Source organism: Mycobacterium ostraviense (assembly GCF_002705925.1).
Lineage (GTDB): Bacteria > Actinomycetota > Actinomycetes > Mycobacteriales > Mycobacteriaceae > Mycobacterium > Mycobacterium ostraviense.
On the sequence record NZ_NKRE01000001.1, the window covers coordinates 3,132,344 to 3,190,014 of the forward strand.

Here is a 57,671-nt window from a genome sequence, read left to right on the forward strand (position 1 = left end):
CCGGGGGTGTAGCCGTGCAGCACGCTGTGCCCGGCGATCTTGCCGGCGGCGGTCACCACCACCAGCGGATGTCCGTCGTCCGGCTCGGGCAGCAGATACCACGCCGAGGCGAGTTTGCTCTGCTGCTGCGGCCCGGTGGTGTAGGTGCCCGCCAGCGGAACCCGCGCGGGGTCGAGTTGGTAGGGCAGCGGCACCGTGGAGCCGTTGATGCCCGCCGTCTTGAGTTTGGTCGGCGCGTCCCAGTCGTAGTCGGTGCCCGGCTGGTTGGGTTTCATCACGATCGCCTCGGCGACGGTATGTTCCGGCACGCCGTTGGGGGTGAAGCCGGTTGGGTTGATGCCGCCCAGCGGCCCCAGCGGGCCGTAATCGCCGGGCAGCGCAGTCATGAAGCCCTCGTTGGGATCCGGCTCGACGAGCACGTCGTCGGCCAGCCCGCAGCCGCCAACGAACGCCCGCAGGTTGGACCAGCCGTTGGAGTAGGTGGGGTATTGGCGCACGATCCCGGCCACCATCGACGCGACGAATACCAGCGCCATGAGGCCGGCCGCCAGCGGGACCGGCGCGGTGGTCAGTGCGCGCGGCACGCGGCCCTCACCGCTGCCCCGGGGTGCGAAATGCAACCAGGCCGCATACAGCGCGGCGATCGCGAACAGCGCGAAAAAGATTGTGCTGACCGTGATTCCGGCGATCTTCGGCATCGCGCTGTTGAACGGCACGCCGTAGCTGGACACGTACCACCAGCCGTTGGTGGTGGCCCAGCACAACGCCAGCATGAACAACACCGCCGCCAGGAACGCCATCCGGTTGCGCGACCAGCGCAGCACCGCTGGCGACACCAATACCGTCGTCAGCGCCGCCATCGCCGCCCCCACCGCGGCGAACAGCCCGAAGTGGTGCACCCACTTGGTCGGGGTGAACATCAAGAAGAACATGGTGGCGAAGATGACGCCCATCAACCGCCACGCCGGCCCCCGCGCCACACCGGGAATTCGCTTGCGCCGCAGCATGATAAACACCGCGGTGAACAGGCACAGCGCGGTGATCAGGAAGCCGAACCGGCGCGACAGCGAACCGTCGACGGTGGGCAGGATGAGATAGTAGTAACGCAGGTTCTCGGTGTACCAGGCCTGACTGGGACCGATCTTTCCGCGAACCCTGGTGGCTTCCAACACCGTTGACAGCGTCTGGTCGGCGAAGACGACGGTCAGGATGATGGTGCCGGCGGCCAGCATCGGCGACAGCAACGGCAACGTGCCCACCAGGCGGTGGCGTTTCACGAAGATCCGCAGGATCGGGCGGCCGCCGGCCACCAGCGCGGCCACCGCGATCAAGCCGGTGGGCTGCACACCGAGCGTGAACGCGGCGGCGATGATCGCCAGCGCCGCCGGGGTGAGCCGGCTGTACCGCATCGACCGCTCGATCAGCACATAGGTGACCAGCGAGCCCAGCGCGATAATGCCTTCGGGCCGCAGGCCGTTGTTGAACGGCATCCACGCGGTCAGCAGGACCATCGCCGCGGCCCAGTTGGCGGCTTTGCTGGCCGCCACCGCCGGCCCCAGCCGTGGCAGCACCTCACGCGAGAGCAGCAGCCAGCACACCAGCCCGGCGAACAGGTCCGGCAACCGCATCCAAATGCTGGCGTCGCTGACGTGGGTCATCAGCGCCAGCAGGTTGTAGTACCAGCCGAACGGGTCTTCCGGGCTGCCGAACCAGCGGAAGTAGTTGGACATGTAGCCGGCGCGATCAGCGACCCGGGCCATGCCCAGGATGTAGCCGTCATCGGAGGAGTTGGCGCCGATGACGTGCCAGAGCAGGAACGCGAAGATCACCACGGCGTCGAGCAGGGTGAAGGTGCGCCAGTTCGCCGGGATCCACCGACGCATCCCGCCCGGCGACGATGCAGGCCGATGCGGCCTGAGGAGAAGCCGGGCAATTGAGCCCCGCCCGTCCAGCTGATCGAGCCGCCACAGCGCGATCAACGCCACGACGGTGGCCGCGATCGCGCCGATGATCGCCAGCAGTTTCAGCGTGGTGGGGGTGGTGGAGAACCGGGTGTCGATGGTCGCCGACAGCTTCAGCCCGGGCGGCGCGGGACCGGTGAGGTCGGTGAACACCCCGACAATCTGAGGCCGCAGGTTGGGGTCGGGGAAGCCGCCGCGCAATGGTTGCCCGCCGGGATCCTTGAGGCCCACGAAGGTGGCGAAGGTTCCGGCGTGCGTCGAGGTGACCTCGATCTGCTGGCATTGCGGGGAAGCCACCTGGTCGCGTGGCACCGACAGGATCACCACGTTGCGGTCGGTGACGTCGACCCGCTGGCTGCTGACGACGACGAACATCGCCTGCAGGTTGGCGTCCTTGCCCTGCTTGGGCGCGGTGCCCAGCACCACACCGCCCTGCGGCGGCATGGCGCGCACCACCTCGCACGGCACGGTGGCGGTCAGGTCGACCGGCGTCAGCGAAATCAACGGCGCGGTCACGCTATTAAGCCGCCCTTGCTGCGGCCAGTTGAGCATCGCGGTGGTCTGCACGACGGGCAACAGCGGCGTGGCGACAGATAACACGAAGCCGACCAAGCCAGCGACGATGGCGACCCAGCGCGTCACCCGCACATCGCGGGTCTCGGTCACCCTCATGGGAGAGCCCTGATCGGTCCTTGCCGGCTCCAGCCGGGCACGGTCACCACGCCTTGTTGGACGACGGCATCCGGCGCCTGATCGGCCGGCACCAGCCGGTAGTACTGCTCCACCGTTCCCCAGTCGCGATACCAGTCGCCGCGTAGGTAGGTGGAGATCGTCGAGGTCCGCAGCAGCGCCTGGGTGAACAGGAACGGGCCGCCGGTGGAGCTGGACTGCCACAGGTTCGACGACACCGCGGTCTGCTTGTGGTCGGGCATGATCCGGTATTGCGGAAGTTCGGCCACGCCAAGGTGTTCGGAGAACGGCCGCTGGCAGGGGAAGTTGGCGGCGGTCGCGATGTCCATCAACACCGGTGTCTGGGAGCCGATCAGCTGCTGCAGCGTTTCCAGCACCGGCACCCGCGGCGGGGTGAACGCGAACCATTGCTCGGGGCTCAGGTTGGGGTCGTAGGCGACGATGCGCGCCACGTCGGCCTCCGGCGGGGCCCAGGTCAGCGGGAACCGCAGGTTGCGCCACGCCGGTTGCGGCCCGAGGTCGATCGGGAACACCTGCCCGAGCGCCTGGATGCTGCCGTCGGGGCGGGTGAGGCCCCACTGCAGCTTCAGTGACTGGCCGTAGACGAAGTCGCCGTCCTCTTTGTAAGACCAGATGGCCCCGGCGGCCGAGATCACGACCAGCGGCCGGTCCGCGCTGCGGGCGGGCAGTTGATACCAGGCCGAGGTGGCCGTTGCGGCCAGGGTGTTTTCGCCGTAGCTGCCCATCACTGCGGTGCGAGCCGGGTCCAGCCCGAACGGCAGCGCCGCGTGCGACCCGTTGACCCCGACCGGGCCCTTGCCGCCGGCGGTGCCTGCGGAGTCGGTGATGGCGGCGTTGGGTTTGTTGGGCGATGCGTCGGAGTTGACCACTCCGGGTTTGCTGACCACCGGGTCGGACTTCAGGTCCTCACCCACGCCCTCGGGCTTGAAGCCGACCGGGTTGACGCCGCCGAGCGGTCCGTCGGGTCCGAAGGTCTGACCCGGAACCGGTTGCAGCATGCCGGCATTGGGGTCGGGCTCGGCCAGCACGTCGTCGGCCATAGCGCAACTGTTGGGCGACAGCCCGGATTCCAGCGCGGCCAGGTTGGCCTTGGCGGTGGTGTACAGCGGGTAGCGGGCGGCCGCGCCCTTGGCCAGCGAGCCGACTTCGCCCAGCACCATGATCACCGCGACCACCAGCAACGGGGTGGAGGCCAGGACCCGGTTGCGCCGGTTGTCCTTGACCTCGGTGTGCCCGGCGTAGTCCATCCGGAAGTGGTACCAGGCGGCCAGCAGGCCGGTCAGCACCGACAGCGCCAGGAACATCGACGTCACCGGGTGGCTGGCGATGACCGGCTGGATGTCGTACCACGGCACCCCGTAGTTGCCGACGTAGAACCAGCCGTTGATGCCCGAGGTGGCCCACGCCAGCACGAACAGCAACGCGGTGATGTAGAGCGTGAGGTTTCGCCGGCTGTGCAGCCCGATCCGCGCCACGGTGAACGCGGTGACCGCCCCCAAGGCGCCCGCCAGGCTGGCGAACGCGCCGAACTGGATGGCCCATTTGGTCGGGGTGAATGTCAACAGCAGCAGGCCGACAGCCGTCGTGCCGATCAGCCGCCAGGCCGGACCGCTGGCCAGCCCCGGCACCCGGCCGCGCCGCAGCAGCACGAACAGCATTCCGAACAGGCACAGCAACATCACCAGCACGGCGAATCGCCGCGACATCGACCCGTCCGCATTGGACTCGACTGTGAGGAAGTAGTAGCGCAGGAAGTCTTGGTACCACGCGATCGTGGGCCCGACCTTGTACTTGATCCGCGCCGACTCGGCGACCGTCGCCAACGTCTGGCTGCGGAACACCACCACGGTGATCAGCGACAGTGACGCCGCCAGCACTGCCAGCGGCGCCAGTAGGCCGTCGGTGGCCTGGCGCCGCCGGATGATTTGGGCGATGGCACGGGCGCCGGCGAGCAATGGGGCCAGCGCTATCAGGCCCTGCGGCGCCAGCGTAGCGGTCAGCATTGCGACGATGATGGCGAACGCGCCCGGCGCCAGGTGGCGTTGCGCGATCGAGCGTTCCACCAGCACCCAGGTGACCAGCACACCCAGCGCGATCAGCGGCTCGGGCCGCAGGCCGTTGTTGAATGGCAGCCACGCGGCCAGGAACACCGCGCCCGCGGTCAGCACCGCCGCCCGGTTGGATGCCAGGCCGCCCTTGCCCGGTCCCAGCCGCCGCAGCGCGAAGTGATTGATGAGCAGCCAGCAGCCGATCCCGGCCAGCGTGGCCGGCAGCCGCATCCACACGCCGGCGGTGCTCACCGAGGCCAGCCGGGCCAGCGCCCCGAGATACCAGTCGAACGGCGCCTCCGTGGTGCCGAAGTAACGGTAGTAGTTGGCGACATAGCCGGCCTTGGGCGCGATGCGGGCGACGGTCAGGTTGTAGCCGTCGTCGGAGGAGGTGGCGCCGATGATGTGCCAGAGCAGCAGTGTGGCGATCACCCCGGCGTCGGCAAGCCAGGTCGCGAAGCCCGCTCGGGGGCGGCGTCGAGAGAGCCGTACGCCGCCCCGGCTCTGGCGATCCAGGACCGCCAACGCGACGATGGCGGCCGCGACCGCCAGCGCGCCCAGGGTCATCGCTATCGTTTTGACGGCGGCGGGGTTGGTGATGAATCGGGTGTCGACGTCCACGCGGGCCGACAGGCCGGGCTGGGCGGGCACCTTCAGGTCGGTAAAGATCCCGCCGACCTGCGGCTTCTTTTCGGCGGGCAGAGTTCCCGCGGCACCGGCAATGCCGACGAAGTCGGCGTGCGCACCGCCGGCGTCGGCCCACAGGTGCAGCACGCTGCAGCGTCCCTCGGCGATTGCCGAGCGCGACGCCACCGCGGCCACCGTGTCGCGGAAGGCGACGACGACGGTGTCCTTGTCGGCCCGGACGAACAGGCCATGTTTACCGGTGTCCACGCCGCCGGTTGGCAGGGTCGACAGCACCAGGCCGCCGCCGGCGGGCAGGGTGGCGATCGCCGGGCACGGGACCGAGATGTCGAGCGCCCGCGGCGCCCCCGACACCAGCGGTGCGGTGATCTGGGTGACGCCGCCGTCGGCCGTACTGCCCTGGGGCCACAGGATCGTCGCCGTCGTTTGCTTCACCGGAAGCAGCGGAACCAGGGCGCACAACAGCAGTCCGGCGATTCCCGAGACGACGGCTACTAGGCGGGCGATCCGGTGAGATCGCTCATTACCGTCGAGGGGCACGAGGGTCGATCGTAGGCGACGAGCCTGAGTGGCTTTCGGACGCGGGGCCGGACAGGGAGGGCGGTTATTTCGATCGAGTCCGCGTCAGGTGCGTGAAGCCGCCGCTAAGCGGCGATGTGGGCGCAGTCAGCGCGGGCTCGATCGCTGGGGTGGGGTGGGCCCGACTCCGGCTACATCGTCAGGAACGGGGGCTGGTGGCATCGACCTGCGAAAACTCCTGCAAGGTCAAGAGGAGCCGCCTGAAATGCGCAGTTACCCGGAGCGCTCCTGAAAGCAGCCTGCTCCCGCATAGCTTTGTTAGGCCGAAGCCGAGTTCGGTGTCCTGGTGCGGCGCCGGAGCGCGATGGGGGCGCCGCGGCATATCTCGGAACGAAGCGGCCGGGCCCCAACACTCAAGAGGTCAACCCCTACCCCTCGCGCATTGGCGCGGGATTCCACAGGCCGCTACGGGTCACCGTGCCCAGCTGCAAGCGCGCCGGCTCGGCGTCGGGGTAGTAGGGGGTTAGCCGCTGCAGCGAGCCCCAGTCCCGGAACCAGTCGTCCTTGAGATAGCTGGCCACCGTCGTAGCGCGCAGCAGCAACTCGGTGATGCCCAGCGGGCCGCCGCCGTTCTTGTCCATGACGGGAGAGTTGGCCTCGGCGCCGAACCGGTCCGGCAGGATCCGCCATTTCGGTGTCTCGATGACACCGTTTTGATGGCCGAACGGTCGCTGGCATGGGAATGCCAGCCCGACCAGCCAGTCCAGGAACACCGGATCCTTGGAGCCCACCACATCCTGCAGTGTGCGCAGCCGTGGAATGCGTGGCGGTGTCAAGGCGATCCAGTGCTGCGGAGCCAGGTCCTCGTCGTCGGCCACCAGGCGAATTTGGGTGGCGCTGTCGGGAATGGCCGACAGCGGCGCGCGTAGGTTACGCCAGGCCGGCACCGCGCCGACGTCGGCAAAGCTCATCGAGCCGCCGGGGTGTCCCGGCGCGGCTTGGTCGTCGGTGGCCCATTGCACCTGGACTTCGCGGGGGTCGAAGCGGCCGGCTGCCGAAACGACCAGCAGCGGTGTCTTGTTGCGTTCCTCCTTGGGGGGCAGGCGATACCAGCCCGACCGGAGCAGGGCGGGCACCTGGATGCCGGTCCGCCAGCTGCCCAGTACCGGGGTTCGGGCGGGGTCCAGGTTGAAGGGCAGCCGAGCGCGGGAGCCGTTGATCCCCGGTGCGGCGGTGGTGCCGCCTTCGGTGCCGGCTTCGGTGCCGGTGACCAGCCCGTCGTCGTTGATGAAGCTACGGTCACCCGGACGTTCCATCACCGGGTCGGCGGAGACGTCAGCGGGAATTCCGTTGGGCGTAAAGGCTTCTGATAATCCGGCCCCGAGCGCCTCGGCAACCGGAGCGCTCACTGGCGGCAGCATGCCGGCGTCGGGATCGAGCTCCACCAGTACGTCTTCGGCCAGCCCGCACGTCTTGCCGGTCACAGCTTGCAGGTTGGACCGGCCGACGGACCACGCCGGGTACTGGGAAATCATCCCCAGGGTCAGCGACGCGACCTCCATGATCACCAGCAGCCACGTCGCAATTGCCAACGGGGACTGGATTATCCGGGCCAGCCGTGCCCCGATCCGGGTCTTGGGCGGCCCGTCGTCGGTGTCGACGAAGTTAAACCACGCCGCCACCACCAGCACCAGGACCGAGAGCTCGAGCAGCGCGGTGGTGAGCGACCAGCGCCACTTCGGGAACGAATTCGACCATGGGACACCGAAATTGGAGACGTACCACCAGCCGTTGACGCTGGCGAAGGACAGCGCCATCACGAAGATCACCACGGCGGCGAACACGGTGCGGTTGCGTCGGGACCGCATCGCCGCCCCGGTCACCGCGACCGCGGCCAGCGCCCCCAGTGAGCCCGCCAGCCCGGCGAACACCCCGAAGTGGTGGGTCCATTTCGTCGGGGTGAACATCATGGCCAGGAACGAGATGATGGTGATCCCGATGATGCGGCGGCTGGGGCCGGCGGCCGTGCCCGGAATTCGCCCTTTGCGCAACGACATTGCCACCGCGACGGCGAGCGCGACGACCAGCGCCAGCACCGCGAAGCGGCGGGCCACCGACCCGTCGGGGCTGGCCATGAACAGCCGCTCGTAGCGGATGTGTTCGTCGAACCACTTGAGGCTGGGCCCGACGGCACGCTTGAGCAGGCTGGCCCCGGTCTCGCCGGCAAATGTCTGGTCGCGGAAGATCAAGATCGCTGTGACGGTGGCCGCGGCGAGCAGCGGCGCCAGCAGCGGCAGCGCGCCGAACTGTTTGTAACGCCGGTGCAGGATGGTCCGCAGCGGCCCGATGGCGACCAGCAGCGCGCCGATCGAGGCGATGCCGGTGGGCCCGGAGAACAGCGTCAGCGCACCGAGGATGCAGGCGATCGCCACCGGCAGCAGCCGGCTGGTGGCCACCGCGCGCTCCACCGAACACCAGGTCAGCAGGATGCCCAGGGCGATGATCGGCTCCGGTCGCAGGCCGTTGTTCAGCGGCAGCCAGACCGCCAGGAACATGCCTGCCGCCGTCCACGCCGCCGCGCGGCTGTGTTTGACGGCGTGGCCGAGACGGGGGATGACCTCGCGGCTGATCAACCACCAGCACGTCAAGGCCATCGCCAGGGTGGGCAGCCGCATCCAGACGCTGGCGGTGCTGACGTGTGCCCACAGTGCCAGCAGGTCGTAGTACCAGCCGAAGGGCGCCTCGGGTGTGCCGAACCAGCGGTAATAGTTCGCCATGTAGCCCGCGTGTTCGGACACCCGGGCCATGGTCAGGATGTAGCCGTCGTCGGAGGTATTGGCGCCGACGACGTGCCACCACACCAGCACGGCGATGACCAGGGCGTCCAGCCCGCCGACCGACCACCAGCGCCGCGGCAGGATGCGCCGGTGGCGGGTGCCGTCGGCGGTGTCGAGGACGTGCAGTGCCACCAGGGCGACGGCGGTGGACAGCAGGCCGAGGATCATCGCGGCCATCTTCAGCGGGGTGGGGCTGCTGCTGTAGCGGGTGTCGACGGTTGCCGAGAAGCTCAGGCCCGGCGGTGTCGGCCCGGACAGATCGGTGAACACTCCGACGATCTGCGGCCGAAAGTCGTAGCCGCCGCGCTCCCCGCGCAGCGGTTCGCCGGGATGTCCGGTGTTGGGACCCTGTTTGAGCCCCACGAATTCGGCGGCGACCTTGTCGGCGTGGGCGGTGAACGTCAACTGCTGACATGCGGGGCTCAGCACCTGGCTCAGCGGAGCGCTGACCACCGGGACATTGCGCACCACCAGCACCAGGTCGTCGTTGGCGCGCTCGATGAGCAGCCCGCGGTCGACGGCGATGGGGGCCTGCTTGGGCACCGTCGACAACAGCACGGTCTTGCCGGTGTTCTGCGGCCCGGCCAGTCCGGCGGCGGCCTGGCAGGGGATGGCGATGTTGAGTTCGGTGGCCACATAGCCGATCAGCGGCGCCTCGACGCTGGTGAAGGTGCCGCTTTGCGGCCAGTTCAGCTGCGCGGTGGTTTGCTTGACCGGCAGCAGCGGGGTGGCCAGCGCCAGGATGGTCCCGAGCAGGCCCGCGACGGCGGCGACGAACCGAGCGATCCGGTAGTTTGCTCCCGCGTCGCTCACGGAGGTAGATGGTAATTGTTGCAGCGCGCCCGGTGCGGTTTCGGTGGCCATCAGGTTCCCGCCGCCGGTCTGCGAATGGCCAGCACGAACGGGCCTATGGTGTCGACGCTGAAACGCGGGTCGGCGAAGAGCGCGGCCTTCAGGTCCACCGTGTAGCGACGGACGTTGGGCTGGTTGGGGTAGACGTCTTCGGCCAGCCGCAGGGTGTAGGTGTTGCTTGCGCCGCGGCGCATGAGGAAGACCGTCGGCGCCGGCCAGGGCAGCTTGTCCAGGGCGTCGATGAACTCGCCGGCGGTCTTGAGCTTGGCCCAGCTCTCGATCTGGGTGGCGCGCTTGTCGAACTGCGCCAGCGGGTTGGCGTAGTGCGACGTCAGCCCCTGGAAACCCCAATAGGGGTAGTACGACAGGAAGCTGTAGTCGGCGGTAAGCACCACGAGCTGATCCCGCGGTTTGCCGGTGACCTTTCTGATGGCGGCGTCAACCGCCGGGTAGTACTTCTCGGAGCCGGGCGGGCGCCGGTCACCGCGCTGGCCGTGGCCGTCGGTGTCGGTGTAGGCGACGGTCAGGTCGGGCCGCAGCACGTCGGGAATGTCCTGGCTGAACGCGATGGCGCCGGCCAGTCCGATCGCACCGGCCACCGGGAGCACGGCACGGCTGCGTTTGGACAGTAGTTCTGCGGCTTCGACGAAGCCGAACACGCCCGCGGCGGCCAGCAGCACGGTCAACGTCGGCTGCAGCCGAAACGACAGCAGCGTGGTGCGGGCCAGCGTGGTCAGCATCGACAGCAGCGACCACAGGTAGACGGCCAGCACACCGATGGCCAGCGCGCCGGCCCGGGTCGACGACCGCGCCCGGATCACCAGCCACAGGGTGCCCAGCAGGCACAGCGCGCCCAGCAGCGAGAACTGCAGCATCGGGAAGGTCAGTTCGGCGCCGTCGGCCGGCAGGTAGTGCTGGGCGCTGCCGGCGTTGCTGACCGGGTCGCGGGCCGCCCGCAGCAGATACGGCAGCCAGGTGCTGGAGCCGATGGCCGCCGCGATGACGCCGATGGCGGCCAGCCGGCGCAGCGGGTCGACGGCCGCCTTGAGGCCGCCGCGCCGCCACCGGGACCCGACCAGCAGCAGCGCCATCAGCGCGACCGTGAACGCGCTGTAGGCGAATAGCAGCGTGTACCAGGTCGCCGCGAAGCCCAGGAAGACGCCGGCGCCGACGACGGCGGCCCAACCCGCCTTCGTCGTCGTCGTCGTCAAGCCGAGCGTGACGCCATCGTCACGCTCGGCTTCGGGTGTGACTGTGGCGTCACACTCGCGGCGGCGATCGCCGGCGCGCAGCCCCGACCAGGTCAACACCAGCACCGGCGGCAGCAGCACGGTGATCATCGCGGCGTACGGCTCCGGCGAGCTGTAGGCCAACGTCACCGCCGCCGTGGCGATGGTGACCAGCAGCGCGTACTCGAAGCGGATCAGCCGCCACCACAGCACCAACGCCACCGCGACCGCGACGGTGATCGACGTGATGGCCCACGGTTTGAACATCTCCCAGGCCGGTGTGCCGGTCAGCGCGGCGGCGCGCCCGCCGATCCAAAACCAGCCGGGCGGGTAGAACGGCGGCAGCCCGAGGTAGGTCATGTCCTGCAGGGCGGGGCTGTCGGCGAGCCGGGTCAGGTACTCGGTGCGGAACTGCTGGTCGACCGAGACGCCGAACAAGTACAGGGCGGTGGCTCCCAGCGGCATGCCCAGCGTTACCGCGGTGAACGCTGACACCAGCACCAGCCCGCCCAGCTGCGCCAGCCGGCGAAACCGCCCGGAGCGCCACACCCAGCCGACGGCGAGCAGCCCGGCCAGACAGCCGACCTGGCCGACGGTGGTCAGCGCATGCAACTGGTTGGACGACGGGTAAGCCGGCCACTCCACCCGCGAAATGACGGCCAGCGAAGCGACGGCCACCACAACAGCCACGAACGCCGCAACGGCCATCGGGCCGATAGTGGCCAGCGCGTTGCGGGCACTCGACATGCTCAGATGGGCAGCTTGCGGAAGACGCTTCGCGGGATGTGTCGCAACACCATCATCACGTAGCGGAATGCTGCTGGCGCCCAAACCAATTCCTTACCTTTTGCGGCCGCGGTCACCGCGAGGTTGGCGACGTACTCCTTGTCGACGGTCAGCGGAGCTTCCTTGATATGCGCGCTCATCCGGGTGCGGACCTGGCCCGGCCGGATCACCAGAACCCGAACCCCATACTCGCGCAACGCCTCTGACAGTCCCAGGTAGAAGCCGTCCAGGCCGGCCTTGGTGGAGCCGTAGACGAAGTTGGACCGGCGCACCCGTTCGCCAGCCACGGTGCTCATCGCGATGATCTGGCCGAAGCCCTGGGCGCGCATCTTCTCGGCCAGCAGCACGCCCACCGAAACCGCCGCGGTGTAGTTGATCTCAGCGATCTGCACCGCCTTGCGCTGGTTCTGCCACAGCTCTTCGGCGTCCCCGAGCAGGCCGAACGCGACTATGGCCACGTCTATGTCGCCATCGGCAAAGCACTGCTGGATCACCTTCGGATGGCTTTCGGTGTCTACCGCGTCGAAGTCGACCAGTTCCACCGACCGCGCGCCGGCGGCTTTCATCGCGGCGACCGCGTCGTCGCGTCCTGGGTCGTCGGGCAGGCAGGCCAGCACGATGCGCGCCGGGGCGTTGCGCAGGTAGCGCTCGCAGATGGCCAGCCCAATCTCGGACGTGCCGCCCAGCAGCAGGATGGACTGGGGGTTTCCCACAGCGTCAAGCACCATCTAGAGCAGCTCCAAACGTCGGGCCATGTCAGAGGCGAACACCCGCAGTGGGTCGACCTTGCGGCGCACGGCAATCCATTCGTCGATGCGCGGATACATGGCGTGGAAGGTTTCGGCGGTGGTGCGGGAATCCTTGGCGGTGTAGAGCCGGCCGCCGAATTCCAGTACCCGGCGGTCGAGTTCGCTGACGAACTCGTTCAGGCCGGCCTTGATCGGGAAGTCGACGCAGATGTTCCAGCCCGGGATCGGAAAGCTCAGCGGTGCCCGGTTGCCGGGGCCGAACAACTTGAACACGTTGAGAAACGAGTAGTGGCCGCTGGCCTGGATGTCGCGGATGATCTTCTTGAACTCGTCGACCGCCTCGGTGGGAATCACGAACTGGTACTGCAGAAAACCCGCCGGACCGTAGGCGCGATTCCATTCACCGAACATGTCCAGCGGGTGGTAGAACTGCGTGAGGTTCTGGATCTTGCCGCGGTAGGTGCCGGACTTGCGGTACCACAGCTCGCCGATCGGCCCGAACGTGTATTTGTTGGCCAGCCCGTTAGGGAACACGTCGGGGAACGTAAGCAGTTGGGGCGCATCGAATTTCAGCGGGTTGCGCTGCAACTTCTTGGGCAGCTGGTCCAGCCGGGCCAGCGAGCCCCGAGACACCGCCGCCCGGCCCAGCTTCGGGGGGGCGCTGATCGCGTCGAACCAGGCGCTGGAATAGGTGTAGTCGGCTTCGCTGCCGTCGCTGTGCAGCGCGATGGTTTCGTCCAGGTCGGCGGTGACGTCGCCGTCGGCGATGAAGTATGCGGTCTCGGTGGGTGTCATCTCGATGGTGGCGCGCAGGATGATCCCGGTCAGCCCGTTGCCGCCGACGGTGGCCCAGAACAATTCGGCTTTATCACCATCCGGGGCGACCCGCCGGATCTCGCCGCTGGCCAGCAGCAGGTCCATCGACCGCACATGGTTGCCGAAGCTGCCCGCGCTGTGGTGGTTCTTGCCGTGGATGTCGCAGGCGATCGCGCCGCCGACGGTGACTTGCCGGGTGCCGGGCAGTACCGGCACCCACAGCCCGAACGGCAGGGCAGCCTTCATCAGCTGGTCGAGGTTGACGCCGGCGTCGACGTCGGCCAGCTTGGTGTCGGCGCTGATGGAGTGGATGTTGTTCAGCCCGCTCATGTCGATCACCAGGCCGCCGCCGTTTTGCGCGTTGTCGCCGTAGGAGCGGCCCAGGCCGCGGGCGATCACCCCCCGGGCACCGGAGCGGGCCACCGCCTTGGCGATCACTTCCGGATCGGGCGTGCGCAGCACGTCGGCCACCGAGGGCGCGGTGCGGCCCCACCCGGTCAGCCGGGTAGGGGTGGTGGAACTGGCGTTGCTCGACATCGTCAAAGAGGGTACCGCCTCCCGCGGTGACGCCGCGGGACGCCGACGTCCGGCAGCGGAACCGCTCGATCGAGTGTGCAGTGGCGGTGTCAATCCGGCCGCGGTCCGCTCAGCGGATCCGGAAGATCACCGCTCGCTGCACGACGAAGTTGATCACCGTGGCGGTGCCCTGCGCGATCACGAACGCGACGGGTATCGCCCACCCCCGGTACTGCAACAGCGCCAGGCACAGATGGTTGAGCCCGACCTGCACGGCGAAGGTGACCCCGTAAAGGCCCATGACCGCGGCAAACCGCGCTCTGCTCGGCGAGGCCTGGAAGGTCCATCGGCGGTTGATCAGGTAGGCGGTGATGGTGCCGACCACGACGCTGATGAACTTCGACAGGTCAACCTGCAGGCCCACCCCTTTGTAGAGCGCCACGTAGACGCTGAAGTCGACGATTGCCGCGAAACCGCCGGTGACGACGAAACGCACCATCTGGGTCGTCAGATGCAGGTGCTGATGGTGCTCGCGCGTGGGCGCGGCATCAGGCTCGGGCGGGATCATCGGGGGGAAGTCTAGCCGGGCCGGACCGCGCCTCGGGTGCCTTCCGTTGCCGCGCGCCAGCCGATCAGCTGGGCAACTTCATCGCGATCAGCTCGACCTGACTGGGCCCCCGGGGGGTGGAGTAGGTGACGGTGTCGCCGGGTTGACGCCCGGCGAGCGCCTGACCGAGCGGGCTGTTGGCGGTCAGCGTTTCCGCTTCGTGGCCTTCGGGACTCTCTTCGATGATGGAGATCACGTGCATCGTGACGACCTCACCGTCGGGAAACCGCAACGTCACCTCGGTGCCACCGGGCAGCGCGTCGGATCCGGTCTCGCGCAGCGGCCCGGACTTGAGCCGCCGGTCCAGTTCGTTGATCCGGTCCGCGAGGACGGCCAGCTCGTCGGCGCGCTGGATAGCCTCGGCGGCGTCGCCGTGGTCACCGACCATGCCACGGTCATTCTTGACCTCGATCTCGAGGCGGTCGTGGCGTTGCCGCAGCCTGGCCAGCTCGGCGGCGAGGTGATCGCGTGCCGCTTCCGCCAGCCCCGTTGATTGGACTTCCTCGCTCACGTCCGCAGACCTTTCGCCCCAGGTTGCCGGTAGGTGCCGTGCGCCGATTGCTCATCGGAATCGCGGCGCTTCAGTGTTACACCACCAACGGCCGGCCGTCACTGATATTCGCCAAGCGGATATAGCCGGTTCTTCACGCCTTTAACCATCTGGCGGCCCTGCCGCCCGATGCGGCGTGCCGATCACGTGGTTACGCACCCTCTTTGGCGCTTCCGGTGAGCGGCGACACCACCTTGTCCGAGTCCTCGTCGTAGTCCAGCGTTCCGACGCGCAGTGCGTCGAAGATGGCCACACCTTGCGAAACCAGCCCGGCAGCCACCTGGCTGAGTCCTTCGGCGCCGTTGAGTACGGTCAGATTCGCCCGGGCCAGGCCACGGGCGGCGTTTTCGACGATCACCGGCAGCTGGTCGATGAGCATCCGGTCCAGCGCCACCCGGTTGTGCGACGCCGCCGCTTCGGCCTGGATCTTCATTTTCCCCGCGTCGGCGCCGACCAGAATCCGTGCCCGTTCGGCTTCGGCCTCCGCCGGCCGGACCACCTCGGCGACCAGTTCCTGCTGTCGTAGCTCGGCGGCGGACCACGGCCCGGACGTTGAGCGTGATGCCTTGCTGGGTGACGCACTTTTCGGCGACCTCGGCCTCGCACATGGCCAACGTCAGGAAGGCGGCCTTCCGGAAGAAGGGGACGACGAAGGCGCCGTGGCCGGTGACGACTCGGAAGGGGACGTTGCCCTTGGCCTTACCGCCGGAGATCAGCATCGCCTCGTCGGGAGCGGGCACCTTGTAACCGAGCATCGTTAGACTCCGGTTTCTACGAGAAAAGTGAGGTTGGGATCATTTCGGTCCAGGGCTCGACGATGACCGTTCTCGCACCCGGACCCCAACCACCAGCACGTTGGTGCCCTTCGGCAACGGTTCGTCGGAGCGGGCCAGGAATGCCTCTCTGGTGCCCGCACCGAAACGCCGGGACCGTCGGCGCCCCTCGTCGCCACGATCAACGTCCCGACGCAACCGATGACCGAGGCGTCGCTCACGAAGGAATCCTGCTTCTTCAACGGGCACGGCGGCGAGTTTTACCGGCCGTAGTCAGCCCAGCGGTCGGCTGGTGACGAAGAGTCGGCGGCGATAGGGAGACTCGAAGCCCCCCATCAGCTGGCCGGTGAAGTGGCGGACGCCACGACCGCCGCACGCGACAATCGGGACCATTGCCGCCCTTGATGACTCAGATCTGCTCCGGTTGACAATCAGGCACCGCAGGCCCGGTGGCCGGTGGGCAGCTCGGCGGTATCGCGGGCGGAGGCGAAACCGAAGGCGCTTAGCTGCCTTTGGAGGTCCGCACCCGGGCAGACTGCGCGCGGTAGCCGGGCCACCGTCGCCGGTGACTCGGACGGGTAGCCGTCAGGAACCGGGTCCGGCAATCTCGAGCGCGACCACCCGGGCCGGATAGCGGGTGAGGTCGTAGGCGGGGGCTGCGCCGGACACCACATTCGGCATGTCGCCGGTCGGCCGCCCTTCCAGGCGTGGGGTGACCGTCCAGCTGCCAAACGTGATCGGAACCGTGGCAATGCGCGAGCCGTTCGGATCCGCCACCTGCTGCTGAGACAGCACCATGCGCCAGCTGAGCTGATGGGGATCCGTCGCGATGGCGTACGGGCGCACCAGCCGCCACGTCGTCACCAACCAGGCGGCATTCCGCGGCGGAAACCGCAGTTGCAGGTTCAGCGCGCCGCCGACGCCGGTGTCGCTCGATGACACCTCGGCTGGCGCCGACGCGACGACGGCGCGTGCCTGGTCGGCTGACTCGGCGGCGGCGAGTTCCGACGGCAGATCGGTCAGGAACGCGTCGAGCGTCGGTGCCGCGGACGCCGTCGTGCAGCCACGAAGACAAGACCGGCAGCGGCGACGACGACCGCGGCGAGAACGTTCGTAACACGTATGTCCATCCGTCTGCGTCCCTCGCGTCATATCCGCAAACACCGACCTTATTCGAACGCCCGCGCTGACCGGGAATTGTCAGCCGAATCCGGGATCAGTTGAGACGCGGCCGGCGGTGCAAGGCGGCCGGGGTCAAACGGTGACCAGCGCCCCGTCCAGTTTCGGGGTCAGCACGAACGCGAGCAGGTAGAGCACCCCGACGACGATCAGCAGATTGCGGTAGCCGGTCACCAGGGCGCCATATTCGAGGCAGCCCCCCAGGATGGAACCGAGCAGGTTGATGGCGAACGCTGACTGTGCCTGCTCGGTGGCGGCGAAGCGTTTGGCAAAGGCGATGTTGGCCAGGTAAATCGGCAGGAACCCGACCACGCAGGCCACCAGCAGTCGCGGCCAGAACGGCCAACTCAGCAACCAGGCCGGGTCGACCACGTACGCCATCGCCAGGGACGCGACGATGGTCCCCCACACCACGGGAAGCGGTGGAGTGCGGAATTTCCGGGTGGTCTCGACGGCCGCCAGGACGATCACCAGCACCCCACCGAAGACCAGCGCGTTCACCAGCCAGGTGGTGCCGAACAACAGCGCGAAGGTAGCGATGTTCTTGGTCTCCAGCAGCAGGAACGCGGCGCCCATGAAGAAGAGGTCGACGTAGGACCGCATCGATCGAAACGAGCCGCCCAGCAGCCGGACCGCGAGCAGCGTGGTCAGCATGATTCCGGCCAGTGCCCACAGATACATAGTCGGGATCGCGCCGCCCTTGTAGTAGGGGAACGGGCGGTCGTCGGTGGCGGGCGAGACGACCTCGTTCGGCGGTGCGTACGGCGCGGCGCACTTCTGATTGGCCGGATCGACCGCGACGGTGATCACCGCACGTTGAGTGGCCGTCCGGTCGACGCACGGCCGATGTCCGAAGGTGGCGGCCGCCGTCTCGGCCAGCCGGTCGATCAGCCAGGGCTGGCGATAGGCGTTGTACATCGCGAAGACACCGCTCGGCTTGAGGTGCTCGTAGGCCGTCCGTAGCGCGCGGTCGGTGAACAGGAACGATTCCAGGCGAATCTGCGAAGCGCCGTTGACCAGAGCCAGCGAGTCCGGCAGCGCGAACAGGATCAGATCGTAGGTGGCGTCAGTCGATTGCAGGAAGGCCCGGCCGTCGTTGATGTGCACGGTGACGCGTGGGTCCGCGTAAGCCTGGTCGGGGTTGCGCCCGACGCCGATCTGCACCAGCCGCGGGTCGATGTCCACCGCGTCAACGTGCTTGGCGCCCTTGGACAATGCAATGGCGACATCGGACCCCGACCCCGCCCCGACGACGAGCACGTTATCCAGGCGCAGCGTGTTCGTCCGCTCGTAGGGCACGCGGTATTGCTGGTATGCCGGAGCGGACTGGGTGAGAATCCAGTCCGCGGGCGCCATCACCTGGTGCGGGATGCCGTTGACCGAGATCGTCACCAGCGTCGCGCCGTCCCACGACCTATGGCCCCAGGTCTGCACCTTGTAATAAGGCGACCAAGAGACGCCGGCCGTGATCGACTCCGCCAGCAGAACGAGGATCAGCCCGGCACCCGAGATCACGGTCACCACTTTGAATCCACGCTGGTTCAGCGCCACCAGCATGACGGCGGCGATCGTCCCCCACACCACCGACGGCGCCCGCAGGAAAGACAGCAGCGTGAACATGCCGATGCCGAGCAGCGAACCGATCAGGTCCCAGCGGTAGCAGGTGAGCGCATCGAGTTGCCCGAAGCAGCGGCCGACCACCTCGCCCGGTCCGGCCATCAGCGCCGCGACGACGACGAAGACCGCGGGAAGCACGATCCAAGCCGGTAGGCCGCTGGGGCTGACCGATGTGAAGTAGATGAGGTCGCTGCCGCTGCGGTTCAATCTGATCGGAAACAGATGCACGGCGAGCAACAGCACCATCAGCAGCACGCTGGACAGCGGCAGGATCGACCAGGATTTCCGGGAGATCAAGAAGCCCATGCCGATGCCCAGGAACGAGCCGAGCAACACGAAGTTGGTGAAGTACGACAGATGCAGCACGTTCGACCCCAGCCAGCGGATCAGGACGAGCTCGATGAACAGTGTCGCCGAGCTGCCCAGCACCAATCGGGCGATGACGGCCCGGGCACCGCGCCCTATGGCCCGCTCGGGCGCCGGTTGCCCGGGCCGGGTCGAGGTCGGGGCCCGCAGCGAGGAGCTCACCGCCGCATCATGACATGTCGTGATCGCCGTCGAGGCCGTTGAGCAAATAGTCGCCGAATCGCGACGGGCTTAAGCGGGGCTTAAGCCGACAATACGCGCGCCCAGCGCGTTAGGAGGTGATGGTCCAGAGATCATGACCTGATGGGAAGCTCGTCGTCGCCTGCCGGTGAAAGCCCGGCCCGGGTAGTTGCCAGGAAGCCCGGTAGCAGGCTGGCGGCTCGGTCTGGAAACGGGTCGGGTCGAAGCCCAGCGTCAAAAGCCACGGTGGTGGAAGCAACTGAGCGGTCCGTAGCGTGAAGCGAAGCCTGCCGCGTCGTTAGGGGATAAGACGGTGCCGAGCCGCGGTAATCACGGCGAAGGCCATGGAAGCGGTGAAGATCCTGGAGATGCAGCCGTGAAGGACTGTCCGGCGTACGGGGCTCGGAACGTTCAAAAGGTGGCGACGGGAACTGGGGAGCCCCTCCCCAGCCGGAACCGATCGCGGTGTCGGTGGAAGAGCCCTGCCCTATAACCGGTGAGGAGCCGGGAAGTGGGTGGGGTGTCGGGAGGGAGTCGGAGGCGGCCGTAGTACCGATCGAGCCGCGGGACAAAAGTTGAGGGCGGAGCCGAAGCTGGCGGCCGCTGCCCGTGCGCAGGGTGTTGATCCCCAGGCCGGATAGCAGCGACTTCAGGCCGTTGGCGATCGCGGCGGTTCGTGACCGCATCGTGCAGGCCGCGTTGAAGATCGTGCTCGACCGATCTTTGAGGCCGATTTTCTGTCGTGCAGTTTCGGGTTTCACCCGAAGCGTTCGGCGCACGATGCCCGGCAAGTTCTCGTGGATGAGGCCTGGCAGGGACGACGGTGGGTGGTCGAAACCGATATCGCCAACTGCTTTTCGGCGATACCGCATGACAAGTTGATGCAAGCGGTCGAGGAACGCATTAGCGACCGAACCGTCTTGACGCTTCTGCGGGCGATGTCGCGCGCCGGGGTGTTCAAAGACGGCCAGGTCCGCGAGAGGTCACCGGAACTCCGCAAGGGGGGCCGCTTTCGCCGCTTTTGTGCAACGTGTATATGCACCGACTGGACCGAGTGTGGGATACCCGAGTGCACGGGGTGCTGGCGCGCTACTGCGATGACCTGGTGGTCATGTGCAGCACCCGACAACAGGCTCAGGATGCGCTGGCGCGACTGAAGGCCGTGCTGGCGGGCTTGGGCCTAGAAGTGAAGGCGACCAAGACCCGGATCGCGCACCTCACCGAAGGCAAGGACGCGGAGGGATTTGATTCCTCGGCTTTCACCATCGGTGGGTGCGAGCCCGGGGCACGGTCAGTCCGCGCCGGGTGTGTTTCCTGGCTCGCTGGCCTTCGCGCAAGGCGACCCAGCATGCCCGCGACCGGATCCGTCAACTGACGGAGCGCAAGCGGTTGTTGCTGCCGGACGATGGGTCGTGCAGGACCTCAACCAGTTCCTGCGCGGCTGGGGCGGATACTTCCGCTACGGAAACTCCGCCCGGGTATTCGATGCGATCAGTCAATACGCCCTGGAGCGGTTCGCGGCGTTTGTGGGCAAGCGCCATAAACGCAGCCGACGTTGGGGGATGAGGAAGGTGACCTGCGCGTCTCCGGATAACCTCGGACTGATCACCTTGTGCGGAACCGTCATTGCCCCCAGGCCATTCCGGTCCTGGCGGGCACCGGCCGAACGCCGACGGTGAAGAACGTCGGAGAGCCGTGCGTGTGCGGGAAAACCGCATGCACGGTTCGACGGGGAGGGGCTGGAAACGGAGCCCAGGCCACGGCGCCAGCCCCGCACCCTACGGTTCAGTTAAGGTTACATGGGTGTAATTTGCGGGGCATGCCTCGTGCGGGTTGGCGTAAGCCTGAGTCGGATCGCCGGTTGTCGGATTTGGTGTCGGTGGGGGTGCTGACGCGGGTGTTTCCCGCGGCGGGCACCGCCCCGGCGGTTACTGCTGATCGGGGCCGGCGGGGTCGGCGGCCGCTGCACCGGGGCGGGTGGATCTGCAAAGTTGAGGTCGCTGAGACTCCCTGCAGCACTTTCGTAGTCACCAAGAATCGCGGCGGCCGACCCGCGGGCGAGCGCATTCATGACGTCGGCTCATGACGGTGCGTCCCCTTGAGAGGCGGGTTGGAGCGCGGGCGTCGTGTCAACAGCGAGCGAGCGATGCCAGCGAAAACGCACCACGTGTGCGACTGCCAGACCCGCGCACGCGACGGCCGCCGGGATCAGCGCGTGGTCGCGGATCCGGCCGCCGAGAATCACGCCGCCGGCGGCACCACCGATGAATAGCAGGATCGTCGACGTCAGCAGCGCCGCTTTCCAGCTATCCATTCCGTGACGGTGACTACGCGCCACAAGCAGGCCGAGATCAGTGATTGTGCCGGTGAAGTGAGTGGTGCGGATGGGCATCCCCGGGAAACTGGAAGTCATTCCGTTCTGCAATCCGCACGCCGCGGCGGCCAGCGGCGCCCTGATCAACGGGTGCTCGATACCGGCGGCGGCCAACAACAGAGCTGCTTCTCCCAGTAGCACCACGGCGTGGCGCGGGCCAGTAGAGCTTTGCGTGGGAGCAAGCAGGACACCGGCCCCCAGAACGCCGATCAGAAATCCCGCGACGATCGCCGCGATCATTCCAGCCGGATGAAGTAGTGGATTGGTGGTGTGCTGGCCGATTTTTGTGGTCAACGCCGTCAGGTTGCCTACCGGATATACCCACACCAGAAGGGCCACCGAGTTGACCCAACCGGCGACTGCGGCCAGCAGTCCGCTGTAGACGAGCAGGAGCGCGCGCGGGTCCCGTATCTGTGGGCATTCCATAGGCGGCATCGAGCCTCCCCTCTGGTGATCGTTGCGGCTCGTTGGCCAGCGTCGCAGGTCGAATATCAGATCGCTGGTGTGCTTGTCGGACATGTTCGTGCTGCGGTGTCAACGGCGAGCATGCCGTCTGGCTAGCTGTGGGCGAGGTGTGATGCGTAAGACGGCGAAGCCGCTTTGCGGATTGTAACTCCATCATCGGTGATGGGCTTGTGGGTTGTCAGCCAGCGAGAACTTTCAACTACGCCTTGCAAGACGCATCGCGCAGGCCAGCCCAACGCACTACGGCGCTTCGCACCAGTTTCGCAGTCAATGTCAAATTAGTTGATATTGACGCGGCTAGGCATGTAAACAACCTTTACATTTGCCTGGCATAATATAACTAATTTATAACTGTGCAGTATCGTTAGTATAACGAGCGCCATCTGAGCTGGACCTAGTCGATACGATGCGCTTCTTCTAACATGCGATCGAGAGAATCTGCCATGACATTTTTGTTTACACGGCCGGACATAATGATTGCGGCAGCGACGGATCTAGCCGGTATCGGGTCGACGATCAACAGCGCCACCGTCGCGGCGGCTGCACCCACCGTCAATGTGCTGGCTGCCGGAGCCGACGAGGTTTCCGCGGCGATCGCGGCGCTTTTCGGCGCGCACGCCCAGCAGTACCAGTCGATGAGCGCCCAGGCCTCGGCACTGCACAGCCAGTTCGTGCAGACGCTGAACGCGGCCGGCAACGCCTATGCCGGTGCCGAAGCAGCCAACGTGCAGCAGCAGCTCCTTAACGCGATCAACGCACCGACCCAAGTGGCCCTGGGCCGTCCGCTGATCGGCAACGGTGTTGACGGGGCGGCGGGTACCGGGCAAGCGGGCGGTGCCGGAGGGCTGTTGTACGGCAACGGCGGCAATGGCGGATCCGGAGGCGCGGGTCGGGCCGGCGGCAACGGCGGTGCCGCCGGGTTGATCGGCAACGGCGGGGCCGGTGGCTACGGCGGGCTGGGGGCCAGCGGTGGCAACGGTGGGGCCGGTGGGCTGCTGTACGGCAACGGTGGGGCAGGCGGTTTCGGCGGATTGTCCGGTGGCAGCGGCGGCAACGGCGGCAGTGCCGGGCTGTGGGGCACCGGCGGTGCCGGCGGTGCCGGCAGCGCGGGTGGCAATGGGAACAACGGAGTCAACCCCGTGCAGAGCTTCACGGGGTCGGCGACGGACGGCCCCGCCGGTGCACCGGGTGAACCCGGCGGCAATGGCGAGCCCGGCCACCCCGGACTTCCCGGCCAGGCCGGCGGTAACGGCGGATCCGGGTACAGCGATGCCCGTGACCCCGAACTACTGTCGAACACAGGCGGTAACGGCGGCGCCGGGGGGGCCGGGGGCGACAATGCGCCCGGCGGTACCGGCGGTCCCGGGGGCAACGGCAATCTCGTCGGCGGAACGGGCGGTGTGGGCGGCGACGGCGGGCCCGGCGGGACGGGCGGGAACGGCGGCGACGGCGGAAACGTCTTCTACAACTTTGATGTCGCAACCGGAGGCGCCGGCGGAAATGGCGGAAACGGCGGTGCCGGTGCGCCCGGTGGCACTGGCGGCAGCGGCGGCCTGAACTATACAGCGGACCCAGAGGGAGGTGCCCTTCAAGGTCCCGGTGGTGCGGGTGGTCGCGGTGGCGACGCCAATGGCCTGTTGAGTGCCGGCGGCAACGGTGTCGCGGGTGGTAACGGCGGCGCCGGTGGCCGGGGCGGGCTGTTGTTCGGCGACGGCGGTGCCGGCGGTGGCGGCGGTCTCGGGGGTGCCGGGGGCATCGGAGCCGCGGGTGGGCCCGGTGGTGCCGGCGGTGCCGGCGGCACCACCCCCGACGGTGTTTTTCGCGGTGGCCCGGGCGGCGACGGCGGTGACGGCGCGCCCGGTGGCGCGGGGGGAGCCGGCGGTAACGGTGGCGCGGGCGGCGGGGCTGGGCCGCTCAGCCGGCCGCGCCACCGTTACCGCGCCGGATACTTCCTGTTCGCTGCCACTGCACACTTCCTTCCTCCAGGCTCTCAAGATCAAACCTGGTTCGGAAGTCTCCGAGAAACCGGGGGAAGCACACCGCCTCACCCGGACGCCGGCCGGGCTCGCCGCCCATTTCGGCTGGCCTGGATGCCTGCCACGTAAGGTGATCGTCTCGAAGCAGGGCCTGGAGGTGTCATGGCAGAGTTGGCGTTGCACGGGGGTGCCCCGCTGTGGTCGGGCGGCTGGCCCGAGTGGCCGCAGTACGACCAGGCCACGATCGAACGCGTCACCGCGGCCCTGACCAGTGGCCGATGGACGCTGACCGGCGGCTGGACCGGCGTCGAGCCCTATGAGCGCCGGTTCGCCCGGCGCTTCGCCGAGTTCCTCGGGGTCCCGTATTGCGTGAGCACCGACCACGGTTCCAGCAGCCTTGTCATCGCGTTGGAGGCGGTTGGGGTGGGCGCCGGAGACGAAGTGGTGGTTCCCGTCTTCACCTGGGTCGCCACCGCCACCGCGGTGCTCAACGTCAGCGCCGTGCCGGTCTTCGCCGACGTGGACCCGGGCACCGGCTGTGTCAGCCCGGCAGCGGTGGCCGAGGCGATCACCGAGCGCACCAAGGCACTGGTCGTCGTGCACCTGCATTCTCGGATGGCCGACATGGATGCCGTCGGCGCCATCGCCAAGAGGCACGGCCTGGCCGTGATCGAGGACTGCGCGCAAGCCCACGGCGCCCGCTGGAATGGCCGGGCGGCGGGCTCACTGGGCACCGTCGGCGCATTCAGCATGCAACAGGGCAAGGTGCTGACCTGCGGGGAAGGCGGTGCGGTTTGCACGTCGGACGCGCACCTATACGACCGGTTGCAGCAGTTGCGGGCGGACTCGCGTCGCTACCCGCAGGAGGATCCGGCGATCGGCTATCCCTACCTCACCGAGGCATGCAAGGTGATGGGGACCAACCACTGCCTGCCCGAGCTATCGGCAGCGCTGTTGCTCGACCAGCTGGAGCGGCTGCCGGCGCAGCTGCAACAGCGCGCCCAAGCCGGTGAGCTGCTGGATACCGAAATCGCCCGGGTGCCGGGCTTGCGGCCGCTGGCGCGGCCGGCGCAACTCGACCTGCCTAGCGTGTTCGCCTACGGCGTGCAGCGAGATCCCGACGCGTTCGCCGGTGCGCCCACCGATCGGGTGTGCGCCGCCGTGGCCGCCGAATTGGCTGTACGGGTGTATCGCGCCGACCGTCCGTTACACCAGAACCGGCTGTACTGCCCGGAGACGAAACCGCGCTACCGCTGGCTGCGCGAACGACTGCGGCCGCCGGCCGGCACCCGCTTTCCAGGCGCCGAACATCTCTACGACAACCTGATGCTGCTGCCGCACCGGGTGCTGCTGAGCACTCCGACGGGGCTGGAGGTCGTCGTAGCCGCGTTCCATAAGGTCGCCAGGCACGCAGGGGCACTGTGACGCTGCTGCGGCGATTAGCCCGTCAGTACCCTGGCTGCCATCCAGCGGGCCAGCGCCAGGGTCGTCAGCGACGGGTTCGCGGCGCCCGAGCGGGGAAACGTCGCGGGCCCGACGACATGTCCGCCGGCGGCGGCGGTCAGTTCACCGGTCTCACTCACGTGCGCCCCGCCCAGCGGCAGCGTGCCTGATTCGTGCTCGACGGTCCCCAGCGGCCAGCAGTAGCCGACCGGCACCGCGAGCGGTCCACTCATGACCCGGGTCAGTGCCCGATCGAAGGCGAATGGCGCGTCCAGGAAGTCCGGGAGACGCAAGGCTGTGGCGTGACGTCCGGCAAGGCGTGTCCACAGCTTGGTCAGCTCACGTCGCTGCCCGGCCAGCACCGCGCGGTCGGGTTCGCTCAGCCCTGGTGTGACCAGGCCGTACCAGGGAACCCGTCCCGGGTCGGGGAACGAGACAACATTGTGCTCCGAACGTAACTGCTCGCCCATTGCCCACACATCCAGGAGCGCCTCATGGGCGTTCTCCGGCACCGTCCGGGTGCGCGCGAACAGGTTGGACCGGATGTTGTCGCAAGCCATGTACTCAAACGCGTCCGCCGGCTGCGGCCAGCCCAGCGCGGCGGGCGGCAGCCGAACCACAAAGCCCTGCACCAAGTGGTCGTTCACGCCGGTGAAGGCCGGTGGCCGGTCGGCTCCCGCCAGCTGCGCCACCAGCCTGGTGTTGTCCAGGGTTCCCGCGGCGAGCACCAGGGTGCCGGTGGTGATCGTCTCGGTGTCGCCGGTGCCGATATCTTGCACCCGAACCCCGCTAACTCTGCCCGCCCGGGTCACCAAGGTCAGCGCCTGGCACCCGGTGCGGACCCTGGGCTGGCCCCCGCGCTCGCCGGAGGCCATCCAGCTGGTACAACGGTCCAGCGGTGTGTAGGCGCGCCAGCCGCCGTCGCCGTCTGGGCGCACCGCCTGCGGCACCGCCTGACCCGCAGGCAACACACGCGCCAAGCCGTGGATCTGGCGATCGCGGCTCAGGGTGCCGCCCGCCCAATCCGCCAATTCGCCCTCGACCTGCTCGTAGAGACTCGACAGCGCCGACCGGGCCGGTGCGGGCCAGGCCGGGTCGGCCAGCGCCCACTCCTCGAGCCGCAGCACCACCCCGTGCCAGTCCAGCGATCGCCCGCCGACCAGCCGTTCGCGGCTTGTGCGCACATAATGCGGTGGCGCGGTGCTGACCCATGCCAGCGGGGTCGGGGCCGTCGTGCCGGTGCGTGCGCCGCCGGTCTCGACGACGAGAACGTCGCCAACCCCCGCCGCCACGATTGCACTCGCGCATTCCAAACCGCTCAGCCCGGCTCCCACCACTACCACGTCGGCGGTTTCGCTCATGTCCTGCTGCTCCGTCTCAGCACCCGAACTGCCGGTTTAGCCAAGGTTTAGCGTATACCCCGCGTGGGTATAGATTTGATATCTGACGGGTGGATCGGTTCTCGTGGTATCACCGGACAGCTCGCGTGATCCGCCGCCCGCAGGTAGCGGACGGCAAGCTCGGAGGGTTTGCGTGGACAAAGGATTCCCGGTGCCAGGAGCCTCCAATGGTGGGTCGGCAGGACCGAGATCGGCACGAACCGGACCGCAACGCGAGGTAGCTGCGCAGGTGTACCCGCGCGAGCCGACGGTCCGCCCGGGCGGACGGCTGGTGCTGCACGTGTCGACCGCCGAATCCCGCTACCGAGTCGCGTTCTTCCGGGTCGGCTTGCAAACCGTCCACCTCGGCACCAGTCCACCGTGCCACGGGCACGACCTGTCGCCGGGGCTGCCGGATCAAGACTGGGGCTGGCCACCGGAGGAATTCGACATCCCCGACAGCTGGCCGGGCGGTGTGTATCTCGCCGTGATCACCGCCGCCGACGCCGTGATCGACTCGCCGGATGCGGCGCCCGCTATCGACGCGCGGTCGGGCCGGACGCTGTTCGTGGTCCGGCGACAGGCCGGCGATGGGCCACGGATTCTGTACAAGCTGTCCTGGGCCACCTACCACGCCTACAACGCATCGGGCGGCGGCAGCATGTACCACACGGCGTCGTTCGTGCCCACGGCAACCGCCACGGTGCTGACCACCCGTCGTCCCGGCGGTGGCACCGGTGGTCAACTCTCGTTTCCCGAGGCGATCGACGTCTACGACGAGAGCACCCCGCGCGAAGGGTTCGCGCACTGGGATCTGCCGATGATCCGCTGGCTGGAGCGCGAGGGTGTCGCGGTCGATTTCTGCACCGACCTCGACCTGCATCGCGACCCCGATCTGTTGTCCGGCTACCGGCTCTTGCTCAGTGTCGGCCACGACGAGTACTGGAGCCCGCGGATGCGTCAAGCCGTCCAACAGTTCGTCGCGGCGGGCGGCAACGTCGCCTTCTTCAGCGGCAACACCAGCTGGTGGCGAATTGAGCTGGCCGACAACGGTGATATGACCTGTGTGCACCCGCCGGTCAGCCATCCGAAGGGCGGGCAGTGGTGGCGCAGCGCGCCGGAGAACGCCATGACCGGCGTCAGCTACCGCCGCGGCGGCGGCTGGTGGGACGGCCCGCGAGACCCCGTCGGCTACACGGTGCAGCACGGCGGGCACTGGGCGTACGAGGGTTTGGGTCTGCGCACCGGGGACACGTTCGGCGCCGAGGAACGGTTGGTCGGCTACGAGTGCGACGGGGCGACCCTCGACCGGGGGCCGGACGGCCAGCTGCGGGCCGCCGGCACCGACGGCACCCCGCTGGACCTGGCGGTACTGGGCGTCGCGCAGCTGGGGGAGGGCTGGCAGGATCGCCCGGCGGGAGCGGAAGCCAATGCTGTGCTGGGCGCCTACAGCGCTACCGGGACGGTTTTCACCTGCGGGACCACCGACTGGCCCAGGGTTCTCGAGCAGGGCAATTCGGTGGTGGCTGGAGTGACGCGTAACGTGCTCCGCCGGCTGGTCAACCGGGGGGTGCGGGTGCTGGGACCGTTTCCGGCTCGGCATGGCCGTTGTCTGGCCGTGGCCGGGCAACCGGCGACGTTTCATGTGGCATTGGACCAGCCGGTCCGCGATGGCACCCGGTTCCGGTGGACGCTATCGGCCGGGGATCGGCCCGCTGAACCGGTCGAGGGTGGATTGTCTTGCGCGACAACCGTACCCGACGAGCCGGGGTCGCTGACGGTCACGGTGTTGGTCGAGGATGATGAGGAATGTCTGTTCGGTTGGACGTCCGTGCCGGTGCTGTCGCGGCGGCAGGCCGCCCAGGTCGACGTGTTGTGCGGGCTTAGGGAGCTGGTGATCGCCGCGGTGCCCGCGCTATCGCCGACTGCCGAGGTCGGCGTGGGTAATCGCCCGTTTGGCGATCCGCGATGGGATCCCGTTCGTGATGGGCTGCGCAAGCCGATGGGTGCCGACACCCTCCGAAAGGTGCTGGTGCGTGCGGATCAGTTGGCTCGCATCGCCGCGCCCTTCGTGCAGGAGATCGAGGAGAAAGCGCCATGACCGGGTATCTGACCGGCCGGCAAGCCGCCGAAGAGGCAGGCCCCGACCACCGGCGGTTGTTCGACCACGTCGTCGAACAGTTGGCCGGCCAGTTTCCGGCGGGCCCCGCGATGCCGGTGCTGATTCCCACGGTCGGATTCGGTGGGCAGAGCGGGGCCGTGCTCGATGACACCATCGCCGAACTGGCCCGGCAGCGGTGTTCGGTGCCGATCTCGGTGGTGTTCATGGTTAACCGGCCGGCCAGCAGGCCCGCGGACGACACCATGATGCGGGCGCGTGCGGCCATCTCCCGGGCGGGTTCGGCGGCGGTGCGCTTCGGGATCGCCGAGGTGGTGATGCCTAGCCGGATGGGAGTCGGGGAGCTTCGCCAGCTGATGTTGGACGCGGTGATTCGGGTGCAGCGGCTCGATCCGGCAAGCACCGGTTTTGTCGTCGCCGACGATGACCTGGTGGCGATCCCGGCGGGAGTCCTCGAGGAGCTGCGCCAGGCGGTGACCGGACCGGTGCGGGCCGACCTGGCGGCCGGCCCGGTGCTGTTCGACAGCCGGTGGGCGCCCGCCCCGATGCTGCCGGTGTTCTTCGCCGCCGACGCGCTGCGCGCGCTGCTTGCCGCCAGGTTCATGCGCCGCCACAGCGCCACCGGCGCCGATCCGGAACACACCGAGCAGTTTGCGCGCTACGCGGAGTCGATCGCGCTGAGCGGCAACCTGATGGTGCGCGTCTCCGCGCTGGCCGAGGCCGGCGGGTTCGTCCCGTACAACGAGATCACCGGCGTGCTGCGTGGGGTGCACGCCCTGGGTTCGGCGCGGCTGGTGGGCATTTGGGATTTTCGGCCCGACGACGACAATGTCCTGATGGATCTGTATCGCCGCGCGATGCGGATCAGTGCGCGGCGCGCCTTGGCCGCCTACCTGTCCGCGGGCGTGCCGTCGGTCGCGCAATGGCGGGTGTGCCGCTTCCGATCCTCGCGGGTGGACCCGGTGCGCCTAGCCGAACCTGCCGTGTCCGGCGTCGCCCAACCGATCTCTCGCATGCGCACGCATCAGATCAAGGCGTTGTCCGAAGAGCTGACCGGTGTGCTGTCTGCTACGCTGCGCTACTTCCCTCCGGTCGCCGAAGTAATCACGGATTGCCTTGAAGCGCTAGGGCTTTCGGCTGGATCGGTGTCGATCAGCTTGGGCGGGCACGCGACGGATACCACGGTCCGGGTCAAGTGCGTGTCAGGCTTGCTGGACCGGATTCGGGAGGTGCAGGAAATCAGCACGCCCGGATGCCGCGCAAGGAGCAGCTGAGACAGATGGCGGGCACGCCCGCCAGGCCCGGGGGTGATCCCGGATTCGGGTCCGCATTGTCATCGGCACATGCCCGCCGGCAGCGCGCCCTCGAGGGCTTTCAGGGTGGGTTCGAGGACCGGCAAATTGGGCAGGTGGCTGGCCGCCGGGCCGGGATCCTTCAACCCGGTCGACGTCGACACCAGCACGACGCGCTCATCAGCATCGATCCAGCTCCGCGCGGCCAGCTGCGCAGCGGCGAGTACCGCCAACACGGACGCGCCTTCTGCGAAAAGTCCTTCGCTCGACGCCAATTCGAGTTGCATGCGAACAATCGCGTCATTGCTTGGTTCGGCAACCGCCGTGCCGTCGGTGGCCCGGATTGCGTCCAGTCCCTGATAGGTCGCGACCCGCGTAGCGACCGAGAATGCAGTCGAGGGCCGAGTGGGAACGGTCGGCTGCTTTCCCGGTGGGGATTGCAGCCCGCGGGCATAGGCGCCAAACGGGTCGACCGCGACCAACCTGGGCATGCGGGTGCTAAGGCCGAGTTCGACGAGGTCGGAAAATCCCCTGCGAATACCGGCCAATCCGTCACCATAGGCTGTTGGTACGACGACAACGTCGGGCGCTTCCCCGAGTTGGCGCCACAGCTCGTAGGCGATCGTCTTGTATCCCTCCACACCAAACGGGTTGGAACCGATCGGGGGGGTCACAACCCCGGATATCGGCGTCCAGCCGAACGCCTCGACCGCTTGCCGCAGGACCGACCACCGGTCCGGGCCATTCTCGTACGCCACGACGCAGGCGCCATAAGCTTGCATCAGGGTGCTCATCTCCCGCGGCACCGACGACACGGTAAGTACCACGCAGCCAAGCCCGGCCACGGCTGCGTAGGCGGCCACAGCCGCGCCGTGGTTTCCCGTTGAGGAGACGATGACAGTTGAAGCACCGGCCGCCGCTGCCTTGGTGACGGCGGCCGCCGCCAGCCTGTCCTTGAATGACCACGTAGGATTGCGGGCTTCGTCTTTGAGCATGAGTCTGTGCAGCCCAAGCCGAGGCCCCAGCCGATTCAACGGAATTACGGGCGTCTGACCTTCTCCCAAGGTCACCGGAGCATTCTTGGGCGCCAAAGGCAGCAGATCACGGAATCCGAAGATGCCTGGCTGAGACGCCTCGGACGGCAAACAGCCAGCCGTCAGCGCGTATGCGGGGGTGAGATTCACGCCCACGTCGCCGCGGGCGCAACGGGAACAGCCGAACGGTGCTCGGTCTTCTGGTGCTACCTCCCCGCACCGGGGACAACGGAGAAATCCGAGATAGCGCGCGCTCATATCTATGTCTTCTTACACGGAGGAGCCAAGCTGAGGACAGTCGAGGTTGATGTGATCGGTGATGCGAGCAGTCAACGCGCCTGCGGCGTGATCTCGTTGGCCGAGCATCGGTTCGCCTGAGAAACCCGATCTGCTCTCAATTACCTGCCTTCTGCGCATACTCTGCTATCTGCGATCCATCGTGGCATCGGCAGTCACCTTAGTTTTGCGGGCGCACCAGCTGGGCGCGCGCCGTGCAGCCGGGAGCCGGGTTGAGCGGCAGGGCGTCGCCGGAACAAACCTGTACTTGCCGTTGGAAAAGCGTTGGGCGCTGCGGTACCGTTAACGGGTATGGGGTATAGGAGGATCTGGGCGGAAGTCCGGCGCCTCGCTGGATGCAGTCGGCTAGGGCCGCGATCCCTCGTCACCGTGGTGGCTGTGGCGGGGATGCTCGCGCTCGCGGGACACGTCGACATCCTTAGGCCCGTATCCCCGCCATTTCACCCACCGCACCCTTTGGTTTCATCGCTGGGCGTTGAGTCCGTGATCGACATCGACCACCCGCACCTGGACAACGGCTCATTGAGCGCACACCACGAGGCGTTCACGGAGGTCGTGGTGCCCAACTCGCCGTCCACGGCCATAGCCGCACTTGGCTTCGCGGCGGCGATGGTCGTCGTCACAGGTTTGCTGGCCCCACTTGTGGTCCCGGCGGGGCGGGGTCCGCCGGGTGGGTTCGCCGCTGCTTTGACCGGGCAAGATCTGTTGACCCGGTTCTGTCTTTCTCGTCGCTGATTGGTCAGCGCCAGGTCGTTGTGCCTTGTCACGACGGCCGGTGGCCGCTGTCCCTGTCGATGGCCGCGCCTGCGGCCTCACGTTAGAAAGCGACGATCCGATGAACAATCAAATTCCGTCTTTGAAAGCTTTGGACACCCGGGTGCCGTGCAGCGCTCGGGCGGTGCCGCTGGTGAACCGGCAAGTCAGTGCCGGTCAGTGCCAGCCCGTCTCCGGCGGGTTCCGCCAGCCCGACGCTTTGGTCGGCAACACCCCGGTGTTGCGGATCTCGGCGCCGTTGACCGCCGCTGACCGCGGCTTTTGGGCCAAACTTGAAGGGTTTAACCCCGGCGGCAGCATGAAGGACCGCCCCGCGGTGCACATGGTGGAGCGGGCCCGCGCCCGCGGCGAGTTGCGCCCGGGGGCCCGTATCGTGGAATCCACCAGCGGATCCCTCGGGTTGGGGTTGGCGCTGGCCGGGATGGTGTATCGGCACCCGGTCACCGTGGTCACCGACCCGGGAATGGAGCCGATTGTGCAGAATATGCTGCGCGCCTACGGCGCCGAGGTCGACTTGGTCACCGAGCCGCATCCGGTCGGCGGATGGCAACAGGCCCGCAAGGACCGCATCGCGCAGTTGCTGGCCGCTGACTCCGACGCCTGGTGCCCCAACCAGTACAACAATCCCGACAATGTCGAGGCCTACCGGCCGTTGGCGCTGGAGTTGCTCGATCAGCTGGGCCGCGTCGATGTGCTGGTGTGCTCGGTGGGCACCGGTGGCCACTCGGCCGGGGTGGCGAAGGTGCTGCGGCAGGTTAACCCCGACCTGAAGGTGATCGGTGTGGACACCATCGGTTCGACGATTTTCGGTCAACCGGCGACCATGCGGTTGATGCGCGGTTTGGGTTCGAGCATCTATCCCCGCAATGTCGACTACCCGGCCTTTGACGAGGTGCACTGGGTGGCCCCGGCCGAAGCGGTCTGGGCGGCGCGTGCCTTGGCGGCCACTCACCACGCCAGCGGTGGCTGGAGTGTGGGTGCGGTCGCTTTGGTGGCGGGCTGGGCGGCGCGCACCATGGCGGCGGACACCAGCATCGCGGCGGTGTTCCCCGATGGTCTGCAACGCTACTTCGACACCATCTACAACGATGACTACTGCCGCGGGCACGGGCTGCTCGACCAGCTGCCCCCCCACGAGCCGGCCGTCATCGACCACCCGTCGCAACAGGTCGTGCAGTCCTGGACCCGGTGCGCCACCGTCGTCGACCCCACCGGAGCGATGCGATGAGGGCGTTGCCTGCGCAGCTGCGCAGCTTCGACCGGCCCAGCCGGATGCTGATGATCAACCAGTTCGGCATCAACACCGGCTTGAATGCCCAGCCATCTCCTCGAGGACGCGAGCATGTCCGCGACACCCGCTCCGCCGCCGGCGAGCGAACCACCAGGGGCGCCGCCCTCGGGTTGCATGACGTCGGGACGGCGCAACGCCTACGCAGCGGCATCGAATCGGTGGAAGGACGGCGATACCGGCATGGTTTGCGAGGTGCGGCGTGAACGTCGGCCAGCGCGAAATCGGCGCAAGCGCACGAGCAACGAATCACTGGTCCCGGGGCGAGTTCGAGTACCGAACCGTCACCACCAGTGACGGTGTGGCACTGGCGGTGCGTGATTACGGATCGTCAACGGCGGCCCATACGGTCGTGCTACTGCACGGCTTCTGTCTGAACAAAGATTCTTGGGACATACAAATCCGCCACTTGATCCGTCAGTGGGGCAGCAGGATTCGGATCATCAGCTACGACCATCGTGGTCATGGCGAGTCTTCTGATGCGCCAATGCACACCTACCGCATCGAGCACCTCGCGTCGGATCTCGCTGAGTTGCTGGTGGCCCTTGGCGTCGCCGGACCGCTCACCCTCGCTGGGCATTCGATGGGCGGTATGACAGCGCTGGCCTATCTGGGCCGACCCGCCGGTCAGCGGCCTGTTGAACCGCATGCCCTCATCCTTATCGCTAGTGCTGCGGGGAAACTGTGCGAACGGGGATTGGGCCGGCTCCTTGCCAGCCCGGCCGTGCGCCTCCTGTATGCGTTGGTGCAGCGCGCGCCCCAAAGGGTTGCCGATGAGGCGGTCCGGGTGTTGGCCCGGCCGGTGTGCAGCGCAATGACCAGGTATGCCGGATACGGCACAGCGGCCGCGGAGACGCTGGTCGCGGTGTCCGCGGGGAGCATCAACGACACCCGGGTGAGAACGAAAGTGGGCTTCCTGCCCGGGCTGAAAGCCTATGACCACTACCGGACGCTGGGTTCTGTGTATGCCAAGACAACCATCATCAGCGGCGGGGCGGACCGATTCACCCCACCCGCACACGCCCGTGATCTCGCTGCCGGTATCCGCGATGCCACCCATCTGTACCGCTCCGCCGCGGGGCACATGCTTTTGCATGAGGAACCGCGGTTAGTCACTGAAGCGATCAGCCGCACGATCGCATGTTCTAGCGCGACTGTCCACGGCCAGGTGAACGACGTCATTACGCCCGGCCAACGAGCCGGCACCGCCCGGTCGCTGATGAGCCGCACTTCCGTACGGCAGACGACCGGTGTCGGTGACCAACCACCGGCCCTTCTTGCCGGCACGGGTTAGGGTTTCGGAGTGCTGGGTGTGATCACACTGCCAGGTGCTCATCCGATCGTGCAGTTGGGAACACGTGAATCCGGGCGGTGTTCAGCCCGTGCCGATGGCACGCGGTCGCGATGGGTTGCGCAAACCGATGGCTTGTCGGCACCTTGCCGAAACATCCGTTTCCTACTACCCTGTGGGGGTATGGGGATGTCGGCGAAGGCGGATGGCCGCCACGTGCTGTCTGGACGCCCGTCCCATCCAGCAGACCCTCACTCACGCTGGTATCGATCAGGCACCGTGAGCTTGCAGGACGCGGGGCGACCGCAGCGGTGGCGATCCACCGCCACCGCGGTTGCGGCTGTCGCCACGATGGTCGTGATGTGGGTGCTAGTCATCGGCGCGCATTCCGAACTGCGGTCCGAACCCCCGGCGTCTCATCCGGCGCACGCTTTGGTTTCATCGCTGGGCGGTGAATTCGCGGTCAATATCGGTCACTCTCACCTCGAGAACCGCTCCTCAAGTGCACACCACCACGAAGCGATCACCGCCGCGGTGCTGCCGGGTTCGCCCGGTACCACGTTTGCTGCCTTGGGTTTCGTGGTGGCGGCGGTTGCTGCCGTCGGGTTGCTGGCCCCACTTGTGGTCCCGGCGGGGCGGGGTCCGCCGGGTGGGTTCGCCGCTGCTTTGACCGGGCAAGATCTGTTGACCCGGTTCTGTCTTTCTCGTCGCTGATTGGTCAGCGCCAGGTCGTTGTGCCTTGTCACGACGGCCGGTGGCCGCTGTCCCTGTCGATGGCCGCGCCTGCGGCCTCACGTTAGAAAGCGACGATCCGATGAACAATCAAATTCCGTCTTTGAAAGCTTTGGACACCCGGGTGCCGTGCAGCGCTCGGGCGGTGCCGTTGGTGAACCGGCAAGTCAGTGCCGGTCAGTGCCAGCCCGTCTCCGGCGGGTTCCGCCAGCCCGACGCTTTGGTCGGCAACACCCCGGTGTTGCGGATCTCGGCGCCGTTGACCGCCGCTGACCGCGGCTTTTGGGCCAAACTTGAAGGGTTTAACCCCGGCGGCAGCATGAAGGACCGCCCCGCGGTGCACATGGTGGAGCGGGCCCGCGCCCGCGGCGAGTTGCGCCCGGGGGCCCGTATCGTGGAATCCACCAGCGGATCCCTCGGGTTGGGGTTGGCGCTGGCCGGGATGGTGTATCGGCACCCGGTCACCGTGGTCACCGACCCGGGAATGGAGCCGATTGTGCAGAATATGCTGCGCGCCTACGGCGCCGAGGTCGACTTGGTCACCGAGCCGCATCCGGTCGGCGGATGGCAACAGGCCCGCAAGGACCGCATCGCGCAGTTGCTGGCCGCTGACTCCGACGCCTGGTGCCCCAACCAGTACAACAATCCCGACAATGTCGAGGCCTACCGGCCGTTGGCGCTGGAGTTGCTCGATCAGCTGGGCCGCGTCGATGTGCTGGTGTGCTCGGTGGGCACCGGTGGCCACTCGGCCGGGGTGGCGAAGGTGCTGCGGCAGGTTAACCCCGACCTGAAGGTGATCGGTGTGGACACCATCGGTTCGACGATTTTCGGTCAACCGGCGACCACTCGGTTGATGCGCGGTTTGGGTTCGAGCATCTATCCCCGCAATGTCGACTACCCGGCCTTTGACGAGGTGCACTGGGTGGCCCCGGCCGAAGCGGTCTGGGCGGCGCGTGCCTTGGCGGCCACTCACCACGCCAGCGGTGGCTGGAGTGTGGGTGCGGTCGCTTTGGTGGCGGGCTGGGCGGCGCGCACCATGGCGGCGGACACCAGCATCGCGGCGGTGTTCCCCGATGGTCCGCAACGCTACTTCGACACCATCTACAACGATGACTACTGCCGCGGGCACGGGCTGCTCGACCAGCTGCCCCCCCACGAGCCGGCCGTCATCGACCACCCGTCGCAACAGGTCGTGCAGTCCTGGACCCGGTGCGCCACCGTCGTCGACCCCACCGGAGCGATGCGTTAATGGCGTTGCTTGCGCAATTCCGCAGCTTCGACCGGCCCAGCCGGATGCTGATGATCAACCAGTTCGGCATCAACATGGGTTTTTACATGTTGATGCCGTATCTGGCGGCCTACCTCGCCGGCCCACTCGGGCTGGCGGGGTGGGCTGTCGGGCTGGTCCTGGGTGTCCGCAACTTCTCCCAGCAGGGCATGTTCGTCGTGGGCGGCACTCTCGCCGATCGGATCGGTTACAAGCCGTTGATCGTGGCCGGCTGCCTGCTACGCACCGGGGGTTTCGCCTTACTCGTCGTGGCTCACTCCTTACCGGTCGTGCTGATCGCGTCCGCGGCTACCGGTTTCGCCGGCGCGTTGTTCAACCCTGCGGTACGCGCCTACCTAGCCGCCGATTCCGGTGATCGCCGTGTCGAAGCATTCGCGGTGTTCAACATCTTCTATCAGACCGGCATTCTGCTGGGCCCGCTGGTCGGGGTCATCCTGGTGGCCGCGGACTTCCGCATCACCGCGGCAGCCGCGGCGGCCATCTTTGCGGTGCTGACGGTGGCGCAGTTGCTGGCGCTGCCGCAGCATAGCGCCGTTCCGTCATCGGAGAAAACATCGATAATCGATGACTGGCGAGTCGTCATCGCCAACCGGTCTTTCCTGCTGTTCGCCGTGGCGATGATCGGCTCCTACGTGTTGTCTTTTCAGGTCTACCTCGCTCTCCCACTCCAGGCGTCGATCGTGACGAAGCGTTTTGAAACACCTTTAGTGGCAGGAATTTTTGTCGTTTCGGGTCTGGTCGCGGTCGCCGGGCAGCTGCGCATCACCCGCTGGTTCGCCGCACGGTGGGGCCCCGGGCGCAGCCTGGCCATCGGCCTGGCCATGATGGCGGCCTCGTTCTTGCCGCTGGTCGTCATTCCCGACGGCTCTCGGTTAGGGATTCTTGCGGCTGCCGGCGCGCTGCTGGTGTCAGCAGCCATGCTCGCGGTCGGCTCGGCCGCGGTCTTCCCGTTCGAGATGGACACGGTCATGGCGCTGGCCGGAGGACGCCTTGCGGCCACCCATTACGGGTTCTACAACACCATCGTCGGGGTAGGAATCCTTGTGGGCAACCTGGCCACTGGCTGGGCGATGGGCGCGGCACGGCAGCTGGGAGTCGGCGAACTCATCTGGGCAGGACTATTCGTTGTCGGTATTGTCGCCGCTCTGGCCTTACACTTCCTCGACCGCAACCATCACCTACAGCCCAAACGCGCCGCGGAAGAATGTACGACCGGATCGACCGGCGCTGGACGATTCCCCGCGGCTGAACCGGATAATCTTAGGCGTGACGCGGGGCCGGCGCGGTGCGGGAAGTAGCGATTTGGGCGGCAGGTTGGCCTGAGGATGGTGCAGCATTTTAGCCACGGAGTGCCGGTGAACGGAGTGACCGCGCCCGGACGAACACCCTATGTCGGTATGTACCGGCCATTTGACTACCCGGCGAGGAGAACAACAGCGATGAGACCAGCGTGAATGACGGTCGGCTGAGCCGCAGGGCATTTCTCACCGGTTCGGTGGCCGGAGGTGTCGGGTTGGCGCTGGCGGCGTGCGGGCGGTCGACAGTGCCCGCGCCCAATCTCGAGCAGGCTGTTGCTGCGGCGGAGAAGGCTCGCCCGCACACCGGACGCAGTGTTGCCGCGGTGGTGACAGCGCAACCGGCGGCTATTGATCTCGGCGGCCCGATTGCGCGGACGTTGGCCTACGGCGATGGGCTGCCGGGCCCGCTGATTCGCGCTAACGTCGGCGATGAGCTGGCGATTACGGTCAAAAACCGGCTGAGCGGTCCGACCTCGGTGCATTGGCATGGCATCGCGATCCGCAACGACATGGACGGTGTCTTTCCGGCCACGGCGAATATCGCGGCCGGCGGCGACTTCACCTACCGGTTCTCGTCGCCTTACCCTGGCACCTACTGGGCTCACCCACACGGTGACCTGGAAACCGACTATGGGCTTTATCTGCCGTTGATCATCGATGATCCCGCTGAGCCGGGGCGCTACGACGCCGAATGGATCGTTGTCTTCGATGACTGGACCGATGGGATCGGCAGAAGTCCCCAACAGATCTATGACGAGCTGAAGGGGACCCACATGCCCGCTCATGGGTCCGGGTCGGCGGAGATGCCCGCCATGACAGGTGTCGGTAGCAGCGCTTTGCTCGGTGGGGATGCCGGCGATGTCGACTACCCCTATTACCTGGTTAACGGCCGCATTCCGGCGGTGCCGACCACCTTCGACGCCAAACCCGGCCAGCGTATCCGTATCCGTTTGATCAACGTCGGCGCCGACACCGCTTTCCGGGTGGCCCTGGCGGGCCATGTCATGACGGTCACCCACACCGACGGGTATCCGGTGGTGCCCACCGACGTCGATGCCCTGCTGCTGGGCATGGCCGAACGCTACGACGTCATCGTCACCGCAGGCGACGGCGTCTTTCCGCTGGTCGCTGTACCCGAAGGCAAAAAAGCCCAACCGGGGCGGGCCCTGCTGATCACTGCGGCCGGCGCCGCGCCCGACGCCTCCTTTGAACCAGCGGAACTCAACGGCCGAGTCGGCACCGTCGACATGTTCAGCGCTACACCGGCCGCCAGTCTAGGGTCGTCCCAATCGGATGTGAACCTGGCTTTGGAGCTGACCGGTTCGATGATGAACTACGACTGGGCCATCAACGGCAAGCCCTACCCCGACAGCCCGCCGGTGACGGTCAAACAGGGACAGCGCGCCACCCTGGCGTTCACCAACTCCACGACGATGTACCACCCGATGCACCTGCACGGCCACACCTTCCAGGTGATCAAACCCGACGGCAGCCTGGGCGCCCGCAAAGACACCATCAACGTGGTGCCCAACCAGAAACTCAACGCCCTGCTGATCGCCGACAATCCCGGGGCCTGGATGATCCACTGCCACAACACCTACCACCAAGAGGCCGGCATGATGACCAGCCTCAACTACACCGCCTACACCACCTGACTGCTCGCACCCCACGGGCCACGGGTTGACGGCTGACAACTGGCGGTAACCCGGCTGTTGGGTATTCAGGTCGCCATCACAGAGTCAACGTGTGCGGTTCGGGTGGACCGTTCAGACCCAGTACGGCACCCGCGCGCGATACTGTCGCATGGCAAGCGCCGCCAGCATCCAGCCGACGGCGGTCAGCACCACCACCACCACCCAGTGCCGCAACTCCTGATGCGCGCCCAGCAGCGGGGCCCGCACGATGTCGAGGTAGTGCAGCAGCGGGTTGAGTTCGACGATGCGCGACCACCGCCCGGCGCCCTGCTGGCGCAGGGTGTCGTCGTTCCAGATGATCGGGGTCATGAAGAACAGCAGCTGCACCACCGAGAACAGCAGCGGGGCGATGTCGCGGTAGCGGGTGGCCAGGATGCCGAAACACAGTGACACCCATACGCAATTGAGCACGATCAGTCCCAGTGCCGGAATCACCGACAGATCCGCCCACGACCACGGCTTAGGGAAGATGATCGCCACCACCAGATAGATCACGATGTTGTGCGCGAACAAGATCATCTGCCGCCACACCAGCCGATAGACGTGCACGCTCAACGGTGTCGGCAATTGCTTGATCAGGCCCTCGTTGGAGACAAAGACATCGGCGCCGTCCAGGATGGCGGCGTTGATCAGGTTCCAGATGATCAGCCCGAGCGTGACGTAGGGCAGATGCTCCGACAGCTCGAGGTGAAACAGCTTGGAATATAACCCGCCCATCGCCACCGCGGTGGTTCCGGTGGCGATGGTAATCCAAAACGGGCCCAGCACCGAACGGCGGTAACGCTGCTTGATGTCCTGCCAGCCCAGGTGCAGCCACAGTTCGTGACGGCGGAACCCGTCGACCAGATCGGCCCGGGCGCGGGCAAGTGTGCGCGACTGGGCTGTGAAACTCGCTTGAGCGTCGATGAACGTCATCACGACCCTCCCAGATCAGGCCGCCCGAACCTTTCGCGACGGCCCAAGCGGCGCAGGCCAATCCATTCCACCAGGCCTTTGGGGTCGCGTCGGGTCACCAGGAAGAACCAGCCGAACCGCAGCCACTCCTGCGGCAGGAGCTTACGCAGACCCGGCTGCGACAACACGTAGCCGCGGTTGCGGTAGGTGAAGAACCGCTTGCCGGGGTCGTCGGGGTATTGGGTGTGCATGCGGCCGCCCAGGATCGGCTTGAACTCGTCGGACCCGCACGGGTGCAGGTACGCCGCGTCCAGGCAGGTGCCGAACGGCAGCCCGGACCGAACCAGCCGGCGGTGCATCTCCACCTCGTCGCCGCGGATGAACAGCCGCAGGTCGGGTACACCGATCGCCTCGCACGTGGCGGCCCGAAACAGTGCCCCGTTGAACAGCGACGCGATCCCGGGCAGCAGTTCCTGCCCTTCCTGGGTCCGTAATTCGCTGGTGCGCCTTCGCCATACCAGACCGCGCCGCAGCGGAAACGCCAGGCGCTGCGGGTCGTTCATGTTGCACACCATCGGCGACACCTCGGCTAGGCCGTATTTCTCGGCGCATGCCAGCAGCGTCTCGAGCACGCCGGTGTCCTGCGGATGTCCGTCGTCGTCGGCCAGCCACACCCAATCGGCGCCCAGCGCCAGCGCGTGCAACATGCCGAGTGCGAAACCGCCTGCGCCGCCAAGGTTTCGGCGCGAACCCAGGTACGTGGTGGGGATCGGTTGGGCCGCAACCACATCGCGGACCCGGTCGTCGGCGTCGTTGTCGACGACGATCAGGTGGTCCGGTGCTCGGGTCTGGTTGCTCAGCACATCCAGCGACGTGACGAGTTCGTCGAGGCGCCGGTGGGTGACCACGACGGCAACGACAAATTCACTCATCGCCGGACGCTTGTTGCGCCATGCCCGTGTTGCGGGTCTCGTTCAGCACGTCGTGCACATGCCGGGCCGCGTCGGCACCCTCGTAGGCGCGCACCACGTCTTCGATACCGCCGGTCAGTTTGATGACGCCGTGGTCGATCCAGATCGCGGTCTTGCACAGGCGGGCCAGAAATTCGTTGGAATGGCTTGCGAACACCAGGATTCCGGAACGGTCGACCAGACTCTGCAGCCGCGACTGGGCTTTCTTGAGGAATTCGGCGTCCACCGCGCCGATGCCTTCGTCCAGCAGCAGGATCTCCGGGTCGATGCTGGTCACCACGCCCATCGCCAGCCGCACCCGCATGCCGGTGGAATAGGTGCGCAGCGGCATCGACAGATACTCACCCAACTCGGTGAACTCGGCGATCTCGTCCACCTTGGCCTGCATCTGCTTTCGGGTCTGTCCCAGGAACAAGCCGCGGATGATGATGTTTTCGTAGCCGGAGATCTCGGGGTCCATGCCGATGCCCAGATCGAATACCGGCGCTACCCGGCCGCTGACCTTGGCCCAGCCGCGCGTCGGTTCGTAAATGCCTGAAAGTAGGCGCAGCAGAGTCGACTTCCCGGCTCCGTTGTGGCCGACGAGGCCCACCCGGTCGCCGAGTTCGAGCGACATGGTGATGTCTCGCAACGCCTCGATGACGATTACGTTGGAGCTGTTGCGGCCGATCGCACCGCCGGCCTTACCCAGAAAGGCCTTCTTCAGGGAACGCGATTTGGCGTCGAAGATGGGAAACTCCACCCACGCATCGCGCGTCTCGATGTGCGGACCTTTGGACACGGTCTACAGGTACTGTCCGGTGCCGTGCCCGTGGCCCTTGGCGATGCCGGGGGGCAGCGCGCCCTGGCGCATCTGCTCCAGCTGCGCGCGAGCGGCCATCTGCTGGGCGAACAGCGCGGTCTGGATGCCGTGGAACAGCCCTTCCAACCAGCCGACCAGCTGTGCCTGCGCGATCCGCAATTCGGCGTCCGAGGGCGCGGTGTCCTCGCTGAACGGCAGCGTCAGCCGGTCGAGTTCCTCGCGCAGTTCCGGCGCCAGGCCGTCTTCGAGCTCGCGGATGCTGGTGGCGTGGATATCGCGGAGCCGGGTGCGGCTGGCTTCGTCCAGCGGCGCGGCCCGGACCTCTTCGAGCAGTTGCTTGATCATAGTGCCGATTCGCATCACCTTGGCGGGCTGTTCGACGAGGTCGGTCAGCGAACGCTCGTCGGAGTCGTCTTCGGCTATCGCCATGAACCGCGGTTCGCCACCGATGATCTCGACGCCCTCGACATCTTGGTCGTCGTTGCCGGTAGTCAATCCAGTCACCATCCTCTTACGCGTCGACTAGGAGTGCGTTGTCAAGGCCTGCCCGCGCCACTCGTAAATCCGGGCTCCGCCGTTGTCGTAAATCTTCTTCCACGACGGCGATTTCTCCAGAGAGACTAGTCCGTCGGGAACGGCGAACCCCCTGACCGTCGGGCTGCTGGTCAGGATGTAGCGGATATTGAGCGTCTTGATGGAATCCAGTACCCGCGGATCGGCATCGCCATTGCGGGCGTAGGCCCAGAAGATGAACCGGTGGTAGCCCGGGCCTTGCTGCACCGGGTAGTCGTAGTGGGTCCATAGCGGATGCAGGTCGGCCACGGCATACATCCACGCGGTGCCGTCGGTGTTGGCATTGCCGATCAGGGTGTCGCGTGCGCCGGGCAGGGTCGCCAGGTAGGCCATGGCGTCGAGGTCGCGTTGGTCGATTATCACCGAGTCGTATTTGTCGCCGAACAGGAAGCGGTGCCGCGGAAAGTAATGCCAGGTACTGGCCAGGCAGATCGTTATCAGCAGCGCGGCGGTGACCGAGGTCCACAACGGTTGCGGCAGTGTCTTGAAGCGCTGGGTCAGCCGTTTCGCTCCGGCCACCGCCAGGATGACGAGCGTGAACAAGGCGACGCCGGCCATCAGCATCAGCAGCAGCGCGGTGGCCGCCGCGATCCGGCGCGGGTCGTTGTAGAAGAATTCGCCGAGCCCGCCGACCACCGCTTCGATCGGGCCGCCCAGCGGGGTGCCGGCATTGACGTTCATCACGATCAGCAGCAACCACACCGCCAGCGGCCACCAGATCTTCTTGACCAGCAGCAGGAACCCGCCGATGGCGGCTAGCGCAATCAGGGCGTACTGGACGGGGAAGTCGTTGAGGTGGCGGGAGTGCTGGAAAACGGCGTCGAAGATGCCGCGCTTGGTACTCAGATAGGTGAGGAAGGAGTGTCCGGCGATGATGTCTTCCTGCTGTTGGACGCTGAGGAATTGCGGCAGCATGATCAGCGCGGAAATCACCGCCACGCCGGCCAGCGTCAGCAGATCGGCCAGCCGGCCGCGGACCGGACGCCACAGCGCATCGAGGAGCCACCAGGCCGACACCAACAGCACGACGACGATGCCGCCGCTGATGTGCGCCGACAACACGCCCACGAACGCCAGCACGGCCACCGGGATCCGGTCGCGGTGGCGCAACGTCGAGGTGATCAGCGCCATGGTGGGTACCGCGACCCCGTAGGCCGCGAGGTTGGGCATCGCGGCGGTGTCGAACTCGACATAGGGCACCGCGGTGAAGGACGCCGACAATGCCGCCGCGGTGGCTGCCGCCCCGGCGGTCAGCCACTCCGCGGAGGCCGAGGTGGCCGGCCACTCGGCCAACCGTGAGCGCAGCACCCGCCAGGTCAGCACGGCCGCGCTCACCGGAAACAGCCAGATGGCTGCGGCCAGCGAGTTCAGTGTGTAGCCGGTAGTGGCTGCGGCGCCGGTGAGTTGGCAGAACACCGCGGCCAGCGCGTGGAACACCGACGGGTAGTAGAGCAGCGCGTGGGTTTCGACGTTGCGAAGCTCGCCCATGTGGGTGGGTGACGCCTGGCCGGTGTCGAGGATGAAGCGCACGGTGTTGGCGTGCCACACCGCATCCCAGGTGCTGGGGATGGACTGCCAGTGCGGGATCCCGCGATAGGCCGCCCAGCCGATGAACAGCACTCCCAACAGCACTCCGGCCGCGACCGTCAGCGCCGGACCGCGCCCGACCGCTCGCGCCTCGGCGTCCCGGTCTCGAAAGCGGCCGAGCAACAGCTGAAGGCCGGTGACCACCGCGGCCACGACGGCCAAGGCCAGCAATGCCGTCCAGCCGTTCCACGGGATCCCCAGCGCGCCGTAGGGCAGGATCGCCAGGGCGATGACGCCGTACGTCAGCGGCGGGCCCACCGCGATAGCGGTGGGCCAGTTCAGCTGAGCGATGCGTGCGACGATTGCCCCGGGCGCGATCAGCAATACCAATGCGATCAGCGTTCCGAACCACAAGCTCACTGGACTAGTATGGCTGCCCGGGTGTCCTGGCTCGGGAAGCCGTGACGGCTGGAACGTCGATGGGGCTCCCACGACCGTCACCAATTTGCAGATATAACGAGAGCATTAGGGTGGCTGGCATGCCATATGACGTCGCCCGGGTGCGGGGGCTGCACCCGTCGCTGGGTGACGGATGGGTGCACTTCGACGCGCCGGCCGGCATGTTGATTCCCGATTCCGTCGCCACCACCGTGTCGACGGCATTTCGCAGGTCTGCCGCCAGCACGGCGGGCTCGCACCCCTCGGCAAGGCGCAGCGCCGCCGTGCTGGATGCGGCGCGTGAGGCGGTCGCCGATCTGGTCAACGGTGATCCGGCCGGCGTGGTGCTGGGCGCCGATCGCGCGGTGCTGTTGTCGTCGTTGGCCGAGGCGTCGTCCTCGCGTGCCGGCTTGGGCTACGAGGTGATCGTCAGCCGCCTCGACGACGAGGCCAATATCGCGCCGTGGCTGCGGGCGGCACACCGCTACGGTGCCAAGGTGAAGTGGGCCGAGGTCGACATCGAGAGCGGTGAGCTGCCGACGTGGCAGTGGGAGAGCCTGATCAGCAAGTCGACCCGGCTGGTCGCGGTCACGTCGGCGTCGGGCACTTTGGGGGCGGTCACCGACCTGCGTGCGATGACCAAGCTGGTCCACGACGTCGGTGGTCTGGTGGTGGTCGACCATTCCGCTGCCGCCCCGTACCGGCTGATCGACATCAAGGAAACCGAGGCCGACGTGGTGGCGGTGAACGCCGTCGGCTGGGGCGGGCCGCCGGTCGGGGCGATGGTTTTCCGCGAGCCGGCGCTGATGAACACCTTCGCCTCGGTGTCGACGAACCCGTATGCCACCGGTCCGGCGCGGCTGGAGATCGGCGGGCACCAGTTCGGTCTGCTGGCCGGTGTGGTCGCCAGCATCGAGTACCTCGCCTCCTTGGACGAGTCGGCTCGCGGGACTCGCCGCGAACGCCTGTCGGTGTCGATGCATTCCGCGTCGGCGTACCTGAACCGGATCTTCGACTACCTGATGGTGTCGCTGCGGTCACTGCCGTTGGTCATCCTGATCGGCCGCCCGGAAGCGCGGATACCGGTGCTGAGCTTCGCATTTCAAGACGTGCCGGCCGATCGGGTGGTACAACGCCTGGCCGACAACGGCATTCTGGCGATCGCGAATGCCAACTCCCGTGCGCTGGACGTGCTGGGCGCGAATGATGTGGGCGGCGCCGTGACCGTCGGGCTGGCCCACTACTCGACGACGGCCGAAGTGGACCAGCTGGTCCGCGCGCTGGCTTCGTTGGGTTAAGAGTCGGGCTGATCGCTCGCGACCGTAACGCCAGGGCGAAATTTCGGCGCTGATATCGCCGTGGCGTTACGCTCGCGGGCTAGACGGTCAGCAGGATCTTGCCGTACGTCTTGCCCGACAGCATCAGTTGATGCGCCTGCGCCGCCTGTTGGATGGGCAGCCGGGTGCCGATGATCGGCCGAACCCGGTCGTTGGCGATCATCGGCCAGACCGAGGCCGTGACCGCCGACGCGATGGCGCTCTTGCTGTTCGGACCGGTGACCGGCCGGGCCCGCAGCGTGGTGCCGATGATCCGGGCCCTTTTGGTGAGCAACTTGCCCAGGTTGAGCTCCGCCTTGACCCCGCCCTGCATGCCGATGACCACCAGTTGACCGTCCACGGCCAGGGCGTCGATATTGCGGTCCAGATAGGCCGCGCCCATGATGTCGAGAATCACGTCCGCCCCGGGGCTCTCGTCTTTGAGGCGCGCCACGAAGTCCTCGTCGTGATAGTTGATGGTGATCTGCGCCCCGAGGCCGCGACAGAGTTCCAGCTTTTCCGGCGTCCCGGCGGTGACGGCCACCCGGGCGCCCAACGCGCGCGCGATCTGGATCGCGTGGGTCCCAATGCCGCTGGCGCCGCCGTGGATCAGGAGCAGCTGACCCGGGCTCAGGTGGGCGGTCATCACCAGGTTCGACCACACCGTGCAGGCGACTTCGGGAAGCGCTGCGGCATCGACCAGACCGACCTTCGGCGGAAGCGGCATCACCTGGCCGGCCGGAACGGCGACGTACTCGGCGTAGCCACCGCCAGCTAGCAAGGCGCAAACCTCTTGTCCCACAGCCCAATCCGAGACACCGGTGCCGACTTCGGCCACCGTGCCGCTAACCTCCATACCGATGATCTCGCTGGCGCCCGGCGGCGGCGGATACTTTCCGGCCGCCTGTAGTACGTCGGCGCGGTTGACACCGGCCGCGGCGACCTTGATGAGCACCTCGCCCGGGCCCGCGCAGACATCGGGCACTTCCTGCCAAACCAGTTGATCCGCCGATTCGGCGACGATGGCACGCATGAGCGCCACGCTACAACCGTTACCCTAAGCAGCGGTGGCGTGGCAGAGCGGCCTAATGCACTCGCCTTGAAAGCGAGAGACGGCTAAAACCGTCCGGGGGTTCAAATCCCTCCGCCACCGCCGTTCAGTGCAGTGTCGGCGCATACCGAAGCACTGCGGCGACGCCGTCGGTCGGAGCCATCCGCTCGTCGGTGCGTACCAGCGAGGCCCCGACCGAGATCGCCAACAGCGGCAGCGCCTCGTCGGCCCGCAGGGTCTTGGCCGGCGCGGCCCCCTGCTCGGAAAGCACGTCCGCGTTGGGGGCGCAGCTGCTCAGTGTCTCGTCGGCGACCACGGTGGCGTCTCCGATGTCGCCGACGATCAGGGTGTCGACCGCCCCTTGCCGCAACGCTGAACAGACGGCGCCCAGACCCTCCGCGGCACGTCCGGACCGTCGGCCGATCTCGGCGCCGAAGCGTTGGGCGGCGTCGTCGATAGCTCGGAGTCGGCGCCGGACGAACCAGGACTCGATGGCGCGCTGGACCTCGTCGAGGTCGTATCCGCTGTGACGGGCGCCAACCTTCAGCGGCACCGCCCGGCGGAGTACCCGCTCCGGGAGGGCCGCCAGCAGGTCGGAGCGTGATCGCACCTCGCCGACCACGAAGAACGCGTCGACGCCCGTCTCGTCGACCAGTTCGGTGACGCGGTCGGCGACGGCCCGCACGTTCTTGCGTGCGGCTTCGTCGGTGCGCAACTGCGGGTCGCCATATCCCGGCGTTTCCGCGCCGGCTGCTTTGCGGACGGGATAACCGCCGCCGTCGACGGTTTCTGAGCGCAGGGTGCCGTGACTGCGGACGGTGATGTCGGCGCCGGCGTGGTCGACCTCGACCAGCACGTAGTTCGGCGGGTCGAAGCCGTGTTCAACGATGGGAACGATGTAGGGCAACTCGGAGACGCGCACCACCGGGGTGGTGGTGGGGCGCAACAGATGCTCGTTGACCACCACCCCCGTTGCACCGGCGATCACCGCGCGCCCACTTCGGCCGATCGGTGGGCGCAGCTCCAGCACGGCCTGCTCGATATCGGCGGTCACGGAATCGGCCACGCCCTGCTGCTCGAGCCGTTCGCGCAGCCCGCGCCATTTGAGCTCCAGCTGGTCGGCGGCGTCGTGCGTGTCGTGGGAGTCCTCGAAATAGATCGACGCGAACGGTCCAGGCGTGTCCAACAATTGGCGGAAGCGGTCGGATCGCATACCTGACGGGTTGCCGGGCTGGTCCGCGGACAAACCCGCTAAGCGCGGTCCCCGTCGGTCTGGTCGAAAAACCGCCAGTCGCCGTCGATATCGACTTCCATCCGCCAGCCGAGCTCGGTTTTGTCGGCCTTGTTATCGACGAACCACGCGTGGGCGTCGTCGGCGTTGCCGATGTCCTTGGTGGCGACAACTTCGCCGTGCGGGTTGATCACTCGGTAGGTAGACATGCCCCCAGGGTTCCCGCCGGCCGGCGAAGTCAACCGGACGGGATCGTGGCGGTGATCGTGTTCAGCAGCGCCCCGTAGCGGCCGGCGTCGGGATCTCTTCCGGGTTTGCCGCTGCTGAGCACCGCGGCAGCCAGTCGGCGCTGCGGGTCGGCCCAGACGGCGATGTTGACCAGACCGAGGTGACCGAACGCGGCCGGCGCGTTGCGCCCGAATGGCCCGAAGCGCGTCGAGCCCAGCATGTATCCGGTGCCCCAGCGCAACGGCATCAGACCGGTCGCGACGTCGGGTCGCAGCCGCCGGCATTCCTTGACCGCGTTACGCACCGTCTCGGGCCGCATGATCCGGACCCCGTCCAGTTCGCCGCCGCGGCGCAGGATCTCCATGAACCGCGACAGCTCGTCAGCGGTAGAGACGGTGTTGGACGACGGGACGATGGTGCTCAGAAACAGCGGCTGGTTGGTGTACGGGATGACCTCATGCACGGTTCCGCCGATCGCCTTGCGGAAGGCCGCGGCGATCACCGGCGGCAACGGCCGCCCGGTGGCGTGGCTGGGCGCGACCAGCGGGAGGTCCTTCTTGGCGACACCGAAGTTGGTCCACCGGAAGCCCAGCGGGTCGAGGATCTCGGCGGCCAGGATGTCGCGGATTTCCTTACCGGTGGCTCGCCAGACGATTTCGCGCATCAGCGGGCCCCAGGTCAGCGCGTGGTACATGTGAACCAGCCCGGGCCGGTAGAGCGGCCGCAATTCGCCGAGCTTTTCTAGGGCGTACTCGTGGTCGTCGGCCTTGGTGACGTCGGGCCGGGGGCCGGTGGGAAACGGGACGCCGGCGCTGTGGGTCAGCACGTGGCGGATGGTGGTGCGGTACTTGCCGTGGCTGGTGTAGGTGGGTAGGTACTCGCAGACGCGGTCGTCGAGGCTGAAGTGGCCCTGCTCGGCGAGCAGGTGCACGACGGTCGCGGTGATGGCCTTGGCCGACGAGTAGGCGCAGAACGGGGTGTCGGTGGTGACCGGAATCTTCTCCGCGTCGGGTGCATCGGTCGGAGCGTTGCCCCAGCCATGGCCGATCGCCCGGTTGAGCACCACGTTTCCGTTGTGCCGCAGGCACACCTGGATAGCGGGGTGCATTCCGGCCTGGTACCAGTGGCGGGCGGCCTGCCAGATCCGTTCGACGGCCGTGGTGTCGATGTCGGAGTGGTCTTCGTCGGCGATCGCCGTCACGGCGTCCAGGTCGGTGGGGACGCGGATCTTTCCGTCGGGGGTCATCTCTGCCACCTTCGCGAGGGTACGTGGCTGTAGCGGCAGGGCTTACTCCCCGGTGAACTGCGGCGGCCGCTTGGCGAAGATCGCCGAGATGCCCTCGGTCAGGTCCTTCGACGGCAGGAACGCGGCGTTCCACGCGGCGACATAGCGCAGGCTCTCCGACACGGCGGATATGCGTTGCTGGTCGAGGACATCCTTGATGCCGTGCACGGTCAGCGGCGGGTTTTCGGCGATCTCGGCGGCTGTGGCGTGCGCCGCGGCCAGCGTGGCGTCGGCATCCGGGTAGACGTCGTTGACCAGGCCGATCTTCTCGGCGCGGGCAGCTTCGATGTCGCGGCCCGTCAGCGCCAGTTCGCGTAGGTGGCCGTCGTTCAAGATCAGCGGCAGCCGGGCGAGGCTGCCGACGTCGGCGACGATGGCCAGTTTGACCTCGCGCACCGAGAACTTGGCGTCGGCGCTGGCGTAGCGGATGTCCACCGCCGAGATCAGGTCGACGCCGCCGCCGATGCACCAGCCGTGTACCGCCGCGATGGTGGGGGTGCGGCAGTCGGCGACCGCGCTGATCGCGTTCTGCATGCGCTTGATCTCGGCGTGGAACTCCGCGCGGGGGCCCGCCAGGGCGTCGCCGGACAGCAGCGGGGTGAACGAGCCGCCCATCGCCGGGACGTCGAGGCCGTAGCTGAAGTTCTTGCCGGAGCCGGTGATCACGATGGCCCGCACCTCGCGGTCGGCGTCCAGCTTTGCGAACACTTCGGGCATCTCCGACCAGAACGCCGGGCCCATCGCATTTCCCTTACCCGGCCCGATCAGGGTCACCTGCGCGACCCGGTCCTTGATGTCGACGGTGACGGATTCGTATGTTTCGCCCATGCCGAGACCGTAGCGTGGCGAGTATGCCCTCGGATTTGCGACCCGGACCAGATTCTCCACCGACCGACGAGCTGCAAAGCGCCGAGGCCTCACTCGGGGTCCTGCAGCAGGTGTTGCACACCATCGCCGCCGACGACCGGGCCAAGCAGACGCCGTGCACCGAGTACGACGTGAAGGGGCTGACCGGGCATCTGCTCAACTCGATCATGGTCCTCGGCGGCATGGTCGACGCGGAATTCTCCATGCGAGAGGACACCGACTCGGTGGAGCGTCTGGTGATCGGCGCGGCGCGGCCGGCGTTGGATGCCTGGCACCGGCACGGGCTGGAAGGTGAGGTGTCGCTGGGTCTGGGTTCGATGTCCGCCAGGGTGGCGGTGTCAGTCTTTTCGATCGAATTCCTGGTCCACGCCTGGGATTACGCCACCGCAGTGGGACGTGAGGTGCGCGTGGCCGATTCGTTGGCCGAGTACGTGCTGGGATTGGCGCACACGCTGATCAAGCCGCATGAACGCAGCGCAGCCGGATTTGACGCGCCGGTCGAGGTTCCCGAGCACGCCGGCGCGCTGGATCGGCTCATCGCCTTCACGGGCCGCAACCCGGCCCGATAGCTGTCACGGGATCGACTGAGCGTTGGCTTTCCCCCCAGCTGCGCGCGAACCGCAGCAGGGCGTCGTTTTCGTCCGGCGCACCTATGGTGACCCGGACACCGTCGGGGCTCATGGGGCGCACCACGATGCGCGCGGCGGCCGCGTTTTCCACGAAGTCGCGAGTGCGCGCTCCCAGCGGCAGCCAGACGAAGTTGGCCTGCGGTGGCGGCAAGGAGAACCCGGCGTCGCGCAGCGCCGCAGTCACCCGGGTGCGCTCGGCGACCACCGCGTCGGTGCGGGCCAGCAGTTCGTCGGCGGCAGCCAGCGAGGCGATGGCGGCCGCCTGCGCGATGCTCGACACGGTGAACGGCACGTAGACCTTGTCCAGCGCGACGATCACGTCCGGGTGGCCGATCGCATACCCGACGCGTAAACCAGCCAGCCCGTACGCCTTCGAGAAGGTTCGCATCACCACCACGTTGTCGTGGGCGCGTACCAGCTCCAGGCTGTCGGGGGCCATGCCGTCGCGGACGTATTCCACGTAGGCCTCGTCGATCGCGATCAGGATGTGTGGCGGAACCGCCTTGACGAAATCGGCCAGGCCATCCGGGGGAACAACGGTCGACGTCGGGTTGTTCGGATTGCAGACGAAGATCAGCCGGGTGCGGTCGGTGACCGCGGCGAGCATCGCCTCCAGGTCGTACGTGTGGTTGGTCAACGGCACCGGGACGGCGGTCGCGCCCGCGACCGCTACCTGCGGCGGGTAGAGCTCGAAGCTGCGCCATCCGAAGATCACCTCGCCGCCCACCGAGGCGACGATTTGAACCAGCTGCTGGCACAGGCTGACCGAACCGCACCCGACGGCGACCTGCTCTGGAGCGACGTCCACGTGCTTGGCCAACGCCGCCTTCAGCTCGACACACCCGTTGTCCGGGTAGCGGTTGATCGAGTCGGTGGCCTGTTCGATGGCCGTGCGAACGCTGGGCAGCGGGCCGAACACGGTCTCGTTGCTGGCCAGTTTGATCGCACCCGGCACGGTCTTACCGGGGACATAGACTGGCAGCCCGTCCAGCACGGGTCGCAGGCGGGCAGGCACGTCGACAGCATATGTGGCAGCTGTGTACGCTAAGCGTCCGGCGGCTCCGGGTGGCCCGGTATCGGGTACCCTCAGGAAGTCCAAGGAGGCGTGCCAGAGCGGCCGAATGGGGCTCACTGCTAATGAGTTGTCCCCCTTCAAGGGGACCGGAGGTTCAAATCCTCTCGCCTCCGCTGGACCCTTCCGGGGAACACAACTGAAGACATGCGCCCGTAGCTCAACGGATAGAGCATCTGACTACGGATCAGAAGGTTGGGAGTTCGAATCTCTTCGGGCGCGCTCATTAAAACGTCATCTGACGTGCGCTTACGCTGAACCTCGTCCGTGTGATTCAGGCTTGTCCACACCCTCGATGTCACACGATGCCACAACGGCACCCAAAGTTTGTCCTGCGAGGCGCAGTGCGTCGTCCTGTGAGTGTGCGCCGCCAACCCGGCCACGATCACCACCGCCACATCGGCGCGGCGCAGCAACGCCGCCACCGGCAACAACACGTGGGTCACGCCGCAGCCGGTGCACCGCGACCGGCGAGGACACAACCACACCGGCCCGTCCGGGCCTCGAAGCTGCCGCGGCCTGGCCCACCCCCAACCCGCCAACACACCACTACACGCCGGGCAACTCAGCTCACCCGCTGCCAACCTGCGCTCGACTTGATCGACATCCGCCTCTACGGTGACCACTGCGCCTCCAAGCGCAACAGACGGCCCTCCCGAAAGACTCCGCCAGAGACATGCCGGGAGGGCCGTCGCCTACAACGACGTGATCACCATGCCGCCCCGACACCACAAGCACCAACCCAGCTACGATCCGTCGGCGAGCTGCTCACCGTCAACGCCGGATCACAACCCCCTGATGCTCAACCCGAATGCCTCCGAACACATTGTGAGCATCCTCATTCGCGTTGTGCGCGCTCTGATGCAACACAAACACCGTTACCTGAAATGTGAGTGTTTGTATGACTGGCATTTCAGGCAGCCCGTCCTTTCGGGTGGGCACTCCGTTCAGAAACGGTTCCGGTTTCATTGCCACCCGCTGTGCCCGAAGGCTGGGTCTTACGGTCGGCTCCACCGGTAACGACGCCGGTACTCGGCGCCGTAGCCTTGAGCGCATGACGCGTCAAATTGATAGCGGCGTTACGGTCTCGGTCGATCACAAGGCCGCAGTGCTGGCAGTGATACACCCGTTCGGCCAGGTGCAGTTTGGTTTTCACCACACCACAGCCGGAACACATTTTTGAGCTGGGCAACCATCTGTCGGCTTTGACCAGATGCGATCCATACCAGCGTGTTTTGTAGTCGAGTTGGCGAAACATCTCCCCAAGGCCGGCATCAGCCAATCCCCGGTTGAGTCCGGTTTTGGCGGCGGCGCCGTTGGGCAGGAACGCGCCGCGATTGTCGGGGTCGGGTTTGGGTTTCGGGCGGCGCATCATGTTCTTGACCGCCAGTGTATCGTTCCCGACGCCAACCGCCGATACCGCACCGGCATCCGATCCTCACACACCCACGCATACGCCGTCTGCGGATGCACACCCACCGACCGCGCCCACGCCGCCAACTTCACACCGGCTAATCAAACATACATTCACTCACAAACACGTACATTTACGCGCGTCTTGCCGAACAATTCGCAACCCCCGCACGATGTGTCACGCGCGTATGCGCGGGCGCTATGTGTGTCGCTGCGACGCGTGTGGTCGCGTCCCGTTGTTCATGGCGAGCCCTCTCCGCTCCGCTGGTAACTTCCCCACGTGGAACCGACAAGCCCGCTCTCAGAGGATGACGCTGCTGATCTCGCCGGCGAGGTACGGCAGGTTACTACTGAGGGTTGGCCGGACGGGTACATATACGGCGCCACGCGATACGCCGACGTGATCCTCAAAGAATCCTTCAGTGAGCGGTTCACGGACCTTGTGACGGCGCTCGATCAATTCCATCCGACTATTGACGAATTACGGACAGGCGGCGGTGGCCGCACGGTGTTCGTGAAGCGGTTCGATGACTCACTCGCTGCGATGACGCAGGGCGGCCAAAAAATCTGGGGAAAACAGAAGCTCGTCATTGTCAAGCATGTCGAGCTGGAGGGCACCGCACTCCGCACCAGTCGGACTCCTACGCATGAGGTGGACATGTTCGGCAAGGGCACGCTCGCGGAACCACTGCCGGGCATCGCGGTTGAAATGGAATGGAACAACAAAGACCCGTTCTACGACCGCGACCTCAACAACTTCCAGGCCCTTCACCGCGAGGGCGCAATCGCCATAGGGGTCATCGTGACCCGGGGACCGACTCTTCAGGCGCTCATCTATCCGACCATTAAGAGCAAGGACGGGAATAAGAAGTATGGTCAGGCGTCTACCCATTGGGACAAGCTCATCCCAAAAGTGAACCTTGGCGGCGGCGGCGAGTGCCCCCTTCTGCTGGTGGGGATCGAACCACCGCGTATCACGGGCATTGAGCTGGCGCAGAAAGTGAAGAAGCTGCTCGATGATGCCGATGACCTGCGCGCTCATTGGCGCGAGAAGGGATACGAACGGCGCCGGGACGTCCAGCCGCTCATCGACCAGATGAAGGCTGAAGCCGAAGACCTGATGCCGCCGTTATCCGACGTTGCGGTCTAGCCACGTCCGTTCGCATCGAATGGAACACGCCGTCGGCAAGCAGCGTCCAACGATTCATGGACTCCGTGCCTTACGATTCAGACCGAAGATCTACTTTGTTCGACGAAGATCTACTCCGTTCGGACGTGGGAGGCAGCGTGACATTGACTGACTCGCTCGGCGAAGTAGCGAGACGGCCGGCGACACCATTACGTGACGCAGCCGAACCGCCACCGCTTCCCACTACGGAAGGCGGATGGAAGACGGTATTGGCTGACCCGCCTTGGAGATTTACGAACCGGACGGGCAAAGTAGCACCGGAGCATCGCAGGCTTGACCGCTACTCCACATTGGACGTGGATGCGATTTGCAGCATCCCGGTTTCGGAAGTCGCCGCCCGCGATTCCCACCTATATCTGTGGGTGCCGAATGCCCTACTCCCCGAAGGGCTTCGAGTCATGGAGGCATGGGGTTACCGCTACGTGTCCAACGTAATTTGGGCTAAGCGCCGGAAAGACGGGGGACCCGATGGCCGAGGGGTTGGGTTCTACTTCCGCAACGTCACCGAGATTATCCTGTTCGGTGTGCGGGGAAGCATGCGAACGCTGCCGCACGCGCGAAGCCAGGTCAACATGATCGAGACGCGAAAGCGCGAGCACTCACGCAAACCGGACGAACAATATCCGCTCATCGAAGCCTGCTCGCCCGGCCCGTACCTTGAGCTGTTTGCTCGCCACCCGCAGCCCGGTTGGACTGTCTGGGGCGACGAGGCAGCAGAGGACGTTACGCCGCGCGGTCAGGTGCACAAGGGCTATGCAGGTGGCGCTATTGAGGTTCCGCGCGTCAGCAAGCATGTGCGACTAGACCCGGCGACTGCTGACAGAGTCGGCAAGGAACTTCGCATCCGCTATGAAGCAGGCGAAAGCATCCGTCAAATCGCTTCAGAAACCGGCTACGGCATCACACGTGTGCGGGGCCTACTCGAACGGGCGGGCACCACATTTCGCGCACGCGGCGCAGGGTAAGGCGAGACTGGCTGAGCATTAGACGAGTGCGTGGGCTACTCGAAAATGCCGGGACAACTTCCGAGGTCGCGCCGCGCGGGCGAGTAACCGACACCGCGCGGCGTTAGTTGTCCCGGCGCTGGATTGAAAGGTCAGGCGGTCTTTGCCTCGTCCTTCTTCGCCTTCTTCGCGGCCTTGCGCTCGTCCTGCCACTTCGTGAACTTGGCCTTGAGTGACGGGACCTCCTTGGCGGTGAAGCTGTACCGGCCTCCCAGACTCTGAAACACCATGACCCACAACACATGTCACATGCAAGCGTGTCACGAGCGTGTCACAAGTCGTGCCGAATGAGGTCGGATCGGCCCGCACGCGTTCGGACAAAAGCACCTGCAAGACGATGTTTGCGCGAACGTGCGTGAACCGCTTTGACCTGCATTATTGTGACTACGGATCAGAAGGTTGGGAGTTCGAATCTCTTCGGGCGCGCTCTGTATCGGCGTAGGTTAGCTTTGCCAGTTTTCAGCCGCAGCCGGTGGCTGCTCGAAGTGTCCGGCACACCTGGTGCATCCGTGCCGGAGACAAACGAGTGATCTGGCGTCGGAGCGCGGTGCGCGGCAACGTATGAATGTTGTCGAAATTGACGACGCAATCGCTTGGCAGGAGGTCGTCGGCGGCGGTCAGCGCCAGCTCGGAGACCAGTCCCCTGCGGGTGCGGGTCAATGCGGCGACGACGACCGCGCCGATTCGGTCAGCAACCGGATCTCTCGTCAGAATGAGCACGGGCCGGTCGCCGCCTGGTGTCGCGGCGAACCACAGTTCACCGCGCCGCATCGGCCCAGTCAGTCCAGTCCTCGGCAGGCCCCCAGTCGGCGATGTCGCCGAGGGCCTTCTCGTCGTCCGTCAAGGGCTGCTCGGCGTACGCTTGCACGTCTTGGTCTGCCGCGAGTTCGGCCAGGTGGCGTCGTAGCGCCTGGCGGAGTAGTTCAGACCGGTCGATATGCAACCGACGCGCCCACTGCTCGACCGCCGCCGCGTCCTCGTCATCGACGCGAAAGCTAACCATTGTCATACAATCAGTCTAGATTGTATGACGTCCCTGGAGACGTGCTAGGGCAACGAGTGCGCGGCTCTTCGCTCTTCGCGCTAGACAATGCGGCCACCGCGTCTGGTACCGCGATGCTTCAGCGCGGATCCATCACCTGTCCCGCGAAGAGCACGGCGCCGGTCTTGTCGACAATGGCGAACAGGAACGGGTGATCGACCGTCACCTCCTCGACTGGGCCAAACCCTCCGCCGATCACCGTCGAAACGGCTGCGGCTTCCGTACCGAACTCGTCGATCCCGACGAAGGCCTTCTGCAGGATGTGTGTGATCTTCAGCTGGTCGTCAGCGATGATGTGGGAGAAGTCCGCCTGCTTCTCGTCGAATGCGCGCGGCATCCCCATCGCCGCCAAAGTCTCCTTGAATTCCTCGGGTCCCCAGGTGATACGAAACTTGGGCAAACTGAGGACGACTGGCCCCTGCACAAAGGCCAAGTTACGGAGCCAAGCGTCGTC

At 66.8% G+C, this 57,671-nt stretch carries 48 protein-coding genes, 3 tRNA genes and 2 pseudogenes (2 of these 53 running past the window's edge); 21 read left to right on the top strand and 32 right to left on the bottom strand.

Going from position 1 to position 57,671, the window contains the following annotated elements; genetic code table 11:
* The 12 genes and pseudogenes from embB to CDN38_RS14355 form a co-directional block, all read right to left on the bottom strand.
* Window positions 1-2,633, bottom strand: the 5' portion of a protein-coding gene (gene embB, locus CDN38_RS14300) for an arabinosyltransferase EmbB (RefSeq protein ID WP_075509156.1). It extends 613 nt beyond the left edge of the window; the window shows 2,633 of its 3,246 coding nt (coding positions 1-2,633); it begins with the start codon at window positions 2,631-2,633; its stop codon lies off the left edge, out of view.
* Window positions 2,630-5,905: an arabinosyltransferase domain-containing protein gene (locus tag CDN38_RS14305; RefSeq protein WP_099319014.1), complete on the bottom strand. Its 3,276-nt coding sequence runs from the start codon at window positions 5,903-5,905 to the stop codon at window positions 2,630-2,632. The genes embB and CDN38_RS14305 overlap by 4 nt, the downstream gene beginning before the upstream one ends.
* A gap of 407 nt (window positions 5,906-6,312) precedes the next feature.
* Window positions 6,313-9,585: an arabinosyltransferase domain-containing protein gene (locus CDN38_RS14310; RefSeq protein WP_075509158.1), complete on the bottom strand. Its 3,273-nt coding sequence runs from the start codon at window positions 9,583-9,585 to the stop codon at window positions 6,313-6,315.
* Window positions 9,585-11,549: a galactan 5-O-arabinofuranosyltransferase gene (locus tag CDN38_RS14315; RefSeq protein WP_099319015.1), complete on the bottom strand. Its 1,965-nt coding sequence runs from the start codon at window positions 11,547-11,549 to the stop codon at window positions 9,585-9,587. The genes CDN38_RS14310 and CDN38_RS14315 overlap by 1 nt, the downstream gene beginning before the upstream one ends.
* Window positions 11,550-11,551: 2 nt before the next feature.
* Complete coding sequence (gene dprE2, locus CDN38_RS14320; protein ID WP_075509160.1) at window positions 11,552-12,316, bottom strand: decaprenylphospho-beta-D-erythro-pentofuranosid-2-ulose 2-reductase; 765 nt, start codon at window positions 12,314-12,316, stop codon at window positions 11,552-11,554.
* Window positions 12,317-13,690, bottom strand: coding sequence for a decaprenylphosphoryl-beta-D-ribose oxidase (gene dprE1, locus CDN38_RS14325; RefSeq protein WP_099319016.1), 1,374 nt, complete (start codon window positions 13,688-13,690; stop codon window positions 12,317-12,319).
* Window positions 13,691-13,799: 109 nt separating this feature from the next.
* Window positions 13,800-14,165 (bottom strand): GtrA family protein, encoded by a 366-nt coding sequence (locus CDN38_RS14330; RefSeq protein ID WP_099319392.1) that lies wholly within the window; start codon window positions 14,163-14,165, stop codon window positions 13,800-13,802.
* A gap of 136 nt (window positions 14,166-14,301) precedes the next feature.
* A complete protein-coding gene (locus tag CDN38_RS14335) occupies window positions 14,302-14,787 on the bottom strand; it encodes a GreA/GreB family elongation factor (RefSeq protein WP_075509163.1) in 486 nt (161 codons plus the stop codon).
* 190 nt (window positions 14,788-14,977) lie between these two features.
* A pseudogene (locus CDN38_RS14340) lies at window positions 14,978-15,581 on the bottom strand (hypothetical protein).
* 39 nt (window positions 15,582-15,620) lie between these two features.
* Entirely contained in the window at window positions 15,621-15,848 is a 228-nt protein-coding gene (locus CDN38_RS33560) for an NfeD C-terminal domain-containing protein (RefSeq protein WP_497755993.1), read from the bottom strand.
* Between the two features lie 336 nt (window positions 15,849-16,184).
* Complete coding sequence (locus tag CDN38_RS28975; protein ID WP_075509164.1) at window positions 16,185-16,751, bottom strand: hypothetical protein; 567 nt, start codon at window positions 16,749-16,751, stop codon at window positions 16,185-16,187.
* A gap of 102 nt (window positions 16,752-16,853) precedes the next feature.
* A complete protein-coding gene (locus CDN38_RS14355; RefSeq protein WP_201258242.1) occupies window positions 16,854-18,923 on the bottom strand; it encodes a spermine/spermidine synthase domain-containing protein in 2,070 nt (689 codons plus the stop codon).
* 1,054 nt (window positions 18,924-19,977) lie between these two features.
* Here CDN38_RS14355 and CDN38_RS31835 point away from each other — a divergent pair.
* Entirely contained in the window at window positions 19,978-20,316 is a 339-nt protein-coding gene (locus CDN38_RS31835; protein ID WP_267888212.1) for a reverse transcriptase domain-containing protein, read from the top strand.
* Window positions 20,317-20,353: 37 nt separating this feature from the next.
* Complete coding sequence (locus CDN38_RS14365; protein WP_075509166.1) at window positions 20,354-20,620, top strand: group II intron maturase-specific domain-containing protein; 267 nt, start codon at window positions 20,354-20,356, stop codon at window positions 20,618-20,620.
* Window positions 20,621-21,021: 401 nt separating this feature from the next.
* Here CDN38_RS14365 and CDN38_RS14375 read toward each other — a convergent pair whose 3' ends face one another.
* On the bottom strand, window positions 21,022-21,750 hold the full coding sequence (locus CDN38_RS14375) for a YoaK family protein (protein WP_082276930.1): 729 nt from the start codon (window positions 21,748-21,750) through the stop codon (window positions 21,022-21,024).
* A gap of 473 nt (window positions 21,751-22,223) precedes the next feature.
* On the opposite strand from CDN38_RS14375, the gene CDN38_RS14380 reads away from it, so the two are divergent.
* Window positions 22,224-23,885 carry a PE family protein gene (locus CDN38_RS14380; RefSeq protein ID WP_099319018.1) on the top strand — a complete coding sequence of 554 codons (1,662 nt, stop codon included), beginning with the start codon at window positions 22,224-22,226 and terminating at the stop codon, window positions 23,883-23,885.
* A gap of 33 nt (window positions 23,886-23,918) precedes the next feature.
* The gene (locus CDN38_RS14385) at window positions 23,919-25,181 is read left to right on the top strand and encodes a DegT/DnrJ/EryC1/StrS aminotransferase family protein (RefSeq protein ID WP_075512989.1); all 1,263 of its coding nucleotides are present in this window, start codon (window positions 23,919-23,921) and stop codon (window positions 25,179-25,181) included.
* 14 nt (window positions 25,182-25,195) lie between these two features.
* On the opposite strand, the gene CDN38_RS14390 is transcribed toward CDN38_RS14385, so the two are convergent.
* Window positions 25,196-26,560 carry an FAD-binding protein gene (locus tag CDN38_RS14390; RefSeq protein ID WP_075512988.1) on the bottom strand — a complete coding sequence of 455 codons (1,365 nt, stop codon included), beginning with the start codon at window positions 26,558-26,560 and terminating at the stop codon, window positions 25,196-25,198.
* Window positions 26,561-26,750: 190 nt separating this feature from the next.
* On the opposite strand from CDN38_RS14390, the gene CDN38_RS14395 reads away from it, so the two are divergent.
* Window positions 26,751-28,679: a N,N-dimethylformamidase beta subunit family domain-containing protein gene (locus CDN38_RS14395; protein ID WP_180276329.1), complete on the top strand. Its 1,929-nt coding sequence runs from the start codon at window positions 26,751-26,753 to the stop codon at window positions 28,677-28,679.
* Entirely contained in the window at window positions 28,676-29,971 is a 1,296-nt protein-coding gene (locus CDN38_RS14400; RefSeq protein ID WP_075512986.1) for a hypothetical protein, read from the top strand. The genes CDN38_RS14395 and CDN38_RS14400 overlap by 4 nt, the downstream gene beginning before the upstream one ends.
* A gap of 59 nt (window positions 29,972-30,030) precedes the next feature.
* Here CDN38_RS14400 and CDN38_RS14405 read toward each other — a convergent pair whose 3' ends face one another.
* Complete coding sequence (locus tag CDN38_RS14405; RefSeq protein ID WP_233026881.1) at window positions 30,031-31,281, bottom strand: threonine synthase; 1,251 nt, start codon at window positions 31,279-31,281, stop codon at window positions 30,031-30,033.
* 330 nt (window positions 31,282-31,611) lie between these two features.
* Here CDN38_RS14405 and lpqS (CDN38_RS14410) point away from each other — a divergent pair, with 330 nt between their 5' ends.
* The 8 genes from lpqS (CDN38_RS14410) (at window position 31,612) to CDN38_RS14445 (ending at window position 39,646) form a co-directional block, all read left to right on the top strand.
* Window positions 31,612-32,055, top strand: coding sequence for a putative copper homeostasis (lipo)protein LpqS (gene lpqS, locus CDN38_RS14410; RefSeq protein ID WP_477497716.1), 444 nt, complete (start codon window positions 31,612-31,614; stop codon window positions 32,053-32,055).
* 100 nt (window positions 32,056-32,155) lie between these two features.
* Window positions 32,156-33,322, top strand: coding sequence for a PLP-dependent cysteine synthase family protein (locus CDN38_RS14415; protein ID WP_099319393.1), 1,167 nt, complete (start codon window positions 32,156-32,158; stop codon window positions 33,320-33,322).
* Window positions 33,319-33,588 carry a hypothetical protein gene (locus tag CDN38_RS14420; protein WP_075512984.1) on the top strand — a complete coding sequence of 90 codons (270 nt, stop codon included), beginning with the start codon at window positions 33,319-33,321 and terminating at the stop codon, window positions 33,586-33,588. Before CDN38_RS14415 ends, CDN38_RS14420 begins: the two co-directional genes overlap by 4 nt.
* A complete protein-coding gene (locus CDN38_RS14425) occupies window positions 33,585-34,676 on the top strand; it encodes an alpha/beta fold hydrolase (protein ID WP_075512983.1) in 1,092 nt (363 codons plus the stop codon). Before CDN38_RS14420 ends, CDN38_RS14425 begins: the two co-directional genes overlap by 4 nt.
* Before the next feature lie 276 nt (window positions 34,677-34,952).
* Window positions 34,953-35,387, top strand: coding sequence for a putative copper homeostasis (lipo)protein LpqS (lpqS, locus tag CDN38_RS14430; protein ID WP_233428407.1), 435 nt, complete (start codon window positions 34,953-34,955; stop codon window positions 35,385-35,387).
* Between the two features lie 100 nt (window positions 35,388-35,487).
* Window positions 35,488-36,654: a PLP-dependent cysteine synthase family protein gene (locus CDN38_RS14435; RefSeq protein ID WP_099319394.1), complete on the top strand. Its 1,167-nt coding sequence runs from the start codon at window positions 35,488-35,490 to the stop codon at window positions 36,652-36,654.
* Window positions 36,654-37,991, top strand: coding sequence for an MDR family MFS transporter (locus tag CDN38_RS14440; RefSeq protein WP_099319021.1), 1,338 nt, complete (start codon window positions 36,654-36,656; stop codon window positions 37,989-37,991). The genes CDN38_RS14435 and CDN38_RS14440 overlap by 1 nt, the downstream gene beginning before the upstream one ends.
* A gap of 152 nt (window positions 37,992-38,143) precedes the next feature.
* Window positions 38,144-39,646, top strand: a complete 1,503-nt coding sequence (locus CDN38_RS14445) for a multicopper oxidase family protein (protein ID WP_269821510.1) — start codon at window positions 38,144-38,146, stop codon at window positions 39,644-39,646.
* A gap of 111 nt (window positions 39,647-39,757) precedes the next feature.
* Here CDN38_RS14445 and wzm read toward each other — a convergent pair whose 3' ends face one another.
* The 5 genes from wzm to CDN38_RS14470 are packed head-to-tail and all read right to left on the bottom strand — an operon-like array spanning window position 39,758 to window position 44,872.
* The gene (gene wzm / locus CDN38_RS14450; RefSeq protein ID WP_075512981.1) at window positions 39,758-40,600 is read right to left on the bottom strand and encodes a galactan export ABC transporter permease subunit Wzm/RfbD; all 843 of its coding nucleotides are present in this window, start codon (window positions 40,598-40,600) and stop codon (window positions 39,758-39,760) included.
* Window positions 40,600-41,511, bottom strand: coding sequence for a galactofuranosyltransferase GlfT1 (gene glfT1, locus CDN38_RS14455; protein ID WP_075512980.1), 912 nt, complete (start codon window positions 41,509-41,511; stop codon window positions 40,600-40,602). The genes wzm and glfT1 overlap by 1 nt, the downstream gene beginning before the upstream one ends.
* Window positions 41,504-42,331: a galactan export ABC transporter ATP-binding subunit Wzt/RfbE gene (wzt, locus tag CDN38_RS14460; protein WP_075512979.1), complete on the bottom strand. Its 828-nt coding sequence runs from the start codon at window positions 42,329-42,331 to the stop codon at window positions 41,504-41,506. The genes glfT1 and wzt overlap by 8 nt, the downstream gene beginning before the upstream one ends.
* A 3-nt stretch (window positions 42,332-42,334) precedes the next feature.
* Window positions 42,335-42,859, bottom strand: coding sequence for a bacterial proteasome activator family protein (locus CDN38_RS14465; protein WP_099319022.1), 525 nt, complete (start codon window positions 42,857-42,859; stop codon window positions 42,335-42,337).
* A gap of 15 nt (window positions 42,860-42,874) precedes the next feature.
* A complete protein-coding gene (locus CDN38_RS14470; RefSeq protein WP_075512978.1) occupies window positions 42,875-44,872 on the bottom strand; it encodes a DUF6541 family protein in 1,998 nt (665 codons plus the stop codon).
* Window positions 44,873-44,991: 119 nt separating this feature from the next.
* Here CDN38_RS14470 and CDN38_RS14475 point away from each other — a divergent pair, with 119 nt between their 5' ends.
* A complete protein-coding gene (locus tag CDN38_RS14475; protein ID WP_075512977.1) occupies window positions 44,992-46,188 on the top strand; it encodes a cysteine desulfurase-like protein in 1,197 nt (398 codons plus the stop codon).
* 79 nt (window positions 46,189-46,267) lie between these two features.
* Here CDN38_RS14475 and CDN38_RS14480 read toward each other — a convergent pair whose 3' ends face one another.
* Entirely contained in the window at window positions 46,268-47,239 is a 972-nt protein-coding gene (locus tag CDN38_RS14480; RefSeq protein ID WP_075512976.1) for an NAD(P)H-quinone oxidoreductase, read from the bottom strand.
* Between the two features lie 33 nt (window positions 47,240-47,272).
* Here CDN38_RS14480 and CDN38_RS14485 point away from each other — a divergent pair.
* Window positions 47,273-47,359, top strand: a tRNA-Ser gene (locus CDN38_RS14485).
* Window positions 47,360-47,363: 4 nt separating this feature from the next.
* Here the strand turns inward: CDN38_RS14485 and CDN38_RS14490 are convergent.
* Genes CDN38_RS14490 through CDN38_RS14505 form a run of 4 tightly spaced genes read right to left on the bottom strand, consistent with a single transcriptional unit; the run spans window position 47,364 to window position 50,829 of the window.
* Window positions 47,364-48,470, bottom strand: coding sequence for an Rv2629 family ribosome hibernation factor (locus tag CDN38_RS14490; protein ID WP_075512975.1), 1,107 nt, complete (start codon window positions 48,468-48,470; stop codon window positions 47,364-47,366).
* 38 nt (window positions 48,471-48,508) lie between these two features.
* Window positions 48,509-48,697 carry a hypothetical protein gene (locus tag CDN38_RS14495; protein WP_075512974.1) on the bottom strand — a complete coding sequence of 63 codons (189 nt, stop codon included), beginning with the start codon at window positions 48,695-48,697 and terminating at the stop codon, window positions 48,509-48,511.
* A 29-nt stretch (window positions 48,698-48,726) separates the two neighbouring features.
* The gene (lipE, locus tag CDN38_RS14500; RefSeq protein WP_075512973.1) at window positions 48,727-49,962 is read right to left on the bottom strand and encodes a lipase LipE; all 1,236 of its coding nucleotides are present in this window, start codon (window positions 49,960-49,962) and stop codon (window positions 48,727-48,729) included.
* 42 nt (window positions 49,963-50,004) lie between these two features.
* Entirely contained in the window at window positions 50,005-50,829 is an 825-nt protein-coding gene (locus CDN38_RS14505) for a crotonase/enoyl-CoA hydratase family protein (protein WP_075512972.1), read from the bottom strand.
* Between the two features lie 23 nt (window positions 50,830-50,852).
* Between CDN38_RS14505 and CDN38_RS14510 the strand changes: the two genes are divergently transcribed.
* Window positions 50,853-51,437 carry a TIGR03086 family metal-binding protein gene (locus CDN38_RS14510; RefSeq protein WP_075512971.1) on the top strand — a complete coding sequence of 195 codons (585 nt, stop codon included), beginning with the start codon at window positions 50,853-50,855 and terminating at the stop codon, window positions 51,435-51,437.
* Here the strand turns inward: CDN38_RS14510 and CDN38_RS14515 are convergent.
* Window positions 51,412-52,512, bottom strand: a complete 1,101-nt coding sequence (locus tag CDN38_RS14515) for an aromatic amino acid aminotransferase (protein ID WP_075512970.1) — start codon at window positions 52,510-52,512, stop codon at window positions 51,412-51,414. The two genes, CDN38_RS14510 and CDN38_RS14515, sit on opposite strands and share 26 nt — an antisense overlap.
* A gap of 84 nt (window positions 52,513-52,596) precedes the next feature.
* On the opposite strand from CDN38_RS14515, the gene CDN38_RS14520 reads away from it, so the two are divergent.
* Window positions 52,597-52,685, top strand: a tRNA-Ser gene (locus CDN38_RS14520).
* A 33-nt stretch (window positions 52,686-52,718) separates the two neighbouring features.
* Window positions 52,719-52,791 (top strand) — tRNA-Arg (locus CDN38_RS14525).
* Window positions 52,792-52,934: 143 nt separating this feature from the next.
* On the opposite strand, the pseudogene CDN38_RS29450 reads toward CDN38_RS14525, so the two are convergent.
* Both CDN38_RS29450 and CDN38_RS30825 read right to left on the bottom strand, forming a co-directional pair.
* Window positions 52,935-53,195, bottom strand: a pseudogene (locus tag CDN38_RS29450) (hypothetical protein); the annotation flags it as partial.
* Window positions 53,196-53,482: 287 nt separating this feature from the next.
* Complete coding sequence (locus CDN38_RS30825) at window positions 53,483-53,944, bottom strand: zinc ribbon domain-containing protein (RefSeq protein ID WP_244307467.1); 462 nt, start codon at window positions 53,942-53,944, stop codon at window positions 53,483-53,485.
* A gap of 318 nt (window positions 53,945-54,262) precedes the next feature.
* On the opposite strand from CDN38_RS30825, the gene CDN38_RS14545 reads away from it, so the two are divergent.
* Together CDN38_RS14545 and CDN38_RS14550 are read left to right on the top strand one after the other, a co-directional pair.
* Window positions 54,263-55,132, top strand: a complete 870-nt coding sequence (locus CDN38_RS14545; RefSeq protein WP_075509185.1) for a BglII/BstYI family type II restriction endonuclease — start codon at window positions 54,263-54,265, stop codon at window positions 55,130-55,132.
* A gap of 137 nt (window positions 55,133-55,269) precedes the next feature.
* On the top strand, window positions 55,270-56,136 hold the full coding sequence (locus CDN38_RS14550) for an MT-A70 family methyltransferase (protein ID WP_233026885.1): 867 nt from the start codon (window positions 55,270-55,272) through the stop codon (window positions 56,134-56,136).
* A 131-nt stretch (window positions 56,137-56,267) separates the two neighbouring features.
* On the opposite strand, the gene CDN38_RS29455 is transcribed toward CDN38_RS14550, so the two are convergent.
* From CDN38_RS29455 to CDN38_RS14565, 4 genes are all read right to left on the bottom strand, one after another.
* Window positions 56,268-56,405 (bottom strand): hypothetical protein, encoded by a 138-nt coding sequence (locus CDN38_RS29455; protein WP_161951580.1) that lies wholly within the window; start codon window positions 56,403-56,405, stop codon window positions 56,268-56,270.
* Between the two features lie 229 nt (window positions 56,406-56,634).
* Window positions 56,635-56,946: a type II toxin-antitoxin system PemK/MazF family toxin gene (locus CDN38_RS14555; protein ID WP_075509186.1), complete on the bottom strand. Its 312-nt coding sequence runs from the start codon at window positions 56,944-56,946 to the stop codon at window positions 56,635-56,637.
* On the bottom strand, window positions 56,933-57,178 hold the full coding sequence (locus CDN38_RS14560) for a ribbon-helix-helix domain-containing protein (protein WP_082276404.1): 246 nt from the start codon (window positions 57,176-57,178) through the stop codon (window positions 56,933-56,935). Before CDN38_RS14560 ends, CDN38_RS14555 begins: the two co-directional genes overlap by 14 nt.
* A 118-nt stretch (window positions 57,179-57,296) precedes the next feature.
* Window positions 57,297-57,671: the 3' end of a serpin family protein gene (locus CDN38_RS14565; protein ID WP_075509188.1), read on the bottom strand. Its footprint extends 945 nt past the window's final position; 375 of the gene's 1,320 nt are visible here — the last part of the coding sequence; the start codon falls outside the window, past its right edge; the stop codon is at window positions 57,297-57,299.

Bases quoted from the DNA above. Each gene is read 5' to 3' on its own strand.
- CDN38_RS14310 (WP_075509158.1), bottom strand. From the start codon at position 9,585: ATGGCCACCGAAACCGCACCGGGCGCGCTGCAACAATTACCATCTACC.
- CDN38_RS14315 (WP_099319015.1), bottom strand. From the start codon at position 11,549: ATGTCGAGTGCCCGCAACGCGCTGGCCACTATCGGCCCGATGGCCGTT.
- dprE2 (WP_075509160.1), bottom strand. From the start codon at position 12,316: ATGGTGCTTGACGCTGTGGGAAACCCCCAGTCCATCCTGCTGCTGGGC.
- dprE1 (WP_099319016.1), bottom strand. From the start codon at position 13,690: ATGTCGAGCAACGCCAGTTCCACCACCCCTACCCGGCTGACCGGGTGG.
- CDN38_RS28975 (WP_075509164.1), bottom strand. From the start codon at position 16,751: ATGACGCGAGGGACGCAGACGGATGGACATACGTGTTACGAACGTTCT.
- CDN38_RS31835 (WP_267888212.1), top strand. From the start codon at position 19,978: ATGCACCGACTGGACCGAGTGTGGGATACCCGAGTGCACGGGGTGCTG.
- CDN38_RS14375 (WP_082276930.1), bottom strand. From the start codon at position 21,750: ATGCCGCCTATGGAATGCCCACAGATACGGGACCCGCGCGCGCTCCTG.
- CDN38_RS14380 (WP_099319018.1), top strand. From the start codon at position 22,224: ATGACATTTTTGTTTACACGGCCGGACATAATGATTGCGGCAGCGACG.
- CDN38_RS14385 (WP_075512989.1), top strand. From the start codon at position 23,919: ATGGCAGAGTTGGCGTTGCACGGGGGTGCCCCGCTGTGGTCGGGCGGC.
- CDN38_RS14390 (WP_075512988.1), bottom strand. From the start codon at position 26,560: ATGAGCGAAACCGCCGACGTGGTAGTGGTGGGAGCCGGGCTGAGCGGT.
- CDN38_RS14400 (WP_075512986.1), top strand. From the start codon at position 28,676: ATGACCGGGTATCTGACCGGCCGGCAAGCCGCCGAAGAGGCAGGCCCC.
- CDN38_RS14405 (WP_233026881.1), bottom strand. From the start codon at position 31,281: ATGAGCGCGCGCTATCTCGGATTTCTCCGTTGTCCCCGGTGCGGGGAG.
- lpqS (WP_477497716.1), top strand. From the start codon at position 31,612: ATGGGGTATAGGAGGATCTGGGCGGAAGTCCGGCGCCTCGCTGGATGC.
- CDN38_RS14415 (WP_099319393.1), top strand. From the start codon at position 32,156: ATGAACAATCAAATTCCGTCTTTGAAAGCTTTGGACACCCGGGTGCCG.
- CDN38_RS14420 (WP_075512984.1), top strand. From the start codon at position 33,319: ATGAGGGCGTTGCCTGCGCAGCTGCGCAGCTTCGACCGGCCCAGCCGG.
- CDN38_RS14435 (WP_099319394.1), top strand. From the start codon at position 35,488: ATGAACAATCAAATTCCGTCTTTGAAAGCTTTGGACACCCGGGTGCCG.
- CDN38_RS14440 (WP_099319021.1), top strand. From the start codon at position 36,654: ATGGCGTTGCTTGCGCAATTCCGCAGCTTCGACCGGCCCAGCCGGATG.
- wzm (WP_075512981.1), bottom strand. From the start codon at position 40,600: ATGACGTTCATCGACGCTCAAGCGAGTTTCACAGCCCAGTCGCGCACA.
- glfT1 (WP_075512980.1), bottom strand. From the start codon at position 41,511: ATGAGTGAATTTGTCGTTGCCGTCGTGGTCACCCACCGGCGCCTCGAC.
- CDN38_RS14465 (WP_099319022.1), bottom strand. From the start codon at position 42,859: ATGGTGACTGGATTGACTACCGGCAACGACGACCAAGATGTCGAGGGC.
- CDN38_RS14475 (WP_075512977.1), top strand. From the start codon at position 44,992: ATGCCATATGACGTCGCCCGGGTGCGGGGGCTGCACCCGTCGCTGGGT.
- CDN38_RS14480 (WP_075512976.1), bottom strand. From the start codon at position 47,239: ATGCGTGCCATCGTCGCCGAATCGGCGGATCAACTGGTTTGGCAGGAA.
- CDN38_RS14490 (WP_075512975.1), bottom strand. From the start codon at position 48,470: ATGCGATCCGACCGCTTCCGCCAATTGTTGGACACGCCTGGACCGTTC.
- CDN38_RS14495 (WP_075512974.1), bottom strand. From the start codon at position 48,697: ATGTCTACCTACCGAGTGATCAACCCGCACGGCGAAGTTGTCGCCACC.
- lipE (WP_075512973.1), bottom strand. From the start codon at position 49,962: ATGACCCCCGACGGAAAGATCCGCGTCCCCACCGACCTGGACGCCGTG.
- CDN38_RS14505 (WP_075512972.1), bottom strand. From the start codon at position 50,829: ATGGGCGAAACATACGAATCCGTCACCGTCGACATCAAGGACCGGGTC.
- CDN38_RS14510 (WP_075512971.1), top strand. From the start codon at position 50,853: ATGCCCTCGGATTTGCGACCCGGACCAGATTCTCCACCGACCGACGAG.
- CDN38_RS30825 (WP_244307467.1), bottom strand. From the start codon at position 53,944: ATGATGCGCCGCCCGAAACCCAAACCCGACCCCGACAATCGCGGCGCG.
- CDN38_RS29455 (WP_161951580.1), bottom strand. From the start codon at position 56,405: ATGGTGTTTCAGAGTCTGGGAGGCCGGTACAGCTTCACCGCCAAGGAG.
- CDN38_RS14555 (WP_075509186.1), bottom strand. From the start codon at position 56,946: ATGCGGCGCGGTGAACTGTGGTTCGCCGCGACACCAGGCGGCGACCGG.
- CDN38_RS14560 (WP_082276404.1), bottom strand. From the start codon at position 57,178: ATGGTTAGCTTTCGCGTCGATGACGAGGACGCGGCGGCGGTCGAGCAG.